At 72.6% G+C, this 57040-nt stretch carries 47 protein-coding genes and 1 pseudogene (2 of these 48 running past the window's edge); 25 read left to right on the forward strand and 23 right to left on the reverse strand.

Features of this window, described 5'->3' with window-relative positions:
* Positions 1-689, reverse strand: the 5' portion of a protein-coding gene (locus ACIPSA_RS11210; protein ID WP_402631917.1) for an ROK family protein. The gene continues 559 nt to the left of window position 1, outside the view; the window shows 689 of its 1248 coding nt (coding positions 1-689); it begins with the start codon at positions 687-689; the stop codon falls past the left edge of the window.
* 116 nt (positions 690-805) lie between these two features.
* Complete coding sequence (locus tag ACIPSA_RS11215) at positions 806-2050, reverse strand: FAD-binding protein (protein ID WP_402631920.1); 1245 nt, start codon at positions 2048-2050, stop codon at positions 806-808.
* A 108-nt stretch (positions 2051-2158) separates the two neighbouring features.
* Between ACIPSA_RS11215 and ACIPSA_RS11220 the strand changes: the two genes are divergently transcribed.
* The 4 genes and pseudogenes from ACIPSA_RS11220 (at position 2159) to ACIPSA_RS11235 (ending at position 6787) form a co-directional block, all read left to right on the forward strand.
* Positions 2159-3166 (forward strand): hydroxyacid dehydrogenase, encoded by a 1008-nt coding sequence (locus tag ACIPSA_RS11220; protein WP_402631923.1) that lies wholly within the window; start codon positions 2159-2161, stop codon positions 3164-3166.
* 22 nt (positions 3167-3188) lie between these two features.
* Positions 3189-3384 (forward strand): annotated as a pseudogene (locus tag ACIPSA_RS11225) (pyridoxamine 5'-phosphate oxidase family protein); the annotation flags it as partial.
* Between the two features lie 58 nt (positions 3385-3442).
* The gene (locus tag ACIPSA_RS11230; protein WP_402631926.1) at positions 3443-4762 is read left to right on the forward strand and encodes a radical SAM protein; all 1320 of its coding nucleotides are present in this window, start codon (positions 3443-3445) and stop codon (positions 4760-4762) included.
* A gap of 477 nt (positions 4763-5239) precedes the next feature.
* Positions 5240-6787, forward strand: a complete 1548-nt coding sequence (locus ACIPSA_RS11235; RefSeq protein ID WP_402631929.1) for a cellulose binding domain-containing protein — start codon at positions 5240-5242, stop codon at positions 6785-6787.
* A gap of 70 nt (positions 6788-6857) precedes the next feature.
* Here ACIPSA_RS11235 and ACIPSA_RS11240 read toward each other — a convergent pair whose 3' ends face one another.
* The 3 genes from ACIPSA_RS11240 to ACIPSA_RS11250 all read right to left on the reverse strand — a co-directional run bounded on the left by ACIPSA_RS11240 (position 6858) and on the right by ACIPSA_RS11250 (position 9810).
* Positions 6858-7859, reverse strand: a complete 1002-nt coding sequence (locus ACIPSA_RS11240; RefSeq protein ID WP_402631932.1) for an ABC transporter substrate-binding protein — start codon at positions 7857-7859, stop codon at positions 6858-6860.
* Positions 7860-7930: 71 nt separating this feature from the next.
* Positions 7931-8992, reverse strand: coding sequence for an ABC transporter permease (locus ACIPSA_RS11245; RefSeq protein ID WP_402631935.1), 1062 nt, complete (start codon positions 8990-8992; stop codon positions 7931-7933).
* On the reverse strand, positions 8989-9810 hold the full coding sequence (locus ACIPSA_RS11250) for an ATP-binding cassette domain-containing protein (protein WP_402631938.1): 822 nt from the start codon (positions 9808-9810) through the stop codon (positions 8989-8991). The genes ACIPSA_RS11245 and ACIPSA_RS11250 overlap by 4 nt, the downstream gene beginning before the upstream one ends.
* Before the next feature lie 124 nt (positions 9811-9934).
* Between ACIPSA_RS11250 and ACIPSA_RS11255 the strand changes: the two genes are divergently transcribed.
* Entirely contained in the window at positions 9935-10921 is a 987-nt protein-coding gene (locus ACIPSA_RS11255) for a LacI family DNA-binding transcriptional regulator (protein WP_402631941.1), read from the forward strand.
* Between the two features lie 532 nt (positions 10922-11453).
* Here ACIPSA_RS11255 and ACIPSA_RS11260 read toward each other — a convergent pair.
* From ACIPSA_RS11260 to ACIPSA_RS11270, 3 genes are all read right to left on the reverse strand, one after another.
* Positions 11454-13184, reverse strand: a complete 1731-nt coding sequence (locus ACIPSA_RS11260) for a DEAD/DEAH box helicase (RefSeq protein WP_402631944.1) — start codon at positions 13182-13184, stop codon at positions 11454-11456.
* Positions 13185-13271: 87 nt separating this feature from the next.
* Positions 13272-13475 carry a cold-shock protein gene (locus tag ACIPSA_RS11265; protein ID WP_020943502.1) on the reverse strand — a complete coding sequence of 68 codons (204 nt, stop codon included), beginning with the start codon at positions 13473-13475 and terminating at the stop codon, positions 13272-13274.
* A 389-nt stretch (positions 13476-13864) separates the two neighbouring features.
* On the reverse strand, positions 13865-15193 hold the full coding sequence (locus ACIPSA_RS11270; RefSeq protein ID WP_402631947.1) for an acyltransferase: 1329 nt from the start codon (positions 15191-15193) through the stop codon (positions 13865-13867).
* Positions 15194-15639: 446 nt separating this feature from the next.
* On the opposite strand from ACIPSA_RS11270, the gene rsgA reads away from it, so the two are divergent.
* From rsgA to ACIPSA_RS11290, 4 genes are all read left to right on the forward strand, one after another.
* Positions 15640-16758 carry a ribosome small subunit-dependent GTPase A gene (gene rsgA, locus ACIPSA_RS11275; RefSeq protein ID WP_402631950.1) on the forward strand — a complete coding sequence of 373 codons (1119 nt, stop codon included), beginning with the start codon at positions 15640-15642 and terminating at the stop codon, positions 16756-16758.
* A gap of 75 nt (positions 16759-16833) precedes the next feature.
* Positions 16834-18231 (forward strand): DNA-3-methyladenine glycosylase 2 family protein, encoded by a 1398-nt coding sequence (locus ACIPSA_RS11280; RefSeq protein WP_402633723.1) that lies wholly within the window; start codon positions 16834-16836, stop codon positions 18229-18231.
* A complete protein-coding gene (locus tag ACIPSA_RS11285) occupies positions 18228-18731 on the forward strand; it encodes a methylated-DNA--[protein]-cysteine S-methyltransferase (RefSeq protein ID WP_402631953.1) in 504 nt (167 codons plus the stop codon). The genes ACIPSA_RS11280 and ACIPSA_RS11285 overlap by 4 nt, the downstream gene beginning before the upstream one ends.
* A gap of 360 nt (positions 18732-19091) precedes the next feature.
* Positions 19092-20240, forward strand: coding sequence for an SGNH/GDSL hydrolase family protein (locus ACIPSA_RS11290; protein ID WP_402633726.1), 1149 nt, complete (start codon positions 19092-19094; stop codon positions 20238-20240).
* A 4-nt stretch (positions 20241-20244) separates the two neighbouring features.
* Here the strand turns inward: ACIPSA_RS11290 and ACIPSA_RS11295 are convergent, their stop codons facing one another.
* The gene (locus ACIPSA_RS11295) at positions 20245-20727 is read right to left on the reverse strand and encodes a DUF456 domain-containing protein (RefSeq protein WP_402631955.1); all 483 of its coding nucleotides are present in this window, start codon (positions 20725-20727) and stop codon (positions 20245-20247) included.
* Between the two features lie 71 nt (positions 20728-20798).
* Positions 20799-21785 carry a helix-turn-helix domain-containing protein gene (locus tag ACIPSA_RS11300; RefSeq protein WP_402631958.1) on the reverse strand — a complete coding sequence of 329 codons (987 nt, stop codon included), beginning with the start codon at positions 21783-21785 and terminating at the stop codon, positions 20799-20801.
* A gap of 330 nt (positions 21786-22115) precedes the next feature.
* Here ACIPSA_RS11300 and ACIPSA_RS11305 point away from each other — a divergent pair, with 330 nt between their 5' ends.
* From ACIPSA_RS11305 to ACIPSA_RS11315, 3 genes are all read left to right on the forward strand, one after another.
* On the forward strand, positions 22116-23807 hold the full coding sequence (locus ACIPSA_RS11305) for a protein phosphatase 2C domain-containing protein (protein ID WP_402631961.1): 1692 nt from the start codon (positions 22116-22118) through the stop codon (positions 23805-23807).
* Positions 23808-23888: 81 nt separating this feature from the next.
* Entirely contained in the window at positions 23889-25631 is a 1743-nt protein-coding gene (locus tag ACIPSA_RS11310) for a pyruvate dehydrogenase (RefSeq protein WP_402631964.1), read from the forward strand.
* A gap of 379 nt (positions 25632-26010) precedes the next feature.
* Positions 26011-26493 carry an ATP-binding protein gene (locus tag ACIPSA_RS11315; RefSeq protein WP_402631967.1) on the forward strand — a complete coding sequence of 161 codons (483 nt, stop codon included), beginning with the start codon at positions 26011-26013 and terminating at the stop codon, positions 26491-26493.
* A gap of 65 nt (positions 26494-26558) precedes the next feature.
* Here the strand turns inward: ACIPSA_RS11315 and ACIPSA_RS11320 are convergent, their stop codons facing one another.
* Entirely contained in the window at positions 26559-27602 is a 1044-nt protein-coding gene (locus ACIPSA_RS11320) for a DUF2637 domain-containing protein (RefSeq protein WP_402631970.1), read from the reverse strand.
* A gap of 472 nt (positions 27603-28074) precedes the next feature.
* Between ACIPSA_RS11320 and ACIPSA_RS11325 the strand changes: the two genes are divergently transcribed.
* Entirely contained in the window at positions 28075-28875 is an 801-nt protein-coding gene (locus ACIPSA_RS11325; protein ID WP_402631973.1) for a GntR family transcriptional regulator, read from the forward strand.
* 343 nt (positions 28876-29218) lie between these two features.
* Here the strand turns inward: ACIPSA_RS11325 and ACIPSA_RS11330 are convergent, their stop codons facing one another.
* The 3 genes from ACIPSA_RS11330 to ACIPSA_RS11340 all read right to left on the reverse strand — a co-directional run bounded on the left by ACIPSA_RS11330 (position 29219) and on the right by ACIPSA_RS11340 (position 32492).
* Complete coding sequence (locus ACIPSA_RS11330; RefSeq protein WP_402631976.1) at positions 29219-29725, reverse strand: DUF2231 domain-containing protein; 507 nt, start codon at positions 29723-29725, stop codon at positions 29219-29221.
* A gap of 95 nt (positions 29726-29820) precedes the next feature.
* Entirely contained in the window at positions 29821-30603 is a 783-nt protein-coding gene (locus tag ACIPSA_RS11335) for a hypothetical protein (protein WP_402631979.1), read from the reverse strand.
* 152 nt (positions 30604-30755) lie between these two features.
* Entirely contained in the window at positions 30756-32492 is a 1737-nt protein-coding gene (locus ACIPSA_RS11340; RefSeq protein WP_402631982.1) for a PucR family transcriptional regulator, read from the reverse strand.
* A 338-nt stretch (positions 32493-32830) separates the two neighbouring features.
* On the opposite strand from ACIPSA_RS11340, the gene ACIPSA_RS11345 reads away from it, so the two are divergent.
* From ACIPSA_RS11345 to ACIPSA_RS11365, 5 genes are all read left to right on the forward strand, one after another.
* A complete protein-coding gene (locus ACIPSA_RS11345; protein ID WP_402631985.1) occupies positions 32831-33721 on the forward strand; it encodes an FAD binding domain-containing protein in 891 nt (296 codons plus the stop codon).
* Entirely contained in the window at positions 33721-34296 is a 576-nt protein-coding gene (locus tag ACIPSA_RS11350) for a (2Fe-2S)-binding protein (protein WP_402631988.1), read from the forward strand. The genes ACIPSA_RS11345 and ACIPSA_RS11350 overlap by 1 nt, the downstream gene beginning before the upstream one ends.
* Before the next feature lie 2 nt (positions 34297-34298).
* Entirely contained in the window at positions 34299-36680 is a 2382-nt protein-coding gene (locus ACIPSA_RS11355) for a xanthine dehydrogenase family protein molybdopterin-binding subunit (protein ID WP_402631991.1), read from the forward strand.
* Between the two features lie 157 nt (positions 36681-36837).
* The gene (locus ACIPSA_RS11360) at positions 36838-38295 is read left to right on the forward strand and encodes an NCS2 family permease (RefSeq protein ID WP_402631994.1); all 1458 of its coding nucleotides are present in this window, start codon (positions 36838-36840) and stop codon (positions 38293-38295) included.
* 49 nt (positions 38296-38344) lie between these two features.
* Positions 38345-39496: an XdhC family protein gene (locus tag ACIPSA_RS11365; RefSeq protein WP_402631996.1), complete on the forward strand. Its 1152-nt coding sequence runs from the start codon at positions 38345-38347 to the stop codon at positions 39494-39496.
* Between the two features lie 16 nt (positions 39497-39512).
* On the opposite strand, the gene ACIPSA_RS11370 is transcribed toward ACIPSA_RS11365, so the two are convergent.
* The 7 genes from ACIPSA_RS11370 to ACIPSA_RS11400 all read right to left on the reverse strand — a co-directional run bounded on the left by ACIPSA_RS11370 (position 39513) and on the right by ACIPSA_RS11400 (position 47828).
* Positions 39513-40187: a hypothetical protein gene (locus ACIPSA_RS11370; protein WP_402631999.1), complete on the reverse strand. Its 675-nt coding sequence runs from the start codon at positions 40185-40187 to the stop codon at positions 39513-39515.
* 41 nt (positions 40188-40228) lie between these two features.
* Positions 40229-41488 carry a hypothetical protein gene (locus tag ACIPSA_RS11375; RefSeq protein ID WP_402632002.1) on the reverse strand — a complete coding sequence of 420 codons (1260 nt, stop codon included), beginning with the start codon at positions 41486-41488 and terminating at the stop codon, positions 40229-40231.
* On the reverse strand, positions 41485-42612 hold the full coding sequence (locus ACIPSA_RS11380; protein WP_402632005.1) for a protein phosphatase 2C domain-containing protein: 1128 nt from the start codon (positions 42610-42612) through the stop codon (positions 41485-41487). The genes ACIPSA_RS11375 and ACIPSA_RS11380 overlap by 4 nt, the downstream gene beginning before the upstream one ends.
* Positions 42613-42713: 101 nt before the next feature.
* Positions 42714-43997: a hypothetical protein gene (locus tag ACIPSA_RS11385; protein WP_402632008.1), complete on the reverse strand. Its 1284-nt coding sequence runs from the start codon at positions 43995-43997 to the stop codon at positions 42714-42716.
* The gene (locus tag ACIPSA_RS11390; protein WP_402632011.1) at positions 43994-46171 is read right to left on the reverse strand and encodes a hypothetical protein; all 2178 of its coding nucleotides are present in this window, start codon (positions 46169-46171) and stop codon (positions 43994-43996) included. Before ACIPSA_RS11390 ends, ACIPSA_RS11385 begins: the two co-directional genes overlap by 4 nt.
* A complete protein-coding gene (locus tag ACIPSA_RS11395; protein ID WP_402632014.1) occupies positions 46149-46970 on the reverse strand; it encodes a hypothetical protein in 822 nt (273 codons plus the stop codon). The genes ACIPSA_RS11390 and ACIPSA_RS11395 overlap by 23 nt, the downstream gene beginning before the upstream one ends.
* A gap of 159 nt (positions 46971-47129) precedes the next feature.
* Positions 47130-47828, reverse strand: coding sequence for a Crp/Fnr family transcriptional regulator (locus ACIPSA_RS11400; RefSeq protein WP_402632017.1), 699 nt, complete (start codon positions 47826-47828; stop codon positions 47130-47132).
* A gap of 142 nt (positions 47829-47970) precedes the next feature.
* Here ACIPSA_RS11400 and ACIPSA_RS11405 point away from each other — a divergent pair, with 142 nt between their 5' ends.
* The gene (locus ACIPSA_RS11405; protein WP_402632020.1) at positions 47971-48498 is read left to right on the forward strand and encodes a Pycsar system effector family protein; all 528 of its coding nucleotides are present in this window, start codon (positions 47971-47973) and stop codon (positions 48496-48498) included.
* Between the two features lie 191 nt (positions 48499-48689).
* Here the strand turns inward: ACIPSA_RS11405 and ACIPSA_RS11410 are convergent, their stop codons facing one another.
* Both ACIPSA_RS11410 and ACIPSA_RS11415 read right to left on the reverse strand, forming a co-directional pair.
* Positions 48690-49277: a class I SAM-dependent methyltransferase gene (locus tag ACIPSA_RS11410; RefSeq protein ID WP_402632023.1), complete on the reverse strand. Its 588-nt coding sequence runs from the start codon at positions 49275-49277 to the stop codon at positions 48690-48692.
* A complete protein-coding gene (locus ACIPSA_RS11415; protein ID WP_402632026.1) occupies positions 49274-49714 on the reverse strand; it encodes an SRPBCC family protein in 441 nt (146 codons plus the stop codon). Before ACIPSA_RS11415 ends, ACIPSA_RS11410 begins: the two co-directional genes overlap by 4 nt.
* A 200-nt stretch (positions 49715-49914) precedes the next feature.
* Here ACIPSA_RS11415 and ACIPSA_RS11420 point away from each other — a divergent pair, with 200 nt between their 5' ends.
* From ACIPSA_RS11420 to ACIPSA_RS11445, 6 genes are all read left to right on the forward strand, one after another.
* The gene (locus ACIPSA_RS11420; protein ID WP_402632029.1) at positions 49915-50925 is read left to right on the forward strand and encodes a DUF2278 family protein; all 1011 of its coding nucleotides are present in this window, start codon (positions 49915-49917) and stop codon (positions 50923-50925) included.
* A 121-nt stretch (positions 50926-51046) separates the two neighbouring features.
* The gene (locus ACIPSA_RS11425; protein WP_402632032.1) at positions 51047-52267 is read left to right on the forward strand and encodes a cytochrome P450; all 1221 of its coding nucleotides are present in this window, start codon (positions 51047-51049) and stop codon (positions 52265-52267) included.
* A 169-nt stretch (positions 52268-52436) separates the two neighbouring features.
* Positions 52437-53078, forward strand: coding sequence for a phosphoribosyltransferase (locus ACIPSA_RS11430; RefSeq protein ID WP_402632035.1), 642 nt, complete (start codon positions 52437-52439; stop codon positions 53076-53078).
* Between the two features lie 42 nt (positions 53079-53120).
* Positions 53121-53597 (forward strand): TIGR03668 family PPOX class F420-dependent oxidoreductase, encoded by a 477-nt coding sequence (locus ACIPSA_RS11435; protein WP_402632037.1) that lies wholly within the window; start codon positions 53121-53123, stop codon positions 53595-53597.
* 76 nt (positions 53598-53673) lie between these two features.
* Positions 53674-55398 (forward strand): serine protease, encoded by a 1725-nt coding sequence (locus ACIPSA_RS11440; RefSeq protein ID WP_402632040.1) that lies wholly within the window; start codon positions 53674-53676, stop codon positions 55396-55398.
* On the forward strand, positions 55395-57040 hold the 5' portion of the coding sequence (locus ACIPSA_RS11445; protein WP_402632043.1) for a tetratricopeptide repeat protein. 658 nt of this gene lie beyond the right edge of the window; only the first 1646 of its 2304 coding nucleotides appear in the window; it begins with the start codon at positions 55395-55397; the stop codon falls past the right edge of the window. The genes ACIPSA_RS11440 and ACIPSA_RS11445 overlap by 4 nt, the downstream gene beginning before the upstream one ends.

Consider the following 57040-nt stretch of genomic DNA (forward strand, 5'->3'; position numbering starts at 1 on the left):
TGCAGCCCGCCGCCGAGCGCCAGTCCGGCACCGACGCCCGTGCCGAGGTTGACCACCACCGTGTCCCCGCGCCCCCGCGCGGCCCCGAACCACAGCTCGGCGACCGCGCAGGCGCGCAGCGGGTTGTCCAGGTACAGGGGGTACGCGATGTGCTCGGAGAGCAGGTCGAGCAACGGCACGTCGTGCCAGTCCCAGTTGGGCGCGTACTCGGCGATGCCCGTGTCGCGGTCCACCTGGCCCGGCACGCTCACCCCGACGCCGAGCACCCGCGCCGCCTCGACCCCGGCCTGCGCGACCACCGAGCCGACGGCCGCCGCGACATGGCCGACCACCTGCTCCGGGCGGCTCTCACCGGGGCGCATGCCCTCGTCGGCGCGGGCCAGGACATTCAGCGCGAGGTCGAACAGCTCGACGTGGACGTACGTCTCCGCGATGTCGACGCCGATCAGCGCGCCCCCCGACGCGTTGACGGCCACCAGCCCCCGGGGGCGCCCCCCGGCCGAGTCCTCGAAACCGACCTCTGTGATCATACGGAGGTCGAGCAGCTCACCGACGAGCGTGGCGACCGTGGCCAGGCTCAGCCCGGTGGCGGCCGCCAGCTCCTGACGGGACGTGGGTGACGCGGCGATGATCTGGCGCAGCACCTCGTAGCGGTTCGCGGTGCGGATGTCACGTGATGTGCGCTTCACGGAGCTGCCCCTCCCAACCTTTCCGGTCCGGGCCGGGCACGTCGGCACCGGCCCGGCGCAAGGCTATGGGCTGCGAAGGACTTTCGACAAGGGGTTAGGAAAGGGGGTGTATAAAGTCAGCCGCCCAGGGCATCCCGCACGAAGGCGTTGGCGAACTTGCGGCCGGGATCCAGCTCTTGCGCGAGCGCGCGGAAGTCGGCTAGGCGTGCATACCGTCGACGGATTTCTGTCGCCGGAACGGTGAAGACCTTGCCCCAGTGCGGCCGCGGATCGAAGGCGTCCAGGGCCTCCTCGACCCGGCGGACCACCGGGAGCACCGCCGCCGTGTCGTCGGTCCAGGTGAAGTGCAGGGCGACCGAGTCGCGTCCATGGGCGGGACTGAGCCACTGCGGGTCGGCGGCGACCGTACGCACCTCGCATGTCTGCAGTACGGGGGAGACCGTCTCCCGAATACCGTCGATTGCATACAGCGCATCCAGTGCTGTCGACCGCGGCATCAGGTATTCCGACTGCAACTCGTCCCCGCTGCTCGGCGTGAATTCCGCCCGGAAGTGCGGCAGCCGCTCGTGCCACGGCCCGGGCACCCCGAACTGCTCGGTGCAGTTGACCGCGGGCATGCCCGGCACCGGGTGCTGCGCCTCGGTCGCGGGCGCGGCCCAGGGGAAGTCCACCGGCGACCGGTCGGTGCGCCGTTTGAGCCACACCTGCCGGAAGCCCGGCTTCCGCCAGTCCGTGAACAGGCTCACGCTGTACGCCGACGCCGCCACCGTCTCGAAGTCCAGCCCGGTGAGGGGCAGCTCGGTGAAGACGTGCTGCTCGACCTCGTACGCCGGCTCCAGGTCGAGGGTGAGCGTGGTGACCACGCCGAGCGCGCCGAGGGAGGTCACGGCCCCGTCGAAGCGCGCGTCACCCCGCGCGATCGTCGCCGTCGAGCCGTCCGCCGTGACGAGCTCCACCTCGCGCACCGCCGCGGAGAGGGGGCCGTTGCCGACCCCCGAGCCATGGGTGCCCGTCGCCACCGAGCCAGCCACCGAGATGTGCGGCAAGGACGCCATGTTGGGCAGAGCGAGGCCGCGCGCGTGGACGGCGCGGGCCAGTTCCGCGTACCGGACGCCGCCCGAGACCCGTACCGTGCGGGCCGCGGTGTCCACGTCGATCACCGGCGGCAGGTCGGCGATCGACAGCAGCACGCCGTCGGCCCCCGGGTCGGCGATCTTGTTGAAGGAGTGGCCGCTGCCCAGCACCCGCACCCCGGCGCTCCCGGCCACCAGGGTCCTGAGCGCGTCGAGCGAGCCGGGTCGGTGGAACTCCTCGACCGTATAGGAGATGTTGCGCGCCCAGTTGGTGACCGTTTCCGTCATTCCTGTCCGTCCTCCGGTGAGTGCGTGTCCATTGACCCTCTCATTCGCCGACATCTACCGTAGAAACCGCTTGCTGTCCGTGCGTCACCGAGCCGGAGGGTCACTTCCTTGCCCGAGCGTCCCCACGCCATGTTCGCCATGACAGCCGAGAACGTGCCGCACGTCTTTCCGCCGGAGACGCTCGCGCGACTGCGTGAGAGCGTGGAAATCGATCCCACTCGCGTGGCCCAGGACTTCACCGATCCAGGCGTACGGAAGGCGCTCGCCCGCACCGAGGTCCTCATCACCGGCTGGGGCTGCCCCCGCCTCGACGCGGCGGCCCTGGACGCGGCCCCCGAACTGCGTGCGGTGCTGCACGCGGCCGGCTCGGTCAAGGGCTTCACCACGCCCGAGGTCTGGCGGCGCGGTATCGCGGTGTCCTCGGCGGCCGCCGCCAACGCACTGCCCGTCGCCGAGTACACCCTCGCGATGATCCTGCTCGCCGGGAAGAGCGTCTTCGCCTTCCGCGACCAGCTCCGCGACCGCCGCGCCTTCCCCTACGGCGACATCGTCCCGGACATCGGCAACTTCGGCCGCCGCGTGGGCATCGTGGGCGCCTCCCGCGTCGGCCGCCGCCTGATCGAGCTGCTGCGCCCGTACGACCTGCGGGTGAGCCTGGCCGACCCGTACGTCGACGAGGCGGAGGCCGCTCGGCTCGGCGTACCCCTGCTGTCCCTCGACGACCTGCTGCGCACCTCGGACGTCGTCACCGTGCACGCCCCGCAGACTCCGGAGACCCGGCACCTCCTCGGCCCCCGTGAGCTGGCCCTCATGCCCACCGGATCGACGCTGATCAACACCGCCCGCGGTGCCCTGGTCGACCACGACGCCCTCGTCGGGGAACTCCGCACCGGACGCCTGAACGCCGTCCTCGACGTCACCGACCCCGAGCCGCTGCCCGCCGACTCGCCCCTCTTCGACCTGCCCAACGCCTTCATCACCCCGCATCTGGCCGGTTCCCAGGGCAACGAGCTGGCCCGGCTCGGCCGCACGGTCGCCGAGGAAGCCGAACGACTGCTGTCCGGCGACGGTCTGCTGTATGCAGTCGACCACACGGTTCTGGAACGGGTGGCATGACGGGCGCGTCCCAGGGTGGCCCGAGCACGCCACGCCCGGACAGTGGTCGTACGCCCGGCAGCCCAACCGCAGCGAACCCGCCACCACCCTCCTGGCCCTCCCCCTCGAAGAGGCCTCCGTCAAGATCCGCACCGGCGCGCCCGACGACGGCGGCGCTGCCGCCGGACATCGCCGTACCAGAACACGTGGCGCGGCACGAGGGGACCCGGCACGGCTGACGCACAGGCGGGGGCATACCGTGAGGAGTCGAACGCCTGAGCCGGGAGGAGACACGGGATGGGCAGCCGCACCGCGCTGGTCGAGGATCTGATGGAGAGGTTCCCGCACGTACCGAGGGAAGCCGTCTTCAAGGAGGACCTGCTCCGGGGCGGGGTCGCCTTCGACGCGTCAGCGCTCTCCGACAACGAGAACGGCGAGGTCAAGCCGAAGTCGTACTTCATCTTCTCCTTCGACCACGGCACCCTGCCGGAGCTGGGCGAGGCCGCGCTCCGGCGGCCCCCGGAGGAGATCATCCTCACCGGCGGGCCGTACGACCTGCGGCGGACCGTCGTGTCGGTGCGCGTGAACCCGACCTCGCCGTACCGGGTGGCCGCCGACGGCGAAGGGCTCCTCGGGCTCTACCTCGACGGCAAGCGGATCGCCGACGTCGGTGTGCCGCCCATGCCGGAGTACTACCGGCACACCCTCTCCAACGGGAAGTCCGTGATGGAGGTGGCCCCCACCATCCAGTGGGGCTACCTGATCTATCTGACCGTCTTCCGGGTGTGCCAGTACTTCGGCGCCAAGGAGGAGTGCCAGTACTGCGACATCAACCACAACTGGCGTCAGCACAAGGCGGCGGGGCGGCCGTACACCGGCGTCAAGGACGTGGAGGAGGTCCTGGAGGCGCTGGAGATCATCGACCGGTACGACACCCAGAAGGCGTCCACCGCCTACACGCTCACCGGCGGCGCGATCACCTCGAAGGTCGCGGGCCGCGACGAGGCCGACTTCTACGGCCACTACGCCAAGGCCATCGAGGAGCGCTTCCCGGGCCGGTGGATCGGCAAGGTGGTCGCCCAGGCGCTGCCGAAGGACGACGTCCAGCGGTTCAAGGACTACGGCGTGCAGATCTACCACCCCAACTACGAGGTGTGGGACCGCCGCCTCTTCGAGCTGTACTGCCCCGGCAAGGAGCGCTACGTCGGCCGCGACGAATGGCACCGGCGCATCCTCGACTCGGCGGACGTCTTCGGCGCACGCAACGTGATCCCCAACTTCGTGGCCGGCGTGGAGATGGCGGAGCCCTTCGGCTTCACCTCGGTCGACGAGGCCATCGCGTCCACCACCGAAGGCCTGCGCTTCTTCATGTCGCACGGCATCACGCCCCGCTTCACCACCTGGTGCCCCGAGCCCACGACCCCCCTCGGCAAGGCCAACCCGCAGGGCGCGCCGCTGGAGTACCACATCCGCCTCCTGGAGGCGTACCGCGCCACGATGGACGAGTTCGGTCTCTCCTCGCCCCCCGGCTACGGCGAGCCCGGCCCCGGCCGCGCGGTGTTCTCGGTGAGCTCGTTCATGGACAGTCTTCCGGCGGTGGAGCCGACGCAGGTATGACGCCTCCGGAGGCGGGCGCGCCCCGCCTCCGTATCCCTCGGTACGCAGGATCCGGTGTGCGAGATCCCGTACGCAGGATCCGGTACGCGGGATCCCGTACGCAGGATCCGGTATGTCAGATCCGGTACGCGGGATCCGGTACGCGAGAAACTGAGGACGACGCTGAGTCGGAGCGCGGCCGTGGTCCGTACAAGAGGGTGGAGATGTGGGGCCCCGGGCGGACGGAGGCGTCGGCCGCGCGGGGGCGGGACGTGGGCGTGAAGCCGCCCGGTTGCTGCGCGAGCGGTCAACTCTCGGACGATTGTGGGCAGTTGGGCGACTTGGCGAAATGGGTCACGCGACCGCCGCTAAACCAATTTGAATAGGCCGCTTGTCAGTTGTGTCGAAGACGTGAAAAGCTCTTGCTCTGCCGCGAGGTTCCCCCCAACTCCATTGCCAATATGGTGAGTTGACCTCGCTTGTGGATGCAGGAGACCCATGCCCGACCTGCCGACCCCCCAGGACGCCGCCGAGGCCGCGCTGTTCTCCGAGTGCTGGGACGCGGTCCTCTCCTACGCGGACCTGTGCACGTCAGGCTCCCTGACGGCCAATCAGCTCGCCACGGAGGCCTTCGCACTCGGCATGCGCGAGGCTCGCGCCGCCGAGGCCGCGCCCATGCGCAGCGCCGGCCGCCGCGCCGCGGCCCGGCTGCCCATGATCCCACTGCTGCTGACCTCCGTACGCACCACGGCCGCCGAATGGGAGGCCGCCGGCCTCGGCCACAAGCTCGACCCCGACCTGAGGCTGTGGCTCAACTCCGACAAGGCCGCCCGCTACACCGGGCCGCCGCTCCAGCGCCCGGTCGCCCTGCGCGGCCTGCGGGACATGCAGGAGGCGGACGCGTCGCTGCTGTGGCTGGCCGAGGTGGAGGCGCTGCCGCTGCCCGCCGTGGCCCGTCGCCTGGGCCTCGACCCGGCCGCCGCGGCCCAGGAACTCGACCAGGTGCGCGGCCTGTTCAGGGACCGCTCGCACCGAGCGCACCTCGACTCGCCGATGGACGCGCAGTGCCGCAGCTACGCCCGGCTCCTCGACGCGGTCACCCGCTCGTCCGCCGCCGACACGCCCGGGGACCTCTCGCGGCACCTCGCCACCTGCGTGCAGTGTGCGGAGGCCGCCGCCTGTCTGCGCCTGCACGGCGGCGGACTGCCCGCAGCCCTGGCCGGCGGTGTGATCGGCTGGGGCGGCCTCGCCTATCTGGAGCGCCGCCGCCGGGCCGCCGAGGTGCGCCTGGGCGCGGGCGGCCACCCGAAGGCGGCCGACCGGGACACCGGCGACCCCAAGGAGGGCGCGGGCCGCAACCGCATCCTGCGCAACAGCCTGCTGGCCACCGCCGTCGTGCTGTCGGCCCTCGCGCTCGGCGTGTCGATGCTGCCGGGCGGTTCCGGCGAGGACAGCGCGGCCGCCCAGGACGACCGACAGCCGGTCGCCGACCCGGGCTTCTCGCTGTCCTCCGGCGACCCGCTCCCGTCGGCCTCCCGGCGGGGGACCTCGACCGCCCCCTCCGCGACCGAGACCGTGACCAAGTCCGACGGCGGAAACCCGGACCCGGAACCCCAGGGCTCCGCCTCGTCCACCCCCGGCTCGCAGTCCACCCCCGGCCCCTCGTCCGACCACGGCTCATCGTCGTCCGCCCCCGGCGGCACCGACTCCGATCCCGACACCAGCCCGGCGGCCGACTGCCGCGTCAATTACCACCTGGACGGGCAGTGGCCGAACGGCTTCCAGGCCACCGTCACGGTCACCACCACCGAGGCGCTCAACGGATGGCGCGTCTCCTGGTCCTACCGCGACGGCCAGCAGGTCGGCCAGATGTGGGACGCGACGGTCAGCCAGAACGGCTCCCGTGTCACCGCCGCCGCCGCCAGCTACAACGAGTCGGTCGCCGCGGGCGGCACCCTCTCCTTCGGCTTCCTCGGCTCCTGGAGCGGCCAGAACACCGCGCCGTACGGGTTCACGCTGAACGGCGAGAGCTGCACGCAGAACTGAGGCGACCGCAGCCCACCGGGGGATCCCGTCCGACGAGCGGAAGAGCGGGATCCCCGGCGGCTGTCGGCGGTCAGCAGCCCGACTTGTAGAAGTACTTGCTGACCGAGGCGTCGTTCATGTTCGCCTTCGTGATGGCGACCATGCCGGTGCCGACGGACTTCTGGACCGGCTTGCCCTCGAAGGCCGCGGCGAGCTGGTCGACGGCCTGCCTGCCGATCGCCGCCGGATCCTGGGCCACCAGGACCTGGAGGGTGCCCGCCTTGAGCGCCTCGATCTCGTCGGGCTCGGCGTCGAACGCGGCGACCTTCACCTTGCCCTGCTTGCCGGCCTGCTTGAGACCGGTCGCGATGCCCTGGCCGGTGTTGGTGTTGCCCGCGAAGGCGCCTCCCAGGTCGGGATGGGCCGCCAGCGTCGACTGGATCTGCGAGGCCGCGGTGGCCGGCAGGTCGTTGTCGTAGAGGGTCGGCAGTACCTTGATGCCCGGGTACTTGGCCATCTCCTCGGTGAAGCCCTTGATCCGGGCGTCGGTCGTGGAGACACCCGGCTTCACGCTGATGACGATGACCGAGCCCTTCTCGTTCATCAGCTTGGCGAGCGCGTCGGCGGCCACCCGGCCGCCCTTCTCGTTGTCGGACGAGATACGGGTGATCCCGATCGAGGTGTCCGCGACCGTGGTGTCCACCAGCGCGACCTTGGTCCCGGACGACTGGATCTGCTTGAGCGACGGGGTGAGCGCGTTCGTGTCCACCGGCGAGATCAGCAGCCCGTCGGGCCGGGACGCCGCCACCGAGTCGAGAAGGGGACGCTGGACCGACACGTCCCACTGCGCGGAGCCGTCGGCGCTGAAGTCCATGCCCTTGGCCTTGGCCTCCTCCTGCGCCGCGCAGGTCATGGTGATGTAGAAGGGGTCGCTCTTCACACCGGTGATCAGCCTGACCTTCTTGTGGGCGGCGCCTCCCGACGACCCGGACCCTCCGTCGTCGTTCGACGAACTGCACGCGGCGGCGCTCGTCAGCGCCAGTACGGCGCCCACGGCGACCAGCAGTCTGCGCTTGCTGTGAATGCTCGGCATATCGGTGTTCTCCTTGATGTGAGCGCGGCCTTGCCGACCGGCGGACATGGGGTGTCGAGACGGAGCGGTGCTCATGCGCGCTCCCGGGTCTTCCTGCGCATCTGGTCGATGTAGACGGCCGCGACCAGCACGACGCCCACCGCGACGTCCTGCCAGTACTGCTGGACGCCGATGACGATCAGTCCGGTGGTGAGCACCGCGGGGATGAAGACGCCGATCACGGTGCCCAGCACCGATCCGCGCCCGCCGAACAGGCTGGTGCCGCCGAGGACCACCGCGGTGATCACCTTCAGGTTGTCGGTGGAGTGACCGGCGATGGACGTCGTGCCGTACGAGGCCAGCCACATCACCGCGCCGAGCCCGGCCAGCAGCCCCATCAGCCCGTACACCTTGATCAGGTGCCGGCCCACGGATATGCCCGCGCGCCGGACGGCGGTCGGATTGGAACCGATCGCCAGGGTGTGGCTGCCGAACCTCGTAGCGCCCAGCACCGCCCCGAACACGGCCGTGACCACCGCGGCGAGGACCACCATCCACGGGATACCGAGCACCTTGCCGAAGCCCAGGCTGTTCTGCAGGTGGGCGGAGGCCGCACCGGCCGGATCCTGACCCCCGGTGGCGAGTTCGGCCAGACCCAGCGCCGCGCCCAGGCCGCCGAGCGTCACGATCAGCGGCGGCACCTTCCCGGTCGCCACCACCGCTCCCTGCAACGCGCCCCACGCGGTGCCGACGGCAAGGGCGATGAGGACACAGACGGCGACCGTGCCCCAGCTCGAAGTGGCCCCGCCGTGGTGGATGTTGTACTCGCCCGCCGCCACCGCGGCCAGGACCAGGACCGAGCCGATCGACAGGTCGATGCCCGCGGTGATGATCACGTATGTCATGCCGACGCCGAGCACGAGGTAGATGGCCGCGTTGACGGCGATCTGCGTCAGGTCGTACGTGGTGAAGAACTTGCCGGGCGCGGCGATGGTGAAGAACGCGACCAGTGCCACGAGGATCACGAAGGTCCACAGTTCACTGACACCGGCCGCCCGTCCCAGCCACCCGGGCAGCGCGAACCCTCCGCCGCCGGGCCGGGGCGGATCCTGCGCCTGAGCGCTCTTGTGGACTTCCTGGCTGTCGGCGGTCATCGCCCTTCCTCCGATTCCGTCGCACCGGCCTGTCCCAGGGCCGCGTTCCGCTGCGCGGCGCCGTCCAGCGATCCGGTCATGGCCCCGACGAGCTCCTCGATCGTGGTGCCGGCCGCGGTGAACGAGGCGACCCGACGGCCCAGCCGCAGCACCTCGATCCGGTCCGCCACCGACAGCACCTCGGGCATGTTGTGGCTGATCAGCACGACACAGATGCCGCGGTCGGCGACCCTGCGGACGGTCTCCAGGACACGGGCGCGCTGTACGACACCCAGAGCGGCGGTCGGCTCGTCCATGAAGATGACCTTGTTGGCGAACGCGACCGCGCGCGCCACGGCCACGGACTGACGCTGGCCACCTGACAACGTTGTCACAGGTGCTGTCACGTCCTTCAGTTCCACGCCGAGTCCGGCGAACGCCTTGACCGCCTCGCGTCGCATCGCCGGCCGGTCGAGGATGCCGAGGCGACCCAGAAGGCCCCCGCGTACAAGCTCCCTCCCGAGGTACAGATTGGCCGCCGCGTCCAGATCGGGCGCCAGCGACAGGTCCTGGTAGACGGTCTCGACGCCGTGGCGCTGGGCGTCCATCGGCCCGGTGAACCGGACCGGTTGCCCTTCCAGGCGGACCTCGCCGCCGTCGGGGGCGATCACGCCGGACAGTACGTTGACCAGCGTCGACTTGCCGGCACCGTTGTCACCGATCAGAGCGACGACCTCGCCGGGGTGCGCCGTGAAATCGGCGCCCTGGAGCGCCTGGACGTGGCCGAAACGCTTCACCACACCGTGTGCCGTGAGTAGTGGTTCCCTTGCAGAGGCCATGTTGTGCCTTCACGTTGGTATCGTTAACAGCCCGTCGATTCTGGGATGTTCGTGGATCGGCGGTCAAGGGTCGGGTGTGAACCGGATCTCAGGTGGAGGACGCGGCGTGGCCGGCCGACCCACTATGAAAGACGTAGCCGCGGAAGCGGGCGTCAGCGCGATGACGGTGTCCCGGGTCGTCAACGGCGATGCCTCCGTCGCGCCGCGGACCGCCGCCCTGGTGGCGGCCGCGGTTCGCAGGCTCGGGTACCAACGCGACGACGTGGCCCGCCAGTTGCGGCGCGCGGACCAGCCGAGCCAGACCATCGGGCTGATGGTCGACAACGTCTCCGACCCCTTCATGGCCGCGGTCGCCTCGGCCGCCGAGGACGTGGCCCGGCAGCGCGGCAGCACGCTGCTCATCGGCTCCAGTCATGACGACCTGCGCAGGGAACGGGAGGTCATCGCGGCCTTCACCGCGCGCCGCGTCGACGGGCTGATCCTCACCCCGGTCGCGGGCAGCCACCGCTTCCTGCGCTCGGCCCAGGCGCAGGGGACGAAGATCGTGTGCGTGGACCGGGCGGCGCCCGGCCTGGAATCGGACGCGGTGGTGGTGGACAACTTCGGCGCCGTGAAGGAGGCCGTCCGGCATCTGATCGCGCACGGCCACCGACGCATCGGCTACCTCGGTGACAAGCAGGACATCTGGACCGTCGGCGAACGCTGCCGCGGCTATCTGGCGGCGCTTGAGGCGGCGGGCATCGACGCCGACCCGGGGCTCATCCGGCACGGACTGAGATCGGGCCCGGACGCCGCCAGGGCCGTCACCGAGATCCTGTCCTCGCCCGAGCCGCCCACGGCGGTGCTGGCCAGCAATGACATCGTCGCGTTCGGGGCGCTGGCCGTCCTGCCCTCCGGCATCGCGTTCCTCAGCTTCGACGACTTCACCCTCGCCGCGCGGATGACTCCGCCGGTCACCGTCATCGCCCAGGACCCGGCCGCGCTCGCGACCACCGCCGCCCATCTGCTGTTCGCCCGCATCCACGGTGACACCTCCCCGCCCCGCACCGTCGTCCTGCCGACCCGGCTGATCCCGCGGGGGTCGGGGGAGATCCCGGGGCCCCACCGGTAGTCCTCACGCACCGGCTCCGCGGGACTCCTCCGCCATGCCGGTCTCGACCATCAGCGGTGCCGAGGCCTTGTGGACGCGGCTGCCACACAACTCGTAAGCCCCCTGGCCGACATCCGCGACCACCAGGGGGGACGCGGCCGACCGGAGGCGTACCTCGCGACGGAGCGGTCACGATATGCGCCGCCACAGGGACAGTGCTCGTTCCAGGCGGAGGTGGTCCTGGTCATCGGACGGTGGCCGGGGCGAGCCGGCCCCGGCCGGCCCGAGCGGTGGCCGCGTGCGGACGAGCGGCTGAGGAGTCACGAGGCCGTCCCCGGCGCCTGGGCACACCGGAAGGTGACCGGGGACAGCGGCCCGGCCCTCCAGGTGTTCCATGGCGTCCTGGACCCGCGGCCCGCCGCGGCCCACAGCCGGATCGCACCTGCCGCGTCGCGAAGGTCACAGCGGGCCACGCCGTCGACGAAGGCCTACGTCAGGTGATCAACAGAGCGCATGGTGCCTGCCGCCGCACTGGGCGCTGCCCAGGTGCGCACTAGGTGGCCGAGGTGCGGCGGCCGCCTCGGCGGTCGGCACCGCGGCCGCCGTTGCCGGCAGCGCCGCCCGTGGCTCCGCCGGCCGCCGTCCGTCGGCGGGACCCGCGGGCGTCCTTGCCGGATGCGGTGCCGGTCGGCGCACCGGCCGAGGCTCGGCGGTCGGCACCGCGGCCGCCCGCGCCGGCGGCACCACCCGTGGCCCCGGCGGCTCCCGCACGGCGGGCGGAACCGCGCCCGCCGGCCGCGGAGGTGTCACCGGCCGCTGCCGCCCCGGTGGCGGCCCGACGGTTCGAGCCCCGGCTTCCCGTGCTGGTGGCAGCACCTGTCGCCGCCGTGGACCCGCCGCCGCTCCGGCGTCGGCGGTCGGACCGCCTGCCGCGCTCGGTGCCGGTCTTCCGGTCTGGGCGGGACGCCGCCGGTGTCGCCGGCTGGGGGACCTCGATGGTGACGGGCACGCCGGAAGGCTCGCGGGCGCCGGTGATGGTGACCAGGTCCGGGTCGCTCGACTTGATGCGGGCCGTTCGGGGGCGGATGCCCGCGTCCGACATGAGCCGGGTGACGTCGTGTTTCTGGTCGGGCAGGACCAATGTGACCACGCTGCCGGAGCCGCCGGCGCGGGCCGTGCGGCCGCCCCGGTGGAGGTAGTCCTTGTGGTCGGTGGGGGGATCGACGTTCACGACGAGGTCGAGGTCGTCGATGTGTATGCCCCGGGCCGCGACGTTCGTCGCCACCAGCGCGGTGACCTGGCCGTTCTTGAACTGTTCCAGGGTGCGGTTCCGCTGCGGCTGGGTGCGGCCTCCGTGCAGTGCCGCCGCGCGGACACCGACGGCCAGGAGCCGCTTGGCGAGCCGGTCGGCGGACCTCTTGGTGTCGAGGAAGAGGATGACCCGGCCGTCACGGGCCGCGATGCGCGTGGTGACGGCCTTCTTGTCGGTCTCGTCCAGGATGTGGAGCACGTGGTGCTCCATGGTGGTCACCGCCCCCGCGGACGGGTCCACGGAGTGCACCACGGGGTCGGTCAGGAACCGCTGCACCAGGCGGTCGATGTTGCGGTCCAGGGTGGCCGAGAAGAGCATGCGCTGTCCGTCGGGCCGCACTTGCTGGATCAGCTTGGTGATCTGCGGCAGGAAGCCCATGTCGGTCATCTGGTCGGCTTCGTCCAGCACCGTGATGCGTACGTCGTCGAGCACGCAGTCCCCGCGTTCCACGAGGTCGTTGAGCCGGCCCGGAGTCGCCACGAGTACCTCGGCGCCGCGCTGGAGCGCACCGGCCTGCTTGGTGATGGACAGCCCGCCGACCACGGTGGCCAGCCGGAGGTTCACCGCCGTCGCGTAGGGAGTCAACGCGTCCGCCACCTGCTGGGCGAGTTCCCGGGTGGGCACCAGCACGAGGGCGAGGGGCGCCCTGGGCTGCGCGCGCAGTCCGGCCGTGCGGGCCAGGAGCGCCAGCCCGAACGCGAGGGTCTTGCCGGAGCCGGTGCGTCCCCGTCCCAGCAGGTCACGGCCGGCCAGCGAGTTGGGCAGCGTGGCGGCCTGGATCGGGAAGGGGGTGGTGACGCCCTGTGCGGTGAGGGTCTTCAGCAGTCCCGCGGGCATGTCCAGACCGGCGAAGTCCTCGACGGCGGGAAGTGCGGGTGTCGTGCTGGCCGGCAGCCGGAATTCCCTTGGCGCCGACGGGGACGGCGGGGGTGACGAGGCGCGCCGGTTCGGCTTCTGGGGCCTGCGGGACATGCGGTTATCTGCCTTCCTGGAAACAGCACAAACCGGGGTCTGCACCGTGACGGTGCGGACCCCGGTGAGTGGATACGCGTCCGGCGATCAGGCGGGGACGATGTTCTCCGCCTGCGGGCCCTTCTGGCCCTGCGTGACGTCGAACGAGACCCGCTGGCCCTCCTGGAGCTCACGGAAGCCCTGGGTCGCGATGTTCGAGTAGTGGGCGAAGACGTCGGGGCCGCCGCCGTCCTGCGCGATGAAGCCGAAACCCTTTTCAGAGTTGAACCACTTCACGGTTCCCTGTGCCATGAACTTCTCCTTCAATAGGCAGAGGCCCCATCCGGAGACGCCGGAAAAACAAATAATGCGCCCGAAGGAGAAACATTCCCGTCAGGCGCACATAGGTTCATGGGTACCACAACTGCAACTCCAAAACCGTAGCACAGCTCCATCGGCCCGTGAGGGGGCATCGTCGCGCGCGGAGGTTCCTCCGAGCCGTTCGGTGATCGTGCCGTTCGCCTGGTCACCGGCTTCACACACGGTCCGGAGTGCGAACCAGCCGCCGAGGGTCCGCACCAGCGGGTGACCGAGGTCTCCATCGTTGACAGCCGCATGCGCGGACGTGGCGGACGCAGGCGCGCCGGCAGATGAGAGCGGCCAGGGGAAAGCGGTCGGCGACCGTCTTGTTCCCATACCGCTCAAGCCTGTCGCCCCGTCCTTCGCACCGGCCTCGGGTCGGGCTGGTCGAGTCGGCGTGCCGCCGTCCACCGAGGAAGCATCACCAACGCCGTGCCCAACGCCACGCCCAGTGCGGGCAGTTCGGGGAGCCGGCCGTCGGGCGCGAAGCCCCGCACGGCCAGGCGGCTCAGAGCGGCGATGTTCATGGCCAGCCCGAGCCACAGCGGCCAGGCCTGGCGAAGGCCGGCGTCCGGACCGGTCCGCTCGTACAGCACCATCAGCCCGCGTTCCAGCGGCCCCAGTGCGGATACGACACCGGCCAGGGCGACGCCGAGCATCAGCAGCCACGGCACCCGCAGCGCCCACCACGCCGCGGACCCGAGCGCCGGCTCGGGCGCGAGGTCGGTCAGGTAGAACGCGGCGGCGACGGCCAGCACCGGCAGCATGTGCCACAGATACAGCGTCATGCTGGCCACGCTCACGGGGCGCACCACGCGCCACACCCGCTCGCGGTCCAACAGCCGCCGCACCGGCACCGCGACGAGGAGGCACAGACCGACCTGGGCCACCACCCACGCCAGCATCGCCGCCGACGGCGGATTGGTGTTGCTGGGGGTCTGCCCGGTCACCAGGATCAGGCTGACCGGGAACGGTCCGAGGGCCACGAGCGCGGCGAAAGCCAGCCCGCCGCCCGCCGCCATCGCGAGCGGTACGAGCCGACGCCCGGTCAGCAGACCGTCCCGCCAGCAGAAGCCCAACTGGTAGGCGACACCCCACACGAGCACGTAGTTGAGCAGTCCGACATACGGCGCGTGCACCGTCACCACGAGCACGTCGGCCGCCAGGGCGACTGCCCCCAGAAGTGGCGGGACGAGGAGTCCCCAGCGCCGGTGCGCCGCATACAGCAGCGGCGTCAGGGCGCTGAGCAGCAGATACACCGGAAGGAACCAGAACTGCATCGCCATCGCCCACCCCACCAGCGCAAGCGTGTCCGCGTCCACGCCGGCCACCGAACAGATACCGACGGCGAGCAGCACCAACCCGCTGTAGAGGCCCGTCGGAAGCAGCAGCCGCAGCGCCCGCCGCCCCAGCCACCCGGCGGCCGTGCCCCCCGCCGCCCGGGCACGCGACCAGGAACCGCCCGCGGCATGGCCCCCGGCCAGGAAGAACAGCGGCATGATCTGGAACGCGAGGGTCAGCCACTGGGTCCAGGGAATGGTCGTCAGCAGCTCCGGGGCGGTGATCTGTCCACCGGGCTCCCGGACCAGAGCAGTGATCAGCCAGTGGCCGAGCACCACCAGCACGATCGCCCACGCGCGCAGGAAGTCGACGTAGCGGTCTCTACCCATGGGCCGTCATGTTGGCGCAGCGCCGGCGCCATAGTGGCCGGAAGCCGATACCGCAATCATTCCGTGCCCGGTACGGCACCGACCGCAGACGCCCGCAGACGCCCGCAGACGCCCGCAGACGCCCGCAGACGCGCGCAGACGCCCGCAGCCGAAAGGCGGCCGACCGGCGGACGCCGGGCCGCGGGGCCGAGCCGACGCGCGGGCGTAAATCGCTGGCACTCGGGTGCGTGCCGCTCTAAGGTGAGGACTGCTTCGCGCGGCGGCCGCTGGTCGCCGCTGCCGACTGAGTGAGGACCGGGAGGTGTCGACCGATGGCTGTCACTGCGATGGGTGCTGCCCACATCGAGAAGTTCATCAAGTCCACCTCCGTGGCCACCGGCTGACGACCTCACACTTCACCGCGCCCTGCCGCGCGCTGCCGGGGTCACCCTTGTGAAGGGTCTCCCTTGACTTCCAGCACCGTTTTCTCTGCTTTCCCCGCTTTCCCCGATTTCTCCGCTCTCGTTCCCTACGGCTGGGACGAGGCATGGGCGGACGAGTTCGCCCCGTACGACTCCGAAGGACTGCTGCCCGGGCGGGTCGTCCGCGTGGACCGCGGGCAGTGCGACGTCGTCACCGCCGGCGGCGTCGTACGGGCGGACACCGCCTTCGTCACCCCGCACGACCCGCTGCGGGTCGTGTGCACCGGCGACTGGGTCGCCGTCGACCCCGGCGGCCACCCGCGTTATGTACGGACGTATCTGCCACGCCGTACCGCCTTCGTGCGCTCCACCTCCTCCAAGCGGTCCGAGGGGCAGATCCTCGCCGCCAACGTCGACCACGCGATCGTCGCCGTGTCGCTCGCTGCCGAGCTCGACCTCGGCCGCGTCGAACGGTTCCTGGCCCTGGCCTGGGAGTCGGGGGCGCAGCCCGTGGTCGTGCTCACCAAGGCCGATCTCGTGCCCGACCCGATGGCGCTGTCCTACCTCGTCCAGGACGTGGAGACGGCCGCGCCCGGCGTGCCCGTCCTGCCCGTCAGCGCGCTGCACGAGGAAGGGCTCGACGTCCTCGTCGCGCTCGTGTCCGGGGGCACGTCCGTGCTCCTCGGGCAGTCCGGCGCGGGCAAGTCGACGCTCGCGAACGCGCTGGTCGGGGAGGACGTGATGGATGTCCAGGCCACGCGGGACATGGACGGCAAGGGGCGGCACACGACCACCACCCGCAATCTGCTCGCCCTGCCCGGCGGCGGCGTACTGATCGACACCCCCGGGCTGCGGGGCGTCGGGCTCTGGGACGCCGAGAGCGGGGTCGGGCAGGTCTTCTCCGAGATCGAGGAGCTGGCCGAGCGGTGCCGGTTCCAGGACTGCGCCCACGAGTCCGAGCCCGGGTGCGCGGTCCTGGCCGCCGTCGACTCCGGGGAGCTGCCGGTCCGGCGGCTGGAGAGCTACCGGAAGCTCACCCGGGAGAACCAGTGGATCGTTGCGAAGACCGATGCGCGGGTCCGTGCGGAGCTTCGACGGGACTGGAAGCGCAAGGGGGCGGAGGGGAAGGCGGCGATGGAGTTGAAGCGGGGGCGCTGGAGCTAGCCACCCGGTGCCGGCAGCTGCGTGTCCGATTGCCGCCAGCGCGGTCGGCTGTCCCTCGCCCACACTGGAAGCGTGATGGACGAAGACAGCAGGTACGAGGCCGTGCGGAGCCGGGACGCCCGGTTCGACGGGGAGTTCTTCTTCGCCGTCGAGACGACCGGCATCTACTGCCGGCCCAGCTGCCCTGCGGTGACGCCGAAACGGCGGAACGTGCGGTTCTTCGCGACGGCCGCCGCCGCGCAGGGCTCGGGGTTCCGGGCCTGCCGACGGTGCCGGCCGGACGCCGTGCCCGGCTCCGCCGACTGGAACGTCCGGGCCGACGTGGTGGGCCGGGCGATGCGGCTGATCGGGGACGGTGTCGTCGACCGGGAGGGCGTCGCCGGGCTCGCCGCGCGGCTGGGCTACAGCGCGCGGCAGGTCCAGCGGCAGCTCACCGCGGAGCTGGGCGCCGGTCCCGTCGCGCTCGCGCGGGCCCAGCGGGCGCACACCGCGCGCGTGCTGCTGCAGACCACCGAGCTGCCGGTCACCGCGATCGCGTTCGCCGCCGGTTTCGCCAGCGTGCGGCAGTTCAACGACACGATCCGGGCCGTGTACGCCTCGACGCCGACCGAGGTGCGGGCCACCGCGCCCAGGGGCAGGGGAACACGCCGGGTCACGCCGGGCGCGGGGATCCCGCTGCGGCTCGCGTACCGGGGGCCGTACCAGTCCGGCGCCGTCTTCGACCTGCTCCGGCGCGAGGCCGTGAGCGGAGTCGAGGAGGCCGGCGGGGAGCCCGGCCGCCGTACCTACCGGCGCACACTGCGGCTGCCGTACGGCACCGGGATCGTCGCCGTCGAGGAGCGGACGGGGGCCGCGAACGCGGGCACCGCCGCGCACCCCGGCGGCTGGCTCGACGCCCGGCTGCACCTCACCGACCCACGGGACCTGACGACCGCCGTGCAACGGCTGCGCCGGCTGTTCGACCTCGACGCGGATCCGTACGCCGTCGACGAGCGGCTGGGCGGTGACGACCGGCTCGCTCCGCTGGTCGCCGCCCGGCCGGGACTGCGCTCGCCCGGCGCCGCCGATCCCGCCGAGCTCGCGGTACGGGCCCTGGTCGGGCCGGCGGAGGCCGGGCGGCTGGTCCTGCGGTACGGCAAGGCGCTGGACGCCCCCTCCGGCAGCCTCACCCATCTGTTCCCCGAGCCCGCCGTCCTCGCGGAGGCCGAGCCGCACGGCCCCCTGGGTGCGCTCACCGCCGCGCTCGCCGACGGCACCGTCCGGCTCGACCCGGGCGCCGACCGGGACGACGCCGAGGCGGCGCTGCTCGCCCTGCCCGGTCTGGACCCGGCCGTCGCCGCGGCCATCCGGGTCCGTGCCCTCGGCGACCCCGACGTGGCCCCGCCGGGCGAGGACGTACCCGACGGCTGGCGACCCTGGCGTTCGTACGCCGTGCAACACCTGCTTGTGGAAAAGGAGTTGGAGTCGAAATGATCCTCGTACCGACGACGTACTGGACGACCGCGGACGGGCCCCTCGGCCCGCTCCTCCTCACCACCGACCCGGACGGCGCGCTGACCTCGCTCTCCGTGCCGGGGCAGAAGGGCGGCCGTACGGTGCAGGACGGCTGGCGGCGGGACCCCGGACCGTTCCGGGCGACCGAGGAGCAGCTCGCCGCCTACTTCGCCGGTGAACTCAAGGAGTTCCAGCTGGAGTTGCGGACCGACGGCACCGAGTTCCGGGAGCGGGTCTGGGCCGCCCTGGACTCCGTTCCGTACGGCGAAACCACGACGTACGGCGAGATCGCCGCGCGGATCGGCGCCTCCCGCGCCGCCGTACGGGCCGTCGGCGGCGCGATCGGCGCCAACCCGCTGCTCGTCGTCCGCCCCTGCCACCGGGTGATCGGCGCGGACGGCTCCCTGACCGGCTACGCGGGCGGGCTCGACCGGAAGGTGTGGCTGCTCACGCGGGAGGGGGCGCTCGCCGGTCACTGACCGCGTTGTCGTGATGGCGTCGAAGCAGGGCCGGTTCCGGTGGGACTGGGCCGTGCGGGTGTCCTTCACGGTGATGTTCCGCGAGCGCTCCCCGCCCGTGTGTCACGGTCGCCTCCTGCGGGCCGACGGCGAAGGGCGTGCGCACACATGGTCAGGGTCGGACGGGCTCTCGCACTGCTGCTTCTTCTGCCGATCGGCACGGTGACGGGGACCGCGGCCGCGACCACGGCGGCGGCCGCGACCACGGGGACGGGGACCGCGACCACGGTGGCGGCCGCGGCCACCGGGACGGGGATCGCGACCACGGTGGCGGCCGCGATCATGGGGGCGGAGACCCCGACCACGGTGGCGGCCGCGACCATGGCGGCCGCCGCGACCACGGCGGCGACTGTTCGGACTGCCGCGATCGCCCCGTCCCCCTGGACCGGCACCTGGGAGACCGCGCCCTCCGGGACCGCCCCCGCGCTCCCCGGTGCCGCCGTTCGCAACGTCGTGCACATCAGTGTCGGCGGGACGGCCGTGCGGATCCGGCTCGGCAACCGGCTCGGCAGCAAGCCCCTCACGCTCGGCGCGGTCACGGTCGCCCTGCGGCGGGCGGGCGGCCCGGACGCCGTGCCCGGCTCGATGCGCGTCGCCGGCTTCGGAGGCGCCCGGACCGTCACCGTGCCGCCGGGCGTGGACGTGCTCACCGACCCGGTCCCGCTGGCCGTGCCGGACGCCGCGGATCTGCTCGTCACGGTCCACACGCCCACCGACTCCGGCCCGGCCACGGTGCACCGCACGGCCCTGCAGACCAGCTACGTGGCCGCGGACGGCGGGCAGTGGGCCGCCGCCGAGGACGGCGCGGCCTACACGGCCACCATCAGCCAGTGGTACTACGTCACCGGCGTCGACGTGCGCGGCAGGTCCGCCGGGAGTGTCGTCGCGTTCGGCGACTCCCTCACCGACGGCAACGGCTCCACCGCCAACGCCAACCACCGCTGGCCGGACCGGCTCGCCCAGCGCCTGAACGGCCGTCGGCTGGGTGTCCTCAACGCGGGTCTCTCGGGCAACCGCCTCCTGCGGGACGGCACCGGGCCGAGCGCGACGGCCCGGCTGGACGCCGACGCGCTGTCCCGGGCCGGGGTGCGTGCCCTGATCCTCCTGGAGGGCATCAACGACATCAAGGGCAAGCCGGAGGCGAACGACGTGGCCGCGTTCGAGAAGGCGTACCGCACGATCGTGGAACGGGCGCACGCGCACGGGATCCGGGTCGTCGGGGCGACCCTCACGCCGTACGGCGGCTATTCCGCGTTCACCGCGGCCCGCGAGAAGGTGCGGCAGAAGGTGAACGCCGTCATCCGCGGTGGCGGTGTCTTCGACGCGGTCGTCGACTTCGACGCCGCCGTCCGCGACCCGGCACAGCCGCAGCGGATCCGGCCCGGCTACGACCCCGGCGACCATCTGCACTTCAACGACGCGGGGATGCGCGCGCTGGCCGACACCGTCGACCTGGCCACCCTCGGGTGACGCGTCAGCCGCCGATCACCGCGCCCAGCCACGCCCCCGCGATCAGCAGGCAGGCGAACAGTTCCGCCAGCACGCTGGAACCGCCCGAGCGCATCGTCGTGCGCAGCGCGGCCATCGCCTCGGCGTGGCGGCCGAGGCGCAGACGTTCGTGGAGGTAGATCCCGGCCATGAAGCCGGGGACCGCGCCGAGCACGGGCAGCAGGAGGAAGCCGAGGAAGGCCCCGGCGCCCGCGTACACCCGCATCCGGGGCGTGGCGTCGCTCGCGTGCAGCCGCCTGGGCGGCAGCGCCCACCGCACGACCTGGGAGAGGAGCAGCACGGCCGTGGCGCCCACCAGGACGCCCCACGCCACCGGCTGCGGATCCTTCAGCGCCCACCACAGGACCGCGGCCCACACCAGCCACGACCCAGGCACACCGGGCACCAGCACCCCGCACAGGCCGAGCACGATCACCAGACCGACCAGCAGGAGTTCGGGCACTCCCATCTGCCCAGGGTGCCGGAGGGCGGCTGAGGGCGCAGGTCAAGCACGGTCACGGGTCGACCACGGTCGGACGATCAGTCGTCGTTCCGGGCCACCCAGCCCCGCTCGTAGGCGTGCCAGCCCAGCTGGAGCCGCGTGGTCACCCCGGCCAGCTCCATCAGCCGTTTCACCCGCCGCTGCACGGTCCGCAGGCCCAGGTCGAGCTGTTTGGCGACGCTGGCGTCGGTCAGCCCGGCGAGCAGCAGGGACAGGACCTCCAGGTCGGTGCCGTCGGGGCCGTCCGGCTGCCGCTCGGTGACCCCGCGCGCGCCGAGCCGCAGCGGCAGCGCGCTCCGCCACACCGACTCGAACAGCCCGGAGAGCAGTTCCAGCAGGCCGCTGGCGTGCACGACGAGCGCGGCCGGTTCGGCGGTGCGCGAGGTGAGCGGCACCATGGCCAGCACGCGGTCGGCGACCACCAGCTTGGTCGGCACCCGGTCCACCACCCGCACCTGCTCGTCCCGGCCCAGTGCCGCGGTCAGCTCGGTGATGCCGTCGGGCAGGTCGAGCACCGACTGCTCGACGACCACCCGGTAGCAGACCCCGCGTCCGGCCGCCTGCTTCTCCGCGTCGTTGTCCGTGGCGGAGACGACGACGGGGTTGCCGGTGACCAGTGCGCAGACCTCGTCGCTCGCGCCGAGCTGGAGCTGGAGGAAGCGCTGGGCGACGGCCGGGGCCCCGGTCACCACCTCGACCAGGTCGTGCACCGCGGGCTCGGCGGCCGCCGCCCGGTACTCCTCGGCGAGCAGCGCCGCCGCCAGCTCCGCCTTCTCCAGTTCGTGCCGCTGCTGGGTGAGCAGCGCGCCCAGCGCCACGCCGGGCGGTGCGGCGACCCAGCGGCCGGGGCGGGCCGACGACTGGGCCGCCAGGCCGTGCCGCTCCAGCCGGCGCAGTGCGCGTTCGGTGTCGTGCTCGGCCAGTGTCAGGCGCCGGGCCAGATCGGGTACGTCGGAGGCTCCCACGGACACGAGCGCCCGGTACGCCGACTCGTGTGTCTCGTCCAGCCCTATCGCTGCCAGCATCGGCGGTCGTCCCTCTCCTGAGAACAAGACCGTGCCACGGGCGGCCGTGGCGGAAATCGGCCACGGCGTGAATCCGCCTCGGCACATCATCGCCGTACCAGCGGTCACTCTGCCAAGGTGGCGTCACCGGAAAGTTGATCATCGTGTCCGCCTCCGGGGCCGTCGGGCGGTCCTCCCGTGGGGGGTGGGACCGCCCGGCCGCTTTCCGTATCGCTTTGTTTCGTACGGGAGTTCGCCACATCCCTCGACATGGCGTTCGAGGCCGGAAGAGGCGCCGGATTTTCGGGATGCCCCGTTTTCATACGGCCCGTGCGGTGGACAATTGGGGGCATGAGCCAGCAGGGGGGTAGGCCCACCCGTCATGAGGACGACTGGTGGGGGCAGCTGTACGACGACTCCACCGACGACACCGGGTCCACGGCCGCGGCCGATTCCCTGGACGACCGGTTCGCCTCGGCGGCCGACACGGTGGACGCAGGGCCGCGCGCGGAGCGGGAGGAGAAGCCGCCGGACGCGGCCCCGCCCGCGGAGGCCGCGGTCCCGCCGCAACGCGCGCCCACCCCGTCGGGCGACGGCCCGCCGAGGCGGCGCGCCCCCTGGGAACCTCCGCCCGCCGAGCCCGAGGGCTCCGGGGCCTTCCCGCCCGGCCCGAAGCCCCCGGGCCTCGCGGAGCCGCCTGGCCTCGCGGAGCCGCCTGGCCTCGTGGAGCGCCCGGGCCTCGCGGAGCGCCCGGGCCTCGTGGAGCGCCCGGGCTTCACGGAGCGCCCGGGCCTCGTGGAGCGCCCGGGCTTCACGGAGCCCCCGGGCCTTGCGGAGCCGCCGGGCCTCGCGGAGCGCCCGGGCTTCACGGAGCCCCCGGGCCTCACAGAGCCGCCGGGCCGCACATCCGGCGCGCCCCCGCGCCCGTCCGTGTCGCCGGAGGCCCCCGCGGCGGAGCCGACGGCCGCCGCGACCGCCCTGCCGGGTCGCGACGCCGAGGCTCCCGACCCCGCCGGGCAGGACGCCCGTACCGCGACTCACCTCGACCTCCGGACCGTCCCGCCGCCCGCCGCCACTGTCGACTACGTCGGCTCCGGACCGCCCACCTACGACCCCGAACCCACCGCGCTGCCGGCCGCCGACCCGGACGAGCTGGACGATCTCGTGGCGGACACGGTCCTCGACGGGGCCCGGTACGGGCCGTGCACCGTGCGGGCCGTGTCCGTGCGCGGGGACTCCGCGCGGTACCGGGGCGAGCCGCGGCGCGACTCGCTGCTCACCGCGCGGTTCGGGACGGGGGAGCAGGCGCTGATCCTCGTGGCCCTGGCGACCGGGGCGCGGGCCACCCCGGGGGCGCACCGGGCGGCGGCCGAGGTGTGCCAGTGGATCGGGCGGGCCGTCGGGCGCAGTCACGCGAGGCTCGTCGAGGACATCCGGGCCGCCCGGCGCGGAGACCTGAAGTCCGGACTGCACCGGCTCACCGACCGCAGCCTGGGCAAGCTTCGCGCCAGCGCCGCCGAACAGGGCATCGACCCGGAGGAGTACGCGGCCACCCTGCGCTGCCTGCTGCTGCCCGCCCACCCGGACTGCCGTACGCGCGTGTTCTTCGGCGTCGGCGCGGGCGGGCTGTTCCGGCTGCGGGGCGGGGAGTGGCAGGACATCGAACCCCGGGTCTCGGCCGCCGACACCACCGGAGAGGCCGTGGTCGGGTTCGGGTCGCTGCCTGCCGAGACCCCGGAGGGGGACCGGCTCACCATGGACCTGGGGATTCCGACGCCGCCGAGTCCGTACGAGCCGGCGCCGGAACCGCCCCGTGAGCCCTTCCGGTTCCGTGCCTCCGTCGCCCGGCCGGGTGACGCGCTGCTGATGTGCAGCGGCGGCCTGGCCGACCCGCTGCGCGGCGAGCCCGCTCTCTGCGCCTACCTGGCCCGGCGCTGGTCCGGCGGCGCCCCGCCCGGCCTGGCCGCGTTCCTCGCGGACACCCAGGTACGGGTGAAGGGATACGCCGACGACCGTACGGTGGCCGCCGTCTGGGAGGCGTGACCGCGCGCCCTGTGCCTTCATGGACCTCGAAGAGCCCGAGCCCGGACGCCCACGGCGCAGACGAAGGGGCACGCGAGAGCCATGGCCAAGCAGAACGTCGCCGAGCAGTTCGTCGACATCCTCGCCCGCGCCGGCGTGCGCCGCCTGTACGGCGTCGTCGGCGACAGCCTCAACCCGGTCGTCGACGCCGTGCGCCGCAACTCCGCCATCGACTGGATCCACGTACGGCACGAGGAGACGGCCGCCTTCGCGGCGGGCGCGGAGGCCCAGATCACCGGGAAGCTGGCGGCCTGCGCCGGCTCCTGCGGCCCCGGCAACCTGCACCTGATCAACGGGCTGTTCGACGCCCACCGTTCGATGGCCCCGGTGCTCGCCCTCGCCTCGCACATCCCGTCCAGCGAGATCGGCCTGGGCTACTTCCAGGAGACCCACCCGGACCAGCTGTTCCGCGAGTGCAGCCACTACAGCGAGCTCATCTCGAGTCCCAAGCAGATGCCCCGGCTGCTGCAGACCGCCATCCAGCACGCGGTCGGGCAGCGGGGCGTGAGCGTGGTGTCCCTGCCCGGCGACATCGCCGACCAGCCCGCCCCGGAGAAGACCGCCGAGACCGCCCTCGTCACCTCCCGGCCCTCGGTGCGCCCCGGCGACGCCGAGATCGACCGGCTCGTCGAGATGATCGACGGGGCCGAGAAGGTCACCCTGTTCTGCGGCAGCGGCACGTCCGGCGCGCACACCGAGGTGATGGAGTTCGCCGGGAAGATCAAGTCCCCGGTGGGGCACGCGCTGCGCGGCAAGGAGTGGATCCAGTACGACAACCCGTACGACGTCGGCATGAGCGGTCTGCTCGGCTACGGCGCCGCCTACGAGGCCACCCACGAGTGCGATCTGCTGATCCTGCTCGGCACCGACTTCCCGTACAACGCGTTCCTGCCCGACGACGTCGCCATCGTCCAGGTCGACGTGCGGCCGGAGGTGCTCGGCCGCCGCTCCCGCCTCGACCTCGCCGTGTGGGGCGACGTGCGCGAGACCCTGCGCTGTCTCACCCCGCGCGTGCGGCCCAAGGAGAACCGGCGCTTCCTCGACCGGATGCTGAAGAAGCACGCGGACGCGCTGGAGGGCGTCGTCAAGGCGTACACCCGGAAGGTGGAGAAGCACGTCCCGATCCATCCCGAGTACGTGGCCTCCGTGCTCGACGAACTCGCCGACGACAACGCCGTGTTCACCGTCGACACCGGGATGTGCAACGTCTGGGCGGCTCGTTACATCTCTCCCAACGGCCGTCGCCGGGTCATCGGTTCCTTCTCGCACGGCTCGATGGCGAACGCGCTGCCGATGGCGATCGGGGCCCAGTTCACCGACCGTGGGCGCCAGGTCGTGTCGATGTCCGGGGACGGCGGGTTCGCCATGCTGATGGGCGACTTCCTGACCCTGGTGCAGTACGACCTCCCGGTGAAGGTCGTCCTGTTCAACAACTCCTCCCTGAGCATGGTCGAGTTGGAGATGCTGGTGGCGGGCCTGCCCTCCTACGGCACCACGAACACCAACCCCGACTTCGCCGCTGTGGCCCGCGCCTGCGGCGCCTTCGGGATCCGGGTCGAGAAGCCCAAGCAGCTCGCCGGCTCGCTGAGGGACGCCTTCAAACACCGGGGACCGGCCCTCGTCGACGTCGTCACCGACCCCAACGCCCTGTCCATCCCGCCGAAGATCAGCGCCGAGATGGTCACCGGGTTCGCCCTGTCCGCCTCGAAGATGGTGCTGGACGGCGGTGTCGGACGCATGCTGCAGATGGCCCGCTCCAACCTGCGGAACGTGCCGCGGCCCTGACGGGTAGGGCGGGGGAGGGCGGGGTGCTCGTACAGCTGTCGGACGGCTGTCGGGACCGTTGGATTCCGGCCAGATTCAGCGGGCCTGCAGAATCGTCCCTGCGGACGATCGTGTGCCCGGTTCACGCTGCGGGCGCGGCCGGATCGGCGGACCGGAACCGGTAGGCCCTTGACGGAACGCCCGTGGCGGCGTACGAGGGACCCCCGGTCCGGAACCGGGGCGCGACAGCGCTCGAAGTTCCGTCGAACCGTGCTTTCGGCGTGGCTGAAGACCTGGTTGTTGACTTTTCGACATGACTGCTCCCGTGCGGACGGGGCATGGATCCCCGTGAACGTGTTCGATCAGGAGGGGTACCGGCAACAGCGTGCGGGCGGGGGTCATGAAGAGGCAGGCGCGAGGGGGCGGTCCCGTGGCAATCGGGGCCTCCTCGGCGAAGGCAGCGGGGGAAGCGACCGACAACGACACGGAACAGGCGCACGCACCGCAGCTCAGGCGCAGGCTGGGCCGGGCCGATCTGCGGGAGGTGCCCGAGGCACGCAGGGCACTGCGCGAACTCTTACGGCACTGGGGCAAGCCGGGGCGCTCCGAGATAGCCGAACTGCTCACCAGCGAGCTCGTCACCAACGCCCTCGTCCACACCGACCACGACGCCGTCCTGACGGCCGTCGTCGGACCGCGTGGACTGCGCGTGGAGGTACGGGACTTCGTCGCCCGCAGGCCCCGGATGTCCGTACCGAACGCCGACGACGGTACGCACGGCAGGGGCCTGGTCCTGGTGCAGTCCCTCGCGGACGCGTGGGGGGTACGGGCGCACGGGGTGGGGAAGTCGGTGTGGTTCGAACTCGACGCGGAAGCGGCGTGAGTCACGGCAACGGGACGGGGGCGTGACCTTCAAGGTCACGCCCCCGTCCCGAGTGGTGTCCGGTCCTAGCCGAACTGCTGCTCAAGATCCTTGAGCTTGCGCTCCAGGGAGTCGAGCCGCGGAAGGGCCATGGTGTCGTCCTCCGCGGTCAGGTCGACGGTGATCGGGTCAGACCCTTTGCGGACGGGCTGAAGGGAGGGCCGAGAGCGTACGGGCAGCGATTCCGCCGCGGATATGGCAGGCTCCGCGGTGACCTGGGAGGACGCACGCTCCACCTCGTGCACCTCGACCTGCCGGCCGGTGCCGCGGCCGACGAAACCGCGGTGTCCGCGGCTGATCGCCTTGAGCTGGGCACGCTCGACCCGCTGCTGCTCGCGGCGGCGCAGGCGCGTCTGCTCCTTCTGACGCTGGTCCTCGCGCACCTCCTCGACCGCCTCGTCCAGGCTGCGCACGTTCTCCAGGAGCATCAGCGACCAGGCGTTGTAGGTCTCGCGGGGGGCCCGCAGCCAGCGGACGATACGGATCTGCGGCAGCGGACGCGGCACCAGGCCCTGCTCGCGCAGTGCGGCGCGGCGGGTCTGCTTCAGTGCGCGGTCGAAGAGGACCGCCGCCGACAGGGACATGCCCGAGAAGAACTGGGGGGCGCCGTCGTGACCGATACCCCGGGGGGCGTGCACCCAGTTGAACCAGGCCGCGGCGCCCGCGAACGTCCACACGAGTATCCGGGAGCCGAGCGCCGCGTCGCCGTGGCTGGCCTCGCGCACGGCGAGCACGGAGCAGAACATGGCCGCGCCGTCGAGGCCGAACGGCACCAGGTACTCCCAGCCGCTGGTGAGGCCGAGGTTCTGCTGGCCGAAGCCGACCAGGCCGTGGAAGGAGAGTGCGGCCGCGACCGCCGCACAGCAGAACAGAAGGACATAGGAGGCGGTGCCGTATATGGCCTCCTTGCGCCTGCGGCGCTCCTCGCTGCGCTCCCACGAGTCGTCCGCGCTCGCGTCCTTCCCCGAGGAGCGCTTACCGCGCGAGAGCACCGCAACCGCCGCCAGCATGCCCAGGAGCAGTACGGCGCCGGGAAGCAGCCAGTTCAGCGATATGTCGGTCAGTCTCATCTGGGGTCCCTTGCATTGGGATAGGGCGTAACGCCCGCCATAGTGGCCCAATTCCACCGGCCCTCAGGGGGTTTCGGGGCAAGAGGCCGCCAAGGAAGTGCAAGGGGATGCCCAGGGTGGCGTTCTGCTCGAACTGTCGCTTGAGGGGCGGGAGTTGAGTTCGAATAAGACTACCCGTACGGATGGTTCCGCGGAAAGTTCCCGCGACAAGTGAGGAAGTTGTGAATTGCCTGTCGCCGTGCGGGTGTTCAAGCCGGGGCCGATCGTAGTGGATGCCGGGCCGTGCCTTGCCCCGGGGGGCGGACCGGGGTCTGTCCCGGTGGGGCGGACCGGCGCGGCGGGGAAGCTGAGCCTTGCCTTACTTGCACCGTTCGAAATTTGAACTGTCACCTTGTGCGTCTAATGTGCTTGACGGACAAGTAACAACCCGCCGTTAATATCCCAAGTGCCGACAACCCGGAGGAGGACTCCCGTGAAGCAGGGCGCACACGGCTCCGCCGGTACGGGGATCCCGGATCGTCCGACGGGCGCGCCACGCGTGCCCGCGCAGCCGCGCGCCGCCGACGTGGCGCGCGAGCGCGACACCTCGACGCCCCAGGCCCGCGGCGAGCACACGCACAGTGAGCGGCCGATTCCGCAGCCGCGTGCCGTCGTCCAGCGCTCGTCCGTGCGCGGCCAGATCGTCGACGCGCTGCGCACCGCGCTCGTGGCGGGGGACCTGAGGCCCGGCGAGGTGTACTCGGCGCCCGCGCTCGGCGACCGCTTCGGGGTCTCCGCCACGCCCGTGCGGGAGGCCATGCAGCAGCTCGCGCTCGAAGGCGCGGTCGAGGTCGTGCCGAACCGCGGATTCCGGGTGGTCGAGCGGGGGACCCGGGAGCTGGCCGAGCTGGCCGAGATCCGCTCGCTGATCGAGGTGCCGGTGATGCTGCGGCTCGCCCGTACGGTGCCGGCCGTGCGGTGGGCCGAGCTGCGGCCCCTCGCCGAGGAGAGCGTGCGCGCCGCGGCCTCCGGCTGCCGCGCGACCTACGCCGAGTCCGACCGTGCCTTCCACAGTGCGGTCCTGTCCCTCTCCGGCAACGAACAGCTCGTCCAGATCGCCGAGGATCTTCACCGCCGGTCCCAGTGGCCCCTGGTCGGCGGACCGGTCCGCCACGGCCGCGCCGACCTCGTCGCGGACGCCGCGGAGCACACGGCGCTCCTTGAGGCGCTGATCGCCCAGGACCTGGACGTGGTGCGGGCACTGGCCGGGGAGCACTTCACGGGCGCGCCCTGACGAACACGGCCCGCTCCCGGCCCCGCGGACGACACGGGGCCGGAGCCCGCCCCGACCACCACGGAGCGGGCATCGCGGACCGGGGGGCGTGCGCGATCCGCTCCGGGCCACACCAGGACCGGCACGGACCGCCGTGCCGGGGACTGGGTGCGGTCTGTGCGGGTTTCGTCGGCCGGGTACCCGCGGGTCCCGTCGGCGGGGTGCCCGCGGGTCCCGTCGGGGTGCCTGCGGGGCCTGTCGGGGTGCCTGCGGGGCCTGTCGGCGGGGTGCCCGCGGGTTCCGTCGGCGTAGTGCCCGCGGGGGGCCTTGGTGGGTGGGGGTGTGGTTTGTGGTCGCTCCGTGGTCAGTGCGCGTCGGGTGCGTTGCTCGCCGTCTTGGAGAAGCCGTCCTGCCAGGCGGCCTTCGCGCCCGAGTCGCCTATGCGGTAGACGTCGACGACCGCGCCGGCCGCCACGGCCAGTGACAGCACCGCCACGGCGACCCGTACGGGCAGGGCCGACCGGCGCTTGGCCGTGGCGGTCGGCGCGGACGACTCGCGTCCCGTCCACCAGACCGCCGCCGCCAGGACGAACAGGCCCAGGGCCCAGGGCAGCAGCCCGTCGCCCAGCTCGGTGTGCCGCCGTACCAGCGCGTTGCTGTCCACGTGGCTCTCCAGCCACTCGCCCGCCTGTGTGGTCAGCGGCACGCTCACCAGAGACGCCAGGGCGAGCAGCGGCAGCAGCAGGCCCAGCCGCCGGGCGGCCTGCGGCCACACCGCGCAGACCACCAGGGCCAGCGCGGTCAGCGGCACGAGCACGACGACGAAATGGACGAGCAGGACATGTGCGGGCAGGCCATTGACGAGGCTCATCGGGGCACTCCTGAACGGGGATCGGGCGCGCCAGCCTGGCACAGGAACCTCTCAGTTTCCTCTGGGCGTCCTCTGGGCGTCCGCTGGGCCTTCCCTCAGGCCGTGGCGGCCCCCGGAGCCGGCGGGGCCAGCTGGCGGGCCAGCCAGGTGGGTACGCCGCCGAGCAGGCGGAACAGCCGGCGTGCCTCCTCCCGCAGACGTGACGCCTCCGGCTCCGACTCCGCGTCGGCCAGCGAGGCGAGGGCGGGAGCCGTGCCCACCAGGTAGCCCAACTCTTCCCGGATGCGCAGGGATTCGGCGAAGCCGTGCCGAGCCTCCGCCAACTCGCCGTCCCGCAGGGCCAGTCCGGCGAGGTGCCGCCAGGTGAAGGACAGCAGCAACGGGTCGGAGTGCGCGGCGGCGGCCGCGTGCGCCCGGCGGTACGCGGCGAGCGCCGCCTGCGGGGAGCGGGCGAGGTTCTCGGCGAGCAGGCCGCGGCGGAAGTCCAGCAGGGCCCGGCCCGGCGCCCCCGGAGGGATCAGCGCCGCCGCCCGGCCCAGCGCCGCCCGCGCCTCGTCGGCCCGGTCCCGCACCCCGTGCAGCGTCGCCGCGTACGCAAGCTGCCCGCGTTCACAAGCGGCGGCGCCCCGCTCCTCGTCGCTCTGGGCCAGCGCCTCCGCCGTACGTAGCGCGTCCTCGGCGTCCTCCCACCCCCGCTCGGTGTACAGGCAGCGCTCCACCAGCAGCCCGGCCCGTTGCAACGAGGCCGCGGGACTGTCCGGCGGGAGCAGCGCCGCCGCGTCGGCCCAGCAGGCCCGCGAGCGCAGCCGCCATACCGCGGTCTGGAGAGGATCGTCACCGGCGGTCGTTCCGTTACCAGACATGGCGGTATGCGCCACGTTGCCCTCCCCGAGCACGCCATCGAGCTGTTGAGTGGTGGCGGCATTCCAGCACCAATGGCCGGGCCGGGCCAAGAGGGTGGGTGAATAATTTCACAAAGTCGTGGGACGGCGGCACCGGTTGGCGCCACCGGCGCACGCCCCCGGTGACCTCAGCTCATCCGCAACGCCAGGAAGAAATCGAGCTTGTCCTCCAGCCGGGACAGGTCCCGTCCCGTCAACTGCTCGATTCGCCCCACGCGGTAGCGCAGTGTGTTGACGTGCAGGTGGAGACGGGTGGCGCAGCGGGTCCAGGAGCCGTCGCAGTCCAGGAACGCCTCCAGAGTGGGGATCAGTTCGGCGCGATGGCGGCGGTCGTAGTCGCGCAGCGGGTCCAGGAGCCGGGCGGTGAAAGCCCGGCGGACGTCGTCCGGGACGAACGGGAGCAGCAGGACGTGCGAGGCCAGTTCCTGATGGCCGGCCGCGCAGACCCGGCCCGGGCGTGCCGCCGCCACCCGGCGGGCGTGTCTGGCCTCCTCCAGCGCGCCCCGCAGCCCCTCCGCCGAGTGCACGGCCGCGCTGACGCCCAGCGTGACCCGCCCGTCGTCGTCGAGGCCGGCCGACAGCGGCTCCCGTACGGACTCCAGGAGCGCGTCGGCGAGGATCCCGGCCTCCGAGCCGTCGTGCTCGGACGAGACGGCGGGCAGCGGAACCAGCGCCACCGCCTCGTCGCCGGTGTGGGCGACGGCGATGCGGTCTGAGGGCTCGGGGCCGGTGGCGAGCGGGTCGACCAGGATCTCCTCCAGGAGCGACTGGGCCACCGGGCCGCCTTCCACCCCGCCCGCCCGTCGCCCGCCACCACCCTCAACCGAGGGCCCTTCGGGCCCGCCCCCTTGTTGCTCCCACTCGACCCGGGCCACGACCACCTGCCAGTGCGGGGCGGCCCCCAGGCCGGGCAGCAGCACCGGCGCGGCCACCCGCAGCCGCGCGGCGATCTCGGCGGGCGCCGCGCCCGACTGCACCAGCTCCAGGACCTCCTGGGCGAGCCGCCGCCGCACCGTGCGTGCCGCGTCCCGCCGGTCCCGTTCGACCGCGATCAGCTGGGTGACGCCCTGGAGCAGGTCCAGGCGTTCCCCGGCCCAGTCCCCGGCGTCCGCCTCCACGGCGAGCAGCCAGTCCGACAGCACCGTCTCGCGCACGTCCCGGGCGGCCTGCGGCGAGCGCCCGCTGCTGCGGACCGGGAACAGGGAGTACGTCGACGCGGGCCCGGAGCCCAGCAGCACCCGGTGCGGTCCGCGGCGGCCGGTGCGCACGGCGGCCAGATGCTCGGCCGCGAGCCTGGCGCAGGTCTCGGGGGGCAGGTCCGGGCCCGCGATCTTCGAGCCCGCGATCAGCCGTCCGGTGGGGGAGAGCACCCAGGCCCGCAGGTCCAGGTCGGAGCCCAGGAGGTCCAGGACCACGTCCGGTCCGCCGCCCGTCGGGCCCGAGGTCATCATCCGGCGGTGCCGGTCCACCACGGCCGCCAGGTCGCCCGCCCGCTCGCCGGAGACCTGCCGGACCACATGCTCGGTGACCGTCGCGAACGCAACCGACTCGTGCACCGCGAACAGCGGCAGCCGGTGCCGCGCACAGGCCAGCACGAGATCGTCCGGCACGTCCCCGAGCTCGGCCTCACCGGCCGCCAGCGCGGCCACGCCCGCCTGCACCAGGATGCGTACGAAAGGCTCGGAGTCCTCCGCGTCCCGGCGCCAGGCCAGACCCGTGAGCACCAGCTCACCGCCGGAGAGGTAGCGGCTGGGGTCCCGCAGGTCGGTGGTCATCACACCGCGCACGGTGCGGTCGAGCTCGTCCTCGCCGCCGAGCAGCCGCAGCCCCAGCGCATCGGTGTCCAGCAGTGCGCGCAGCCGCATTCTCGTCGCCGCCGTTCTTTGTCTCGAAAACTACGATGAATCTTGAAGGGTCCGGTGGGGCGGGGGCCCGGTGGCGTTTCCATAGGAAAACGAGGAGGTTACTGATGGCCTCCGTTCATACGAATCTACAAGATGCCCGTGTTGGCCAGCCAACTCCTTCATGGTTTCCGTGACTGACCCCCTCGGAGGACAGCGCTGTGTACTGACCCCACTCCGCGTGAACACCACATGAACGAGCCGGGCCCGCCGCACACGATCTGGCTCGATCCGTACGACCAGACTCGATCCGTACGACCAGACTCGATCCGTACGACCAGAGACGAAGAAGAGAGCCGGTCATGGACTTCCTTCGCCCCGCCAGCTGGGAGGAGGCGCTCGCCGCGAAGGCCGAGCACCCCACCGCTGTGCCGATTGCGGGTGGCACCGACGTGATGGTCGAGATCAACTTCGACCACCGGCGGCCCGAGTACCTCCTCGACCTCAACCGCGTCGGCGACCTCTACGAGTGGGAGGTGGGCGAGGAGACCGTGCGGCTGGGCGCCTCCGTCCCGTACACCCAGATCATGGAGAACCTGCGCGCCGAGCTGCCGGGCCTGGCCCTCGCCTCGCACACGGTCGCCTCCCCGCAGATCCGCAACCGCGGCGGCGTCGGCGGCAACCTCGGCACCGCCTCCCCGGCCGGCGACGCCCACCCCGCCCTGCTGGCGGCGGGCGCCCAGGTCGAGGCCGAGTCGGTCCGCGGCTCGCGCCTCATCCCCATCGACGACTTCTACACCGGTGTGAAGCGCAACGCGCTCGCCCCCGACGAGCTCATCCGCGCCGTCCACATCAAGAAGGCGGACGGCCCGCAGCAGTACTCGAAGGTCGGCACCCGCAACGCCATGGTCATCGCCGTGTGCGCCTTCGGACTGGCGCTGCATCCCGAGACCCGCACCGTGCGCACCGGCATCGGCTCGGCCGCACCCACCCCCGTCCGGGCGAGGACCGCCGAGGACTTCCTGAACGCGGCGCTCGAAGAGGGCGGCTTCTGGGACAACGGAAAGATCATCACCCCGTCGGTCGCCAAGCAGTTCGCGGACCTGTGCTCCGCCGCCTGCAACCCGATCGACGACGTCCGGGGCACCGCGAGCTACCGCCGCCACGCGGTCGGCGTGATGGCCCGCCGGACGCTCACCTGGACCTGGGAGTCCTACCGCGGCGCTCGCCGCGCCTCGGAGGGAGCTGCGTAATGCGCGTCAACTTCACGGTCAACGGACGCCCGCAGGAGGCGGACGACGTCTGGGAGGGCGAGTCCCTGCTCTACGTCCTGCGCGAGCGCCTCGGCCTGCCCGGCTCCAAGAACGCCTGCGAGCAGGGCGAGTGCGGCTCCTGCACGGTCCGCCTGGACGGTGTGCCGGTGTGCTCGTGCCTGGTCGCGGCCGGACAGGTGGAGGGCCGTGAGGTCGTCACCGTCGAGGGGCTCGCGGACCACGCCAGGCAGCGGTCCTGCGCAACGGCCGCCTGCGGTACGTCACTTGACGAGGCCAAGGGCTGGCAGGCCAAGCCGGGCTCCGACTCGCACACCGGCGAGGGCACCGAACTCTCCCCCGTCCAGCAGGCGTTCATCGACGCGGGCGCCGTCCAGTGCGGCTTCTGCACCCCGGGTCTGCTCGTCGCCGCCGACGAGATGCTGGAGCGCAACCCGAACCCCACCGACGCGGACATCCGCGAGGCCCTGTCGGGCAACCTGTGCCGCTGCACGGGCTACGAGAAGATCATGGACGCGGTCCGCCTCGCGGCCGCCCGGCAGGGAGAGGCTGTCTGAGCATGCCCACGAACGGCGCTCCCACCAAGATCACCCAGGGCTCCCGGACCAAGGGCGGCATCGGCGAGTCGACCCTCCGCCCGGACGGCACCCTCAAGGTCACCGGCGAGTTCGCGTACTCGTCCGACATGTGGCACGAGGACATGCTCTGGGGCCAGATCCTGCGCTCGACGGTCGCCCACGCCGAGATCGTGTCGATCGACACCGGCGAGGCCCTCGCCCAGCCCGGCGTCTACGCCGTCATGACGTACGACGACCTCCCCACCGAGGTGAAGAACTACGGCCTGGAGATCCAGGACACCCCGGTCCTCGCGCACGGCAAGGTACGCCACCACGGCGAGCCGGTCGCGATCGTCGCCGCCGACCACCCGGAGACCGCGCGCCGCGCCGCCGCCAAGATCAAGGTCGAGTACCGCGAACTCCCGGTCATCACCGACGAGGCCTCCGCGACCGCCCCGGACGCGGTCCTCGTCCACGAGGACCGCACCGACCACCACATCGGCCACGTCGCACACCCCAACATCGTCCACCGCCAGCCGATCGTCCGCGGCAACGCCGAAGAGGCCGCGAAGAGGGCGGACGTGATCGTCAGGGGCGAGTACACCTTCGGCATGCAGGACCAGGCCTTCCTCGGCCCCGAGTCCGGCCTCGCCGTGCCGGAGGAGGACGGCGGCGTCCACCTTTACATCGCCACCCAGTGGCTGCACAGCGACCTGCGCCAGATCGCCCCGGTCCTCGGCCTGCCCCCGGAGAAGGTGCGCATGACGCTGGCCGGCGTCGGCGGCGCGTTCGGCGGCCGCGAGGACCTGTCGATGCAGATCCACGCCTGCCTGCTGGCCCTGCGCACCGGCAAGCCCGTCAAGATCGTCTACAACCGGTTCGAGTCCTTCTTCGGGCACGTCCACCGCCACCCGGCCAAGCTGTACTACGAGCACGGGGCGACGAAGGACGGCAAGCTGACACACGTGAAGTGCCGCATCGTCCTGGACGGCGGCGCGTACGCCTCCGCCTCCCCGGCGGTCGTCGGCAACGCCGCCTCCCTCGGCATCGGGCCCTACGTCGTCGACGACGTCGAGATCGAGGCCATCGCCCTCTACACCAACAACCCGCCCTGCGGCGCGATGCGCGGCTTCGGCGCGGTCCAGGCATGCTTCGCCTACGAGGCGCAGATGGACAAGCTGGCGAAGCGGCTCGGCATGGACCCGGTGGAGCTGCGGCAGCTGAACGCGATGGAGCAGGGGACCGTCATGCCGACGGGGCAGCCCGTCGACTCCCCGGCCCCGGTCGCCGAACTCCTGCGCCGCGTCAAGGCGATGCCGCTGCCGCCGGAGCGCCAGTGGGAGAGCAGCGAGGGCGCGGACGTACGGCAGCTGCCCGGCGGTCTGTCCAACACCACGCACGGCGAAGGCGTCGTACGCGGCATCGGCTACGCGGTCGGCATCAAGAACGTTGGCTTCTCCGAGGGCTTCGACGACTACTCCACCGCCAAGGTGCGCATGGAGGTGATCGCGGGCGAGCCCGTGGCCACCGTGCACACGGCCATGGCGGAGGTCGGCCAGGGCGGTGTCACCGTCCACGCGCAGATCGCCCGCACCGAGCTGGGCGTCAACCGGGTGACCATCCACCCGGCCGACACCCAGGTGGGCTCGGCGGGTTCGACCTCGGCCTCCAGGCAGACGTACGTCACCGGCGGCGCCGTCAAGAACTCCTGCGAGCTGGTGCGCGAGAAGGTCCTGGAGATCGGGCGCCGCAAGTTCGGTACCTACCACCCGGCCTGGGCGACGGCGGAACTGCTGCTGGAGGGCGGCAAGGTCGTGACCGACGGCGGCGAGGTGCTAGCCGACCTGGTGGACGTCCTCGGCGACGACGCGGTCGAGGTCGACGCCGAGTGGCGGCACCGCCCGACCGAACCCTTCGACCTGCGCACCGGCCAGGGCAACGGCCACGTCCAGTACAGCTTCGCCGCGCACCGGGCCGTCGTCGAGGTCGACACCGAGCTCGGCCTGGTCAAGGTGATCGAGCTGGCCTGCGCCCAGGACGTCGGCAAGGCGCTCAACCCGCTGTCCGTCGTCGGACAGATCCAGGGCGGTACGACCCAGGGTCTCGGCGTCGCCGTGATGGAGGAGATCATCGTCGACCCGAAGACGGCGAAGGTCAGGAATCCCTCCTTCACGGACTACCTCATCCCCACCATCCTCGACACGCCGACCATCCCCGTCGACGTGCTCGAACTCGCCGACGACCACGCCCCGTACGGGCTCCGCGGCGTCGGCGAGGCCCCCACCCTGTCCTCGACTCCCGCCGTACTCGCGGCCATCCGTGACGCGACGGGCCTGGAGCTGAACAGGACGCCGGTCCGGCCGGAGCACCTCACCGGAACGTGACCCTCCGGGGTTGAACCGGTGTGTTTCCCCGGGGGCTTCGTCCCCCGGGCCCCCAACTGTTCGTCCTGGGCCGTCCCCCGGGTCGTGCACATCCCAAATCCCGCACGTCGCGGAAGGCGACGTGCGGGTGCCCCTGTGAACCTTGGGAGACGGCACCATGACCCAGCAGTCGATCGAGCCCGGAACCACCGACGAGGACGCGGGTGCGGGAACCCGCATCCCGGCCGGCAGGTCGTGGCTCGACCGGTACTTCCACATATCCGCGAGAGGATCCTCCGTCGCGCGTGAGGTGCGCGGCGGCGTCACCACCTTCATGGCGATGGCGTACATCCTCCTGCTCAACCCGCTGATCCTGTCCGGCAAGGACGCGGCCGGGGACACGCTCGGCCAGAAGGCCCTCATCACCGCGACCGCGTTCGCGGCGGCCCTCACCACACTGCTGATGGGGTTCGTCGGCAAGGTGCCCCTCGCGCTCGCCGCCGGCCTCTCCGTCTCCGGCGTGCTGTCCTCACAGGTCGCCCCGCAGATGACCTGGCCGCAGGCCATGGGCATGTGTGTGCTGTACGGCGTGGTCATCATGCTGCTGGTCGTCACCGGCCTGCGCGAGATGATCATGAACGCGATCCCGCTCGCGCTCAAGCACGGCATCACCATGGGCATCGGCCTGTTCATCGCCCTCATCGGCTTCTACAAGTCCGGCTTCGTGCACCAGGGCAAGGCCACCCCGGTCACCCTCGGCCCCGCGGGTGAACTGGCGGGCTGGCCGGTCCTCCTGTTCGCCGGCACCCTGCTGATCGTCTTCATGCTCCAGGCCCGGGGCATCCCCGGCGCCATCCTCATCGGCATCACCGGCGGCACGGTCGTCGCCGCGGTCCTCGACGCGGCCGGCGTCATCGACCCGAAGCAGTGGGCGAGCGGCGCCCCCGAACTGCACGGCAGCGCGGTCTCGATGCCCGACTTCTCGCTCTTCGGGCACGTCGAGTTCGGCGGCTGGGGCAAGGTCGGCGCGATGACCGTCGGGATGATCGTCTTCACGCTCGTCCTCGCCGGGTTCTTCGACGCGATGGCCACCGTCATCGGCGTCGGCACCGAGGCCGGACTCGCCGACGACAAGGGCCGGATGCCGGGCCTGTCCAAGGCGCTGTTCATCGACGGCGCGGGCGGCGCGATCGGCGGTGTCGCGGGCGGCTCGGGCCAGACCGTGTTCATCGAGTCGGCCACCGGCGTGGGCGAGGGCGCCCGCACGGGCCTCGCCTCCGTCGTCACCGGCCTGTTCTTCGCGGCCTGCCTGTTCTTCACCCCGCTCACCGCCATCGTCCCGCAGGAGGTCGCCTCCGCCGCCCTGGTGGTCATCGGCGCGATGATGCTGATGAACGCCCGGCACGTGGACTGGGCCGACCGGGCCACCGCGATCCCGGTGTTCCTGACGGTGGTCCTGATGCCGTTCACGTACTCCATCACCGCGGGCGTGGCCGCCGGCGTCATCTCCTACGCCGCCATCAAGGCCGCCCAGGGCAGGGCACGGGAGATCGGCGCCTTCATGTGGGGCCTCGCAGGCATCTTCCTGGTCTATTTCGCCCTCCATCCCATTGAGAGCTGGCTGGGCGTGCGCTAGCGGCTCCTCGAAAGCCCCTCCACGCAACCGCTGTTAAGGAGACCGAGAGATGCTGGACATCGCCGAGGAGCTGAACCGGTGGGTCGAGCGGGGACGCGACTTCGCCGTGGCCACCGTGGTGGCGGTCGGCGGCAGCGCCCCGCGCCGGCCCGGTGCGGCCCTCGCGGTGGACGCCGACGGCGCGGCCATCGGCTCGGTCTCCGGCGGCTGTGTGGAGGGCGCCGTCTACGACCTGTGCCAACAGGCGCTGCGGGACGGCGAAACCGTCCTGGAGCGCTTCGGCTACAGCGACGAGGACGCCTTCGCCGTCGGCCTGACCTGCGGCGGCATCATCGACATCCTCGTCACCCCGGTACGGGCGGCCGACCCCGTCCGTCCGGTGGTCGCGGACGCGCTGGCCGCCGCCGCACGCGGGGAGGCCGCTGCGGTCGCGCGGATCGTGTCGGGTCCGGCGGAGCTGCGGGGCCGGGCTCTGCTCGTCCGCCCCGACGGCTCGTACGACGGCGGCTTCGGCGCCCACCCCGAACTGGACCGCACGGTCGCCGCCGAGGCCGGCGCCTTCCTGGACGCGGGCCGCACCGGCACCCTGGAGATCGGCGAGCAGGGCTCCCGCTGCGGTGCCCCGATCGGCGTGCTGGTCGAGTCGTCGGTCCCGCCGCCCCGGATGATCGTCTTCGGCGCGATCGACTTCGCCTCCGCCCTGGTCCGTGTCGGCAAGTTCCTGGGCTACCACGTGACGGTGTGCGACGCCCGCCCGGTGTTCGCCACCCGCGCCCGCTTCCCCGAGGCCGACGAGATCGCCGTCGAGTGGCCGCACACGTACCTGGAGCGCACGGACGTGGACGCCCGGACCGTCCTGTGCGTCCTGACCCACGACGCCAAGTTCGACGTACCCCTGCTGAAGCTCGCCCTGCGCCTGCCCGTGGCGTACGTGGGCGCGATGGGCTCCCGCCGGACCCACCTGGACCGCAACGAACGCCTGCGCGAAGTAGGCGTCACCGAACTGGAACTGGCCCGGCTCAGGTCCCCGATCGGCCTCGACCTCGGCGCCCGCACACCCGAGGAGACGGCCCTGTCGATCGCGTCGGAGATCGTGGCCGACCGCCGCGGTGGCAGCGGGGTCTCGCTCACCGGCGCGCACACGCCGATCCACCACGACCCGGCGTCGCCGCCGGCGGCGCGGATCGGGTCGGTGGCATGAACGGCGGCCGCGGCGGTCAGTCGATCACCGCGTCGAGCTCCACCGTCTTGTAGCCCTTGACCTCCTGCGGCACCTGCAGCTGCCGGGCCCGCGCCGACGCCACCAGGGAGTTCAACAGGCTGTTGAGGGCCGAGGTGAGCGCCTCGGCGGTGGCGTGCGTGCCCTCCTCCGCCCGATAGGCGGCGAGCGTGGAGACGCGCTTGAGCACCTCCTCGCTGGCGCTGCCGAAACCGTAGGAGATGGTGTGCGGGTGAGCCCGGAAACCGCGGTCGAGCAGGGCGTCGAGGTCCTTCGTCCAGCTGCCCTTCGGACTGTCGGTGGGGGAGCCGTCGGTCAGGATGAAGGCCACCGGGCGCAGCACCTGGGTTCCCGCCGCCGACAGCCGCTCGATGTCCTCGCCGATGCGGCTGCGCACCAGCTGGAACATCGGACCGAAGTTGGTCCACCCGTCGCAGACGACCTTGGGCAGGCTCCGCAACTGCTCGATGTCCGTCATCGGCGTCACCAGATGGGATCGCGTGTTGAACGAGATGACGGACAGGTGCACGAACTCCGACGTCTGCGGGCTGGTGAACAGGGTGTCGTAGATGCTCATCAGGGTGTCGTTGAGGAGCTTCTCGTACGGCTTCATCGAGCGCGACGTGTCCAGCACCAAGTAGGCCGGCAGCGCCTTCGGTTTCGCGGCTTCCACGGTGTCTCCCGTTGTCTCCCGTTGTCGTACCGTTCCTGCCGTCATCTGCCGATGATCATGAGGATGATGACGACGCAGATGACGGCCAGGACGGTGATGGTGGTGGTGCTGAGCCCGGATCCCGACCCGGAGGTCCGGGCGGGCGGCCGGTTCGCCGGGCGGGCCGGTGCGGCCGGCCTGCTCTGCGGCCTGGGCGCGGGCTGTGCCGACGGATCGCGCCGCGGAGCGGGCCTGGGGTGTGCGGACGGTTTGCGCGGCGCGGCCGGCCGCGGGTTCACCCGCGGTTCCGAAGGTCCCGAAGGCTCGGGAGGCGTGGGAGGCGTGGGGCGGCGGTGTGTACGGCCCGACACCGGCACCTCGGCGACCACGTTGTCGCCGGGCGCCGCCTGCACCGGCTCCGTCCGCGGTGAGCCGTTGAGCAGGTGCGGCCCGAGAGCCGCGAACAGCTCGTCGGGGGACGGGCGGGCGGCGGGCTCCGTCGCGTGCAACGCGCGGCCGACCGCCTCGTGGAAGGGGCTCCGCCCGAACCGTTGCAGCAGCGTGCCGTGGGCGGCGAGCACGTCCTTGCGCTGGCCGGTGAGGCAGCGCACGGTCAGCATCGCCAGCTTGTAGCGGTCGCTGTACACGGTCAGCGCAGGCTTGGTGGCGTCGGGGTAGAGAGGGTCCTCCCACCACATCGTCTCGATCCACCGGCGGGTTCCGATGCCGCTGGTGTCCATGTCGATGACGAAGACCGCGCCCGTGCCCTCCTCCCAGAAGGCGTTGATGTACGACCAGTCGGCGTAGACGATGTCGTGGCGGGCGAAGATCGCGCCCACCTCCAGCAGTTCGAGCATCGCCCGCGTGCGCACGCTCATGTCGGCGGGCCGGATGCCACGCTTCACGCAGGCCTCGTCGGAGTGGACGAGCCAGTCCAGCGGCAGCGGTTCGGGATCCCTGAGCCGCTGGTCGAACGAGAGGAGCCGCTTGTAGAACCGCTCCGGCGCCTTCGCCATCACGACGCCGACGACATGCGGGCCGTCGCAGATGCGGGCCACGGGCCAGGAGATACGGGTGTCCACGACGGACCGGTCGTGCTCCGACATCGTCGTGGGCAGGTACACCAGCCGTTGCAGGGTGTGGGCGGCCGCGTCCGTCAGCGGCCTGCGGTAGAGCTTGGCCAGCCAGCCGGGGTGGTCCGCGATCTCGTAGACCTGCGTGGACTCCCCGTTGTCCGTGGCGAGGACCTTCGCCGACCGGACCGCGCCGCGCTCCACGGTCGTTCGGAAGGGACTGTCGGACCATGTCCGCACGGCACTCATCCCCGCCCCTCCCGATCGTCCGGCCAGACCACCACCGCCGTGCGGTCGTCCTGCAGCTGCGCCTGCTCGAAGCCGACCTGAAGCATGAAGTCGCCGATGGCCGGGGGGCGTTCCCAGCGTTCCGCGAACCAGGCCCGGGCGCCCGGTACGACGGTGAAGGCGTCGGCGACCCCGTCGCTGGTCAGCGCCAGGACGTCACCGGGCCCCAACTCGGCGCGGACGCGGGCGAAACGGGCCGGATCATGGGGCAGGAAGCCGGCCACGGCGCTCGCGTCCAGCCCGCCCTTCTCTTCTCCGATCAGCTGCTGCCACCGTCCCTCACGCAGCCGCCAGGCGCTCACGTCGGCGATGGCCGCGAGCCAGACGCGGCGTACACCGACGGGGTCCGGGTGGGCCGGAACCACGGCCGTGACGGCCACCGCGCGCACGTCGTCGGCGTCCCAGCCGCGCTGCTCGGCCGCCCGGTACATCTGGCCGGCCGCCGCCAGGAACACCTGCTTGGTGTCGATGCGGTCCGGGTCGCCGTGCGCGTCGAGCGCGTCCCGCAGCGCCGCGACCAGGGCGGCCGTCGCCACGTTCGCGCCGACGTCCGAGTGCCGGCTGTCCGACATGCCGTCGGCCACCGCCGCGACCAGGTACCGGCCCGCCGCGTCCCGCCCGATCCGGTACGCGTCCTGCCGCGGCACGGCCCGCCCCCGGTGCGAGGGCCCCACCACGGATGCCGCCCGGATCCGCAGCCCGCCCAGCACCGCACAGTCGGCCGCGATCCCGTGCTGCGCCGACCCCGCCGCCGGCAACAGCCAGGGCGCGGCGGCGGCCCGTGACGCCCGCGCGAGCACGGGGAAGCCACGGCCGGCGGCGGGGACAGGGGGCGGCGAGGGGGTGAGGGGCCGGGGGGCTTCGGACGTGCCCACGACGGCCTCCGGGGGCGGCTGCCCGGACCCCTGTGGAGCGCCCCCCGCCGAACCCGGCGGGTGCGTCCGTCCGTCGCCCGGCTGTTCGACCCGGGAACCGGAGGCGTCCTCCGACGGCCGGGTGGCCGCCCTGAGGAGCCACCACACCCCGCTTCCGAGGGCCACGACGGCTCCCGCCGCCGCAGTGAGCGTGCCTTTGGTGCCTGCCATCGTTGCACCTCCCCAGATCCCGGCCGCCGCCAGCACCACCACCGTGGCCGCGACCACCTGCCTTCGCCGTACCGGACTTTGTCGGTGCGCGCCCTCCCGCTTCATGTCGGGGCGCCGGAGGTGTCGTCGCCGTCCGTGCGAGGCCGGCGCCGGCCCACGGGCGTGGAGCCGACGACGTTGGCCGAGCCGCCACCGTCGTCATCGACCACCGTCGGCGCCGGGTCCGGCCCGGAGGGGGCGGGGGCGGGTGCCAGCGGGTCCGAGTCCGGGTCCGGGTACGGGTACGGGTACGGCTCCGGTGGGCGGGTGACGGGTGCCGGCGGGTCCGGGTACGGCTCCGGTGGGCGGGGGGTGGGTGTCGGCACCGTGTGGTCGGGCCGTGGCGGGAACGGACCGGGGGCGCCCGCCTCCGGCTCCCTTCGGCGAGGCTTGGGCGGGGCGTCGTCCGGCGGCGTCACCACCACGCCCGGGATCAGCTGGGCGGGCGGCCGGCCGCCCGTCGGCGGGGCCAGTGCGGTCGGCATGCCGCCGAACAGGGACGCCGGGCGGTGCATCTCCGCCCACATCGTCTGCGCGTCGGCGGGCTGGATCAGCCGCGCGTCGATGAGATCCTTCAGCAGCCTGCTCTTCTGCTCGACCGCGATGTCGTGGCGCTGGCCCATTTCCAGCATGATCTCGTGCAGCCTGCTCGGGTCCTGCGACAGGAGCCGGATCATCAGCCCGCCGTCCCCCGTCACCACCGCCCGCATCGCCGCGTCCTTCGCCTGCTGCAGATCCGTGTCCAGCTGATGGGCCAGCATGTCCGTCTTGTTCTTCTCCACCGCCAACTGCCGGTTGAACTGCTCCTGTTTGAGCTGCCGCAGATGGGCCGCCGCGTGGTCGTCCAGGTGGATCCGGGCGGTGAGCGTCACCACGGTGAGTCCCTCGGGCAGTTGGTGGCTCCGGCCGCAGAGGACGGACCGCACGATGTGCGCGAAGTCGTCGATCCGCTCGATGCCGTACTGCCCCGCGTAGGGCCACAGCAGATCCCGTATCGCCACCTGGACCGTGCTGCCGCCGTCCGCGACGGTCCGGATGTCGCGCCGCACCACCTCCGTCGCCCCCGTCACCTTCCAGCGCGCCTCCAGCGCCGCCTGGAACGAGTAGCCGCCCGTGCCGCTGGTCAGCGACTCCGTCCATCGAGTCACGTGGTCGCTGGTGTCGACGCCGTACCGGTAGCGGTATCTGAACGAGCCGAACGCCGAAGGACGGCGCTGGAGTTCGGTCGCGGAACCGTCGTCGTGGGTGAAGACGAGCGTCTGGTTGGGCTTGGCCCAGGCCCCGCGGTCACTCACGGTCACCCCGAAGGGCCCGGTGACGAGCAGGTCCGGCTTCCGGTCGTTCACTGACCCGTGCTCCTTCCGTCCAGATGGTCCAGGACCGCGCGGCCGGTCCGCGGGGCACCCAGGCCGCCCTCGGACCGGACCCACGCCGCGGCCTGGTGCCGCACGATCAACTCGGTGCGCGGACGGCGCGCGACGGCGGTCAGCAGCCGGGCGAGGGCCGCACGGCCGGCCGGGTCCGCCTCCACCTGCCGCGCCCAGCCGGCCAGCACCCCGTGTGCCGCCTCGTACAGGTCCGGGGAGTTGACCGCCTCCTCCCACAGCGCGGCCACCCTCGGCAGCAGCCCGGGGTGGCGCGCGACGGCGACAAGCAGCGACGGCCACCACCGCCGGTCGTCCCCGGGGACCCGTTCCAGGAGATCATTGGCCGCGAACAGGAAGGCGAGGGCGCCCGTGAAGCGGCGCTGCGAGCCGTAGTTGCCCGACACGGCCCACTGGTCGAGCAGGTCGAGCGCGTCGTGGCGGTGGCGGCCGTCCCCCAGCGCCATGTAGTCGGTCAGGCTCAGGCAGACGGCCTCCGTCACCTCGAGTTCCTCGCTGTCGGCGAGGGAGTGCAGCAGGGCCCAGGCCCGTTCGGTGCCGTCGCGTTCGAAGACCACGCGCCAGGCGCGGGCTGCGGTGGCGCGCAGCTGAGGGCTGTCGTCCTCCGTCCAGTCGCGCACCAGGTTGTACGCGGCCGCGGCGTGCGCCGGATCGTCGGCGACGACCCACAGCGTGGTCGCGGCCGCGTCCCTGAGCTGGTCGTTCTCCGAGACCGCCCAGGGCAGCAGGATCTGCGTACGGACCGTATCGAAGGCGTGCCGGGCCAGCACCCCGGCCGCGACCGCCGCCCGGACGGCGACCGTGGGCAGCTCGCTGACCGCGCTCTGCCGCAGCCAGCCCGGGAGTTCCTCGCGGATCTCGTCGTACTCGGCCCACACGTGCTCCAGGACCCGCAGCGCCATCTCCGGGTCCGTGTAGCGCACCACCAGCCCACGGGCTCCGCCGTGCCGGGTCTCCACCTCGGACTCGACGAGGGTGGCGTGGATGTCCGTCAGCCGGGCCCGGCGGGTCCCGCCGAGCGGCGTGCCGCGCCGCCGGTCGGGGTTCTCCGGGCTCTCCGGAGCCTGCAGCCGTTCCTCCAGGTCGCGGGAGAGGGAGGCCACGGTGACGTACGCCTCGCCGCCGAAGGCCGCCACGCCGATGGCCAGGCACTGCCGGGCGAGGTCCTTGAGGTTCTCCAGCCACAGGCCGAACGACTGCCCGGCGTGCGCCTCCGTCCGCTCGCGCACCCGCTCGGCCACCTGTTCCTCGGGTACGGCGGCCGCGGCCTCGGACAGCAGCCGGCCGAGTTCGGCCGCGTCGGCCGTCCGTACGCCGACGAGGCGGTCCCGGACCAGGTCCCTCACATCGGGACGGGCCAGGATCCGCTCGGCACGGGCCCGGTGCGGGATGCCCGCACGCCAGTACAGGTGGACCCTCGCCACCTCGGTCGCGTCCGGCCGCGAGGGCACCTCGACGAGCTCGGCGGCCACGTCCGGATCGGCCGGCCGCACCGGAGGGCTGACCGTGACGACCAGTCGGCAGCCCCGCCCGCCGCTGTTCAGTTCGGCGGCCAGCCTGCGCAGCGCGAACGGGGTGAGCGCGTCGGCGGTGTGCTGCGGCAGATCCGGCAGGACGTAGCCCGCGCCCGTGGTCAGATCGGCGGCGGTCAGCGCGGTCGGGTCGGTGTCCGAGTCGAGGCGGAACACCGCCCTGTGTCCCGCGGCGAGCAGCGCGGACCGGGCGAGTGCGTCCTTGCCCGCCCCGGCCGGACCGCCCAGCAGCGTCACCGGCCGCGCCCGCACCTCGTCGGCCACGGCCCGATGGCCGTCCGGTGCGACGAACGCCGTACGGATCTCGTCGAGTTCCTCTTCCGACAGCCGGTAGAGACATACGGCCGCCGGGCCCTGGCCCAGGTAGACGTTCTGGCCGCCGGTGAACATCTGGGAGTGGATGCGGAACCCGTTGACGGCGTCGCGCTCGGCGCCCAGGCGCTCGCCCGCCGAGATGCGCCGGTTGCCCACCTGGACCGAATGCCTGTCGCGCGGGCCGGCCCTGCGGTCGCCGTCCTCCTGGTCGCCGGGGGGCCGCGGCTCCGGGGTGCTCTGCCGCTGCGGCCTGCCCGGTTCGCCGTTACCTGGATCGGTCGAGGTCATCGCGATCCCTGCCAGAGCTCTGGTCGACTCGGAAGTCGCCTTGGACCGTCAGGTCGCCGCCGACCGGGCCGGCGACGGGCCCTTTGACGTCGATGTACACCCCGATCGGTTGCTCGCCCTGGGCGGTGGGGCCCCCGGGCTGCCGGGGGCCGAGGTCGTCCGGTCCGTCGCCGTCCGACTCGTCCGGCGGCGGCGTCCCGGGCGGTGTGTCGTAACCGGGCACCCGGATCCAGGCGCTCTCGCCGCGGATCTCCTTGGCGTCGAACGGGACCCGGCGGAAGGCGGCGCGCTCGACCTCGGGGTAGTCCTGCTGGATCACCCGCCGGTACCAGTCGCCGGTCACGGCGAGCGCGACCTGTGCCCGGACGGCCTCGGTGAGCACGGCGCGCAGGGCCGGCAGGTCGACCAGCCGGCAGGCGGTGTTGAGCTCCTCGCCCTGCCAGCCGCGCCCGTCCCAGGCGACGTCGCCGGAGTGCAGCGCCACCCGCAGTCGCATCGCGCCCTCGGCGTTGCTGGTCATGGAGTGTGCGCGCAGCTTGTCGTGCAGCAGGCCGACGAAGCGTCCGGTGAGGTCCACCTTGTCCACGTCACCGGGCAGCAGCCAGAAGAACCCGTCGCCGCGGTCCGAGGGCGGCGGAGCCGCCGCGCGGTCGACGCCGGTCTCGTCCAGCGCCTCGTCGACGAGTTCGTAGAGGCGGTCGCGCAGCCACTGCTGGACCGGATTGGTACGGCTGCCGAACCGCTCGATGTCCACCACGACGATGGAGTAGTGCCGTGCCTTCGCCCTCATACGGGTCATGCCCCCGATCGGGGCGCCCGGCCCGCTCCCCCGCGAAGCCGTGTCGGTCCGGGCGCCAGAGGACGATGGAAGCCCCGCCGATGTCGCCGTACAGCGTCATTTGACGCATTCAGCGGTAGAAGTGCCGCTCTCAACCGGTTCGGTTCTCCGGGACCTGTGTCACTCGTCGGCCCATCGGCGCAGTCCGGCCAGGTTGAGCACGATGGTCCGGCCCCGCCCCGTGGCCACCAGGCCCTCGTGCTGCATGGCTCGCAGGCACCGCACCACCGACTCCCTGGACGCCCCGGCAGCGGCGGCCAGTTCGTGCTGGTTGACCTGGACGGAGATGGCGCCCGGCAGGGTTTCCGACGCGGACGAACCGTGCCGTACGGCGAGCTTGACCAGCAGGCTGGCCAGCCGGGCGCGGGTGGTGTGCGCGCCCTGTGCCGCGCGCAGCAGGTCGGAGTCCCGCAGCCGGGCCACCACGCTGCGCAGCACGGACAGTCCCAGGGCGGCGTTCTGCTCCAGCAGCCGCAGGAACGCTTCCGAGGCGACCACCACGCCCTCGGCCCGGCGCATCGCGGTGACGGTCGCGCTGCGCGGGCGGCCGTCGACGCACGAGAGCTCGCCGACGAGTTCACCGGGGCCGCGAAGGGCGAGCAGACTGGTGTAGCCGTTCGCCGAGTCGACCGTGGCCTTCACCAGGCCGCCGGTGAGCAGCACGACGAAGTCGGCCGGTTCGCCCTCGCGCATCAGGATGTCGCTCCGGTTCCACCGGCGGACGTGGCCCACGCCGCGGAACAGCAGGAGTTCCTCGGGAGCGAAGTGCTCTGCTGTCATCGCGTTCCGCGGCAGCCCGCGGCGGATCCTGTCCGGCATGCCCGCTCACTTCCCCCGGCCGACAACGGTCCGGCTGTGTGCCACTTGACGCAGCGCCGTGGCGAGCCGCCCCCTATGAAGGAGCCGACGGAGCACGCCTGTTGAGGACGAAGCACACTGGTAGAAGCCGAGGGGGACAGCGATGGAACGGACGACACCCGCCCCGGGACCCACTCCCGTGCCGCGCCCGGAGGCCGTGGCCGACGCGTGGCGGATCCATGAGGCGCTGGTGGACTGGACGGGCAAGGTGGACACGAAGGCTGCGTTCGCCTCGAGTCTCCAGACGGCGGGGCTCGCCGTCGCGGTCGCGCTGGCGAGCGACGGTGTCGGGGGCAACTCCGGCCGCCTCCCCTCCTGGCCGTTGTGGTGCGCCGCCGCGCTGCTGGGCATCGCGGTGCTGCTGTCCATGTGGGTCGTCCTGCCTCGGATGAGGGTCTCCGGCGGGGACCGGAACGGGCCGGCCGACTTCGTGTACTTCGGCCATCTGCGGCACTGGGACCCGGACCGGCTCGCCGAGGTGCTCCGGACGGCCGACCCGCTGCCCGTGCTCAGCCGGCAAATGGTGGTGATGGCTCAAGTCGCGTGGCGCAAGTACCGTTTGGTTCAGCTGTCGTTCGGGGTGTCGGCGGTGGCTGTCGTGATGCTCGTCGCGGCGCTGGCGGGGCGCTGAGCAGCTGCGGAGCACCCCGCCAGCCACTGTCCACCGCCGACCGCCCCTTTGCCAAGGCCCGGGCGGTGCCGAACCCGGGCCGTACCGACCCTGCCGGATCCGGGCGCGTGATGCGTGCTGTTCCGGCCACGGCGAGGTGGGGCCGACGGGGGACCGGTGTCCGCCTGAAGCGGGCCCGTCCGCTTCTCGTGTCACTCCGGCGGCATGCGCAGGACGAAGCAGCGCGGTCCGCCCGGTTCGAGGTCGTACCAGCAGCCGTCGCTCCAGCCCTCCGTCATGGCCGCGACGTCCTGCGGGGACAGGCCGATGCTGCGGCGCGCCTCGGGCAGACGGTGGGTCAGGGGCGTCGTCACCAGCCACCGGCCGCCCGGGGCCAGGAGTGCGCGTACGCGCGTGGAGACGGCCGTCTTGTCGGCCATGAACGCCAGGGCCAGCCGCATCGTCACCAGGTCGAAGCCCGCCCGCGGCAGTCGTGCCGCTGCCTCGGCGGTGTCCTCGAAGTCGAGGCGGCGGACGGCAAGCCGGGGCTCCAGGTCCGTGTACCGGTCGCGGACCGCCGAGACCGCGGCGTCGGACCAGTCGACGGCGAGGGTCCGGCAGCCGAGCCCGGCGAGCACCGCCGCGTACCTGCCCAGCCCGCACCCCACGTCCAACGCCCGCTGCCCGGCGCGCGGTTGAACGGCGGCGGCCAGCAGGCGCGTCTCGTGCGCGTCGACCTCGCGGAAGCCTTTCCCGGCGGCGAAGTGCTCCTCCCAGCGCTGCCGGTCCGCGGTCGTCATGCGCGCCTCAGCAACCTGTTCACCGCCCGCCCGAACACCGACCGGGCCGTCCGCTCCAGGACCGGGTCGAAGAGTTTCGGGAGTCCGCGGAGCCGTAGTTCCTCCCGCCACAGGACGCGGGTACGGCCGCCGGGTCCCGGCAGTACCTCCAGCTCGGCCCAGCCGAGGACCACCCGCCCGCGCTTGACCAGGCGACACAGGCCGGGCTCGCCGTCCAGCGGCGGGCGCCAGACGGTGACCTCCATCGGGTCGGCGAAGGACAGCGGCCCGATCCCCGAACGGGCCACGAAGCGCGTGCCCTCCCGGGTGGGCGGATCGGTGACCACGGTGATCCGCGTCAGCGGGACCGAGTCGGCGTGGCGGGGCCACTCCGTGAGCCGGCGCCACGCCTCGTCGATCGGCAGCGGTGCCGTGCGTTCGAGCTGGAATGTGACCACGAGACGATCTTAGGGAAGCGGTTGCCCGAAGGGGGGCCCCGAGTCGCCTCGGACGGTTGCACTAGCGGGCGATTCTGAAGCGGGCGTACGCTGGTCAGTGCGGCGGGATCCCGCACCACTCGGGCGGCGCGCAGCCGCGTTCTCCTACCATTCCTCGTACGGGCGGGCACTACGCCTGCCCCCAGGGGGAGTTGGTCGTCATGCCGTTGAAAGCCTATGGCGTACTGATATCGCGGGTCGTCGGCACCCGGCGCGAGGGCGCCACCGACACTCCGCACTACCAGATCCACCTCACCGACGACACGGGGACGCACTACCGTGCCGCGGTCAACGTCCTGTCGCAGCAGCAGCCCTCGGAACTGCTGTACCTCGTCGACGAGGACTTCCACCATCCGGTGACGGCCCGTCTGGACGGCCTGCAGAGCGGCTGGAACGCGCTGCCCCCGGGCCCCGGCGGACCCAACCTCGACTTCGTGCGCGGAAACCTCTTCGACCCGGGGAAGATGCGCACACTGCCGCCGGACGTGTCCGGTCCCGACAACGACCTCGCCGACCTCCTCGACCACTATGTGCAGCGCGCGGTCGAGGACCAGGACGCCCGCATGTACCTCTTCGGCGAACGCTTCGGCCCCGAACCGAAGATCAAGGACAAGGTGTTCGGCTTCCTGCCCGGCAACGGCGTCCACGACATCCACATGAACCAGGGCAGCAGCGGCCGCTTCAAGCAGGACGACGGGGTGTGGCAGGACGGCGGGCTGCTCATCCGCTTCCCGGCCCAGAACCGCTGGGTCGCCATCTTCCTCGCCTTCCAGAGCCAGGCCTGGCACACGGACGACGTCACCGGCCAGCCCATCGACGAGGTGGACACCTCGCGTCCCGAGCCCGGCTCCCAGCGCGTGCGCATCGTGGCCGCGCTGGTCAACCCGGTCGGTCCGACGCCCGAGGCCGAGAACGTCACGCTGCTCAACGCCTCACCCGACCCGGTCGACCTGACCGGCTGGCACCTCGTCGACCGCGTGGGTCAGCGGGCGGCGGTACCGGCCGGCCGGCTCGCCCCCGGCGCCGCGTTGCCGGTGGCGCTCTCCAACGGGGTCCAACTCGGCAACCACGGCGGCCAGATCACCCTGGTCGACGCGGGCGGCCTGAAGGTGGACGGGGTCTCCTACACCGGCGACCAGGCCGCGCGGGAAGGCTGGACCGTGGTGTTCTGACGCTGGTTGCGACACCGGTTCCGGCGCCGGTCGCGCATCGGCCCGTACGTCCCCTGTCGCGCCCGTACGCCCGTACGGCACCATGAGCGCGTCCCCGTACCACCGTTCCGGAGGGCGCCCCGTGGACCGCGAACCGCACGGCAGGCTCGACGCGTTGATGCGCGACCCGTATCCGCACTACGCGCGGGCACGGCAGACCGAGGGACTCACCCATGTCGCCGAGCTGGACGCCTGGCTGGTGGCCCGGGACGCCGACGTACGCGAAGTGCTGCGCCGGACCGAGGACTTCTCGTCGGCGAACGCGCTCCGGCCGGACGTGCTGCCGTCGCCCGCCGCGTTCGCCGTCCTCGGCGGCGGGTTCGGCGGGCGGCCGGTCGTGGTCACCTCGGACGGCGAGCGCCACCAGCGGTTACGGGCGCCCCTCGTGCGTGCACTCTCGCCGGCCCGGGTCGCCGCGGCGGTGCCGTACGCCGCCGAGCGCGCCGCCGCCCTCGTCGACGGGTTCGCCAAGGACAGCGGCGTGGAGCTGATGTCCGCCTACGCCAAGCGGCTGCCCGGCTATGTCATCGGGCGGATCGTCGGCCTCGACCCCGCCGACGTGCCCGCCGTCGTGCACGGCGGACACCGTGCCGAGGAACTGCTGTTCCGGCCACTGGAGGAGGCGGAGCAGGTGGCCGCCGCCGAGGACGTCGTGGCCATGCAGCACATCCTGGACCGCTGCGCACGCGACCGGTACGCGCATCCGCGCGAGGACCTGTGCACGGAGATCGTCGCCTCCGTGGCCGGCCCCGGTCAGACCGAACTCACCCTGGACCAGCGGCACGAGGCCGTCGCCCACCTCCAGAACCTGCTGATCGCCGGGCACCTCACCACGACCGCGCTCATCGGCACCGCCGTCCTCCACCTGCTCCGGCACCGCCCCCAGTGGGAGCTGCTGTGCGCGGAACCCGACAGGATCCCGGCGGCCGTCGAGGAGGCGCTGCGCCACGACGGCGCGCTCCAGGGCTTCCGCCGGGTCACCACCCGGCCGGTCACCCTCGCGGGCACCGAACTCCCCGCCGGGGCCACGCTGTTCGTCGCATTCGGCGCGGCCAACCGGGACGGCGGGCGGCACCCCCGCCCCGACGAGTTCGACATCACCCGCACCCCCGTCCGCCACCTGGCCTTCGGCTTCGGCGCGCACGCGTGCCCCGGCGCACAGCTCGCCCGCGAGCAACTCCGCATCACACTTGAGGAGTTGACGCGCCGGCTGCCCGGACTGGGGCTGGCCGACGACCGCCCCGTCACCATGCGGCCGACACTGATCCACCGTTCCCCGCAGGAGCTCCACCTGACCTGGTGAGGGGCGCCCCGGGGCCCCTCTGTCCATCCCCCTCCGTACATCCCCATCCGTAAATACTGTGCGCAGATGGTGCGTATGTATGAGCGCGGACGGATGGATATGCCCGCATTCTTCGGCTGTCGTATCACCATGGAAAGCGAGGACCGACCGCCGGCCGAGAGGACGACCCATGCGCTTCCAGGACCGAAAACAGGCCGGACGAGAACTCGCCGAACGGCTCCGCGCCCTGCGCGACGAGGGCGCCCTGCCGGACCCCGTCGTGCTGGCCCTGCCCAGAGGCGGCGTCGCGGTGGCCGCCGAGGTCGCCCGGGTGCTCGAGGCGCCGCTCGACGTGCTGCTCGTCCGCAAGATCGGCGCCCCGCGCCACGAGGAGTTCGGCGTCGGCGCGATCGCCGGTGACGATCCTCCGCTCTACGACCAGGAGAGCCTGGACGGGCTGGGCCTGACCGAGGAGTCCCTCGCCCCGGTCGTGGAGCGGGAGCGGCAGGAACTGCACCGCCGCGAGCGGCGTTACCGGCGGGGCCGACCGCCGCCCGACCTCCGGGGCCACACCGTGATCGTCGTCGACGACGGACTGGCCACCGGCGCGACCGCGCGCGCCGCGCTGCGTCACGTGCGGCGCAGGGCGCCCGCCCGGGTCGTCCTGGCGGTCCCCGTCGGCGCACCGGAATCGGTCGCCCTGCTGGGCGGCGAGGCGGACGACGTGGTCTGCCTGCACCAGCCGTACGCCTTCACCGCCGTCGGCCAGTGGTACGACGACTTCGGGCAGCTGACGGACGACGACGTGCTCGACGCGCTGCAGGGACACTGACGGCCGGCCACCGGCGGCCGGCCGGGCGACGGAGGTGCGACGGTGCCGGACATGACGGCGGACGAGGCGCGGCGCCGGTTCACCGCGGCCCGGGTGGCGCGGCTGGCGACGGTGGACGCGGCGGGCCGCCCCCATCTGGTGCCGGTCGTGTTCGCCGCGCACGGCACCGACGGGATCGTGACCGTCGTCGACCACAAGCCGAAGACGACCACACGGCTGAAGCGGCTGCGCAACATCGCCGCTCACCCGTCCGTGTGCCTGCTGGCGGACGCGTACGACGAGGACTGGGACCGCCTGTGGTGGGTCCGGGCCGACGGCGAGGCCCGCGTCCTTGCGCCCGACGAGGCGGACCCGGCCGCCCGCGACGCCCGCGCGGCCGCCCTCGCCCTGCTGCGCGACAAGTACTCCGCCTACCGGGACCACCCGCCCACCGGCCCGGTGATCGCCGTCAGCGTCGGGCGCTGGACCGGCTGGCGCGCGGTCACGGACTCCCGGTGGCACCGCGCGGCACCCCCATAGCCCAGGTCAACCCCAGTCTGTCAAGTCGTCGTGCATCCCAGTGGAACCGGACGGGTACGGGGAGTAACCTCGGCACATGACGCGCACGGGGGAACGAGCCGTCAGGTCGCGGATGGAGACTCCGCGCTGGGTCGCACGTATTCAACAGGCCGGAGGACCGGTCGTGGGCGCCGGAGTGCTGCTCGGTCCCGACCGGGTGCTCACCGGAGCCCATGTCGTCAGCCCGGGTGAACAGTACGTCGTCCACTTCGTCGGCGTGCGGGGCGTCCCGGCGGTCGCCGCCACCGTCAGCGCCGACGAACACGTCCCCCAGCAGGAGGACTCCTTCGGCGACCGCACCGGAGACCTGGCCCTGCTGCGGCTGGCCGAACCACGCCCCGTCCGGCAGACAACCCGGCTGTTCCGGCTCGCGGCCTCGCGCGAGGGCGTGGGCATGTACGGCTTCCCGGAAGGCGACGACGGGGGCAGATGGCACAGCGCCACCCTGGTCGGCGGCCGGGGCCGGGACAGCCAGGTGCAACTGCGCCCCGAGACCCCCGGCGAACTCGCCGGCCCCGGCTTCAGCGGCGGAGGCGTCGTCGACTACGCGACCGGCGAGCTCATCGGCATAGTGCTCAGCGTCGACACGGGCGAGGGATCCGCCTTCACGTACATGAGCCCCACCGAGACCATCCTGCGGCACCTCCCGCAGGTCGCCGCCTGGACGGTCGGACCCTCCGCCGTCGACCCGAAGCTCCACCCCGGCGACAGCGGCGGGGAACTCGACGTGCCGTTCGCCACCGAACTGGCCGCCTGGTTCCGCGGCGAGGGCTGGCCGGTGCTGGTCACCGTCGTCCCGGTGCGCGGCCGCCGCGCCTGGACCCTGAGACGGGCCGTCACCCTGGCCGACCGCGAGCTGCGCACCACGAACAACACCAGCCGCTTCTCCGGCGACCCGCCCGAGACCGTCCCGCCCCCCGGCGGACACGATCTCGCCCTCGTGGTCAAGGGGCTGACGGTCGCCCAGGTCATGGACCGGATCGCGGAACGGCTCGGCGTGCCCAGGGACACCGCGGTCCCCCTGCCCGAGCAGATCGTGGCCATGGGCATCACCCTCGCCGCCGTACTCGTCGGCGTCGACGAGGCGGCCGAACCCGACCTGCTGCTCGGGATGCTGGAGCGGCTCGCCGAGCGCGGAGCGCGGCTGCTCCTGGTGTTCCGCACCCCGGACGGCCGTGCCGCGCAGGCCGCCGACACCCTCGTGCACCGGCCGCTGCGCGATCGCTGGGCCAGGCTGCGCACGGACCTCGACCGGATCGTGGACCGGCTCGGACCCGCCCTCGACACCCGCCTCGTCCGGGTCCTGCCCGGCGGCGGCCCCGAGACCGCGCACCTGATCGACCGGGCCCGGCGCGGCATCCCGCTCACCCGCCTGCTGCGCGGCCGGCTGACCGAGGCCGCCGGCCGGGAGCCCGAACCGTTGCGGGCCGACGACCTGTTCGTCTACGAAGCCGCCGCCGCGCGCCGCACCCGACGGCTGGAACGGGCGCTCGCGATCCTCGACGCCCGCATCGCGCGCCGCGACGAACTGCGCGGCCGGGTCGCATCGGTGTGGGAGCTGTACAAGCGGAAGGCCGACCCGGCGCAGCCCGGACGGAACCTGACGGCCTACGAGCTGTACGCGACCGCCTCGGGGCTGCTGCGCGAAGCCCCCTGCGACGTCGACGCGGCCGAACGCGCCGTCGGACGGTTCGTCGCCTACTGCTCCGGGCACCCGGGCACATCCGGCACCGACGACAGCGGAAGCGAGGACACGCCATGACGTCCTGCACCCACGCCGGCTGCGCGGGCCGCCTCATGGCCACCGGCTACTGCGGCGCCTGCGGACGCAGGCCCGCACTCACCGCCGACATTCCTCCTCAGCCGTCGCCGGCCGACCTCGGCGACCCGGCGCGGACCGGCCCCGAACCCCCCGGCCCCGCCCCCGTCCACGCCGTCGCGGGCGTCGGCGACCTCGACCAGCACGGGCTGGTCGTCCTGCCCGACGTACCCGTCCCGGCGCACCCGGTCGTCGAGGACCCCAGACCCCCCACCGGCGGACGCCGCTGCGGTGCCGACGGCTGCACGATGACGATCGGCGTCGGCTACGGTGGACAGCCCGCCCCGTCCTCCGGCCGCTGCCCGCGCTGCGGCACGCCCTACTCCTTCCTGCCCCAGCTCCAGCCGGACCAGGTCGTCGCCGGCCACTACCGGATCCTCGGCTGCCTCGCCCGCGGCGGCCTCGGCTGGATCCACCTCGCCGAGGACACCCGCGCGGAGGGCTTCCGGGTGGCGTTCAAGGGACTGATCAACGTCCACGACGCGCTGGCCCGCCGCAACGCCGTCGAGGAACGGCGCTCGCTCACCGACCTGCACCACCCCGACATCGTCCGCATCATCACGTACGCCGAACACGAGGTGCCCGGCCAGTCGCCCACCGGCTACCTGGTCATGGACTACATCGGCGGACGCTCCCTGCAGCACCTCTTCGACGCCGAGGACGCGGAGCGTCTCTTCAAGGGCCGCCCCCGCCTCGACCATGTGCTGACCTACGGGTGCAAGATCCTCGGCGCGCTCCAGTACATGCACGAACGGGGGCTGCTGTACTGCGACATGAAGCCCGCCAACGTCATCCACTTCGGGCGCGGCATCAAGGTCATCGACCTCGGCGCGGTGCGCGCGATCGGCGACCGCACCTCCGCCTACGTCTGCACGAGCACCTTCGCCCCGCCGCAGGAGGAGATCGACACGCGCGGCTGGCACGTCGACAGCGACCTCTACACGGTCGGCATGACCCTGCAGGCCCTGGCCCGGAACACGGAACCGGCCCGCGGCCTCGCCCACGACTCCTTCCGCCGCCTCATCGACCGGGCCACCCACGCCGAACCCCGGGCCCGGTTCCGGTCGGCCGCCGAGATGTCCCGGCAACTGTGGGAGGTGTTACGGGAGTTCCGCTCGCTCAGGTTCGGTGAGCAGCTGCCCGAGAGCTCCACCCGGTTCCGTCCCACCGACGCCTCGCTCGACGCCGGCCTCGGGGCGATCCCCTCGCTCGGCCACTGGACGGCACGCCCCGACGACCGGGCCGGCGAGCTGGACATCAGCCCGCCGCCCGCCGCCGAGGTCGCCGCGGCCCTGCCCCAGCCCGTCCCGGACCCCGCCGACGGCGCCGCCCTGCTGCTCGACGCCTTCCCGCCGGACGCCCCGGACCGCGTCGCCGAGCAGTGGATCAGCTCGTCCCGGCTGGGCACCCCCGAGACCGCCCTGTGGCTGTGCCGCGCCTACCTGAGGAGCGGACGGCACGGCCACGCCGAGAACTGGCTCCACGAGGCCGAGGCGCAACTCGGGGCACAGGACGCCAAGCACGACTGGCGCATCGCCTGGCACCGCGGCGTCCTGCACCTGAGCAAGGACGAGACGAGCCGGGC

Origin of the sequence: Streptomyces sp. NPDC086549 (assembly GCF_044746205.1) — a bacterium.
Classification (GTDB): Bacteria; Actinomycetota; Actinomycetes; order Streptomycetales; family Streptomycetaceae; genus Streptomyces.

Bases quoted from the DNA above. Each gene is read 5' to 3' on its own strand.
- ACIPSA_RS11215 (WP_402631920.1), bottom strand. From the start codon at position 2,050: ATGACGGAAACGGTCACCAACTGGGCGCGCAACATCTCCTATACGGTC.
- ACIPSA_RS11230 (WP_402631926.1), top strand. From the start codon at position 3,443: ATGGGCAGCCGCACCGCGCTGGTCGAGGATCTGATGGAGAGGTTCCCG.
- ACIPSA_RS11235 (WP_402631929.1), top strand. From the start codon at position 5,240: ATGCCCGACCTGCCGACCCCCCAGGACGCCGCCGAGGCCGCGCTGTTC.
- ACIPSA_RS11240 (WP_402631932.1), bottom strand. From the start codon at position 7,859: ATGCCGAGCATTCACAGCAAGCGCAGACTGCTGGTCGCCGTGGGCGCC.
- ACIPSA_RS11245 (WP_402631935.1), bottom strand. From the start codon at position 8,992: ATGACCGCCGACAGCCAGGAAGTCCACAAGAGCGCTCAGGCGCAGGAT.
- ACIPSA_RS11250 (WP_402631938.1), bottom strand. From the start codon at position 9,810: ATGGCCTCTGCAAGGGAACCACTACTCACGGCACACGGTGTGGTGAAG.
- ACIPSA_RS11255 (WP_402631941.1), top strand. From the start codon at position 9,935: ATGAAAGACGTAGCCGCGGAAGCGGGCGTCAGCGCGATGACGGTGTCC.
- ACIPSA_RS11260 (WP_402631944.1), bottom strand. From the start codon at position 13,184: ATGTCCCGCAGGCCCCAGAAGCCGAACCGGCGCGCCTCGTCACCCCCG.
- ACIPSA_RS11265 (WP_020943502.1), bottom strand. From the start codon at position 13,475: ATGGCACAGGGAACCGTGAAGTGGTTCAACTCTGAAAAGGGTTTCGGC.
- ACIPSA_RS11270 (WP_402631947.1), bottom strand. From the start codon at position 15,193: ATGGGTAGAGACCGCTACGTCGACTTCCTGCGCGCGTGGGCGATCGTG.
- ACIPSA_RS11280 (WP_402633723.1), top strand. From the start codon at position 16,834: ATGGACGAAGACAGCAGGTACGAGGCCGTGCGGAGCCGGGACGCCCGG.
- ACIPSA_RS11285 (WP_402631953.1), top strand. From the start codon at position 18,228: ATGATCCTCGTACCGACGACGTACTGGACGACCGCGGACGGGCCCCTC.
- ACIPSA_RS11290 (WP_402633726.1), top strand. From the start codon at position 19,092: ATGGCGGCCGCCGCGACCACGGCGGCGACTGTTCGGACTGCCGCGATC.
- ACIPSA_RS11295 (WP_402631955.1), bottom strand. From the start codon at position 20,727: ATGGGAGTGCCCGAACTCCTGCTGGTCGGTCTGGTGATCGTGCTCGGC.
- ACIPSA_RS11300 (WP_402631958.1), bottom strand. From the start codon at position 21,785: ATGCTGGCAGCGATAGGGCTGGACGAGACACACGAGTCGGCGTACCGG.
- ACIPSA_RS11305 (WP_402631961.1), top strand. From the start codon at position 22,116: ATGAGCCAGCAGGGGGGTAGGCCCACCCGTCATGAGGACGACTGGTGG.
- ACIPSA_RS11310 (WP_402631964.1), top strand. From the start codon at position 23,889: ATGGCCAAGCAGAACGTCGCCGAGCAGTTCGTCGACATCCTCGCCCGC.
- ACIPSA_RS11315 (WP_402631967.1), top strand. From the start codon at position 26,011: ATGAAGAGGCAGGCGCGAGGGGGCGGTCCCGTGGCAATCGGGGCCTCC.
- ACIPSA_RS11320 (WP_402631970.1), bottom strand. From the start codon at position 27,602: ATGAGACTGACCGACATATCGCTGAACTGGCTGCTTCCCGGCGCCGTA.
- ACIPSA_RS11330 (WP_402631976.1), bottom strand. From the start codon at position 29,725: ATGAGCCTCGTCAATGGCCTGCCCGCACATGTCCTGCTCGTCCATTTC.
- ACIPSA_RS11340 (WP_402631982.1), bottom strand. From the start codon at position 32,492: ATGCGGCTGCGCGCACTGCTGGACACCGATGCGCTGGGGCTGCGGCTG.
- ACIPSA_RS11345 (WP_402631985.1), top strand. From the start codon at position 32,831: ATGGACTTCCTTCGCCCCGCCAGCTGGGAGGAGGCGCTCGCCGCGAAG.
- ACIPSA_RS11350 (WP_402631988.1), top strand. From the start codon at position 33,721: ATGCGCGTCAACTTCACGGTCAACGGACGCCCGCAGGAGGCGGACGAC.
- ACIPSA_RS11355 (WP_402631991.1), top strand. From the start codon at position 34,299: ATGCCCACGAACGGCGCTCCCACCAAGATCACCCAGGGCTCCCGGACC.
- ACIPSA_RS11360 (WP_402631994.1), top strand. From the start codon at position 36,838: ATGACCCAGCAGTCGATCGAGCCCGGAACCACCGACGAGGACGCGGGT.
- ACIPSA_RS11365 (WP_402631996.1), top strand. From the start codon at position 38,345: ATGCTGGACATCGCCGAGGAGCTGAACCGGTGGGTCGAGCGGGGACGC.
- ACIPSA_RS11375 (WP_402632002.1), bottom strand. From the start codon at position 41,488: ATGAGTGCCGTGCGGACATGGTCCGACAGTCCCTTCCGAACGACCGTG.
- ACIPSA_RS11380 (WP_402632005.1), bottom strand. From the start codon at position 42,612: ATGGCAGGCACCAAAGGCACGCTCACTGCGGCGGCGGGAGCCGTCGTG.
- ACIPSA_RS11390 (WP_402632011.1), bottom strand. From the start codon at position 46,171: ATGACCTCGACCGATCCAGGTAACGGCGAACCGGGCAGGCCGCAGCGG.
- ACIPSA_RS11395 (WP_402632014.1), bottom strand. From the start codon at position 46,970: ATGACCCGTATGAGGGCGAAGGCACGGCACTACTCCATCGTCGTGGTG.
- ACIPSA_RS11400 (WP_402632017.1), bottom strand. From the start codon at position 47,828: ATGCCGGACAGGATCCGCCGCGGGCTGCCGCGGAACGCGATGACAGCA.
- ACIPSA_RS11405 (WP_402632020.1), top strand. From the start codon at position 47,971: ATGGAACGGACGACACCCGCCCCGGGACCCACTCCCGTGCCGCGCCCG.
- ACIPSA_RS11410 (WP_402632023.1), bottom strand. From the start codon at position 49,277: ATGACGACCGCGGACCGGCAGCGCTGGGAGGAGCACTTCGCCGCCGGG.
- ACIPSA_RS11420 (WP_402632029.1), top strand. From the start codon at position 49,915: ATGCCGTTGAAAGCCTATGGCGTACTGATATCGCGGGTCGTCGGCACC.
- ACIPSA_RS11430 (WP_402632035.1), top strand. From the start codon at position 52,437: ATGCGCTTCCAGGACCGAAAACAGGCCGGACGAGAACTCGCCGAACGG.
- ACIPSA_RS11440 (WP_402632040.1), top strand. From the start codon at position 53,674: ATGACGCGCACGGGGGAACGAGCCGTCAGGTCGCGGATGGAGACTCCG.